Annotated in this window: 52 protein-coding genes (1 of these 52 cut by a window edge); 14 read left to right on the plus strand and 38 right to left on the minus strand. The window is 45.9% G+C overall.

Annotated features, from left to right (window positions below):
• The 3 genes from trpS to mutY all read right to left on the minus strand — a co-directional run.
• On the minus strand, positions 1-26 hold the beginning of the coding sequence (gene trpS / locus F461_RS0102650; RefSeq protein WP_019999607.1) for a tryptophan--tRNA ligase. Its footprint begins 967 nt before the window's first position; the window shows 26 of its 993 coding nt (coding positions 1-26); it begins with the start codon at positions 24-26; its stop codon lies off the left edge, out of view.
• Positions 27-54: 28 nt separating this feature from the next.
• On the minus strand, positions 55-729 hold the full coding sequence (locus F461_RS0102655; RefSeq protein ID WP_026364580.1) for a site-2 protease family protein: 675 nt from the start codon (positions 727-729) through the stop codon (positions 55-57).
• 73 nt (positions 730-802) lie between these two features.
• Positions 803-1,915: an A/G-specific adenine glycosylase gene (gene mutY / locus F461_RS0102660; RefSeq protein WP_026364581.1), complete on the minus strand. Its 1,113-nt coding sequence runs from the start codon at positions 1,913-1,915 to the stop codon at positions 803-805.
• Positions 1,916-2,113: 198 nt separating this feature from the next.
• On the opposite strand from mutY, the gene F461_RS0102665 reads away from it, so the two are divergent.
• On the plus strand, positions 2,114-2,737 hold the full coding sequence (locus tag F461_RS0102665; protein ID WP_019999610.1) for a Lar family restriction alleviation protein: 624 nt from the start codon (positions 2,114-2,116) through the stop codon (positions 2,735-2,737).
• A gap of 151 nt (positions 2,738-2,888) precedes the next feature.
• Here F461_RS0102665 and F461_RS0102670 read toward each other — a convergent pair whose 3' ends face one another.
• Positions 2,889-4,589 carry an FAD-dependent oxidoreductase gene (locus F461_RS0102670; protein WP_019999611.1) on the minus strand — a complete coding sequence of 567 codons (1,701 nt, stop codon included), beginning with the start codon at positions 4,587-4,589 and terminating at the stop codon, positions 2,889-2,891.
• 171 nt (positions 4,590-4,760) lie between these two features.
• Between F461_RS0102670 and F461_RS0102680 the strand changes: the two genes are divergently transcribed.
• Both F461_RS0102680 and F461_RS0102685 read left to right on the plus strand, forming a co-directional pair.
• Complete coding sequence (locus tag F461_RS0102680) at positions 4,761-6,356, plus strand: SDR family oxidoreductase (protein WP_019999613.1); 1,596 nt, start codon at positions 4,761-4,763, stop codon at positions 6,354-6,356.
• Between the two features lie 74 nt (positions 6,357-6,430).
• Positions 6,431-6,619, plus strand: coding sequence for a hypothetical protein (locus tag F461_RS0102685; protein ID WP_019999614.1), 189 nt, complete (start codon positions 6,431-6,433; stop codon positions 6,617-6,619).
• 110 nt (positions 6,620-6,729) lie between these two features.
• Here the strand turns inward: F461_RS0102685 and F461_RS0102690 are convergent, their stop codons facing one another.
• The 8 genes from F461_RS0102690 to F461_RS0102725 all read right to left on the minus strand — a co-directional run bounded on the left by F461_RS0102690 (position 6,730) and on the right by F461_RS0102725 (position 16,657).
• Positions 6,730-8,766: a methyl-accepting chemotaxis protein gene (locus tag F461_RS0102690; RefSeq protein WP_019999615.1), complete on the minus strand. Its 2,037-nt coding sequence runs from the start codon at positions 8,764-8,766 to the stop codon at positions 6,730-6,732.
• Between the two features lie 224 nt (positions 8,767-8,990).
• On the minus strand, positions 8,991-10,424 hold the full coding sequence (gene gltA / locus F461_RS0102695) for an NADPH-dependent glutamate synthase (protein WP_019999616.1): 1,434 nt from the start codon (positions 10,422-10,424) through the stop codon (positions 8,991-8,993).
• Positions 10,411-11,259, minus strand: coding sequence for a sulfide/dihydroorotate dehydrogenase-like FAD/NAD-binding protein (locus F461_RS0102700; protein WP_026364582.1), 849 nt, complete (start codon positions 11,257-11,259; stop codon positions 10,411-10,413). Before F461_RS0102700 ends, gltA begins: the two co-directional genes overlap by 14 nt.
• A 656-nt stretch (positions 11,260-11,915) precedes the next feature.
• A complete protein-coding gene (locus F461_RS0102705; protein ID WP_019999618.1) occupies positions 11,916-12,461 on the minus strand; it encodes a Fe-S-containing hydro-lyase in 546 nt (181 codons plus the stop codon).
• Complete coding sequence (locus F461_RS0102710; RefSeq protein ID WP_019999619.1) at positions 12,461-13,297, minus strand: fumarate hydratase; 837 nt, start codon at positions 13,295-13,297, stop codon at positions 12,461-12,463. The genes F461_RS0102705 and F461_RS0102710 overlap by 1 nt, the downstream gene beginning before the upstream one ends.
• Entirely contained in the window at positions 13,284-14,072 is a 789-nt protein-coding gene (locus F461_RS0102715; protein WP_019999620.1) for a fumarate reductase iron-sulfur subunit, read from the minus strand. Before F461_RS0102715 ends, F461_RS0102710 begins: the two co-directional genes overlap by 14 nt.
• Before the next feature lie 11 nt (positions 14,073-14,083).
• Complete coding sequence (locus F461_RS0102720; protein ID WP_019999621.1) at positions 14,084-15,973, minus strand: fumarate reductase flavoprotein subunit; 1,890 nt, start codon at positions 15,971-15,973, stop codon at positions 14,084-14,086.
• 18 nt (positions 15,974-15,991) lie between these two features.
• The gene (locus F461_RS0102725) at positions 15,992-16,657 is read right to left on the minus strand and encodes a succinate dehydrogenase/fumarate reductase transmembrane subunit (protein ID WP_019999622.1); all 666 of its coding nucleotides are present in this window, start codon (positions 16,655-16,657) and stop codon (positions 15,992-15,994) included.
• A gap of 1,103 nt (positions 16,658-17,760) precedes the next feature.
• On the opposite strand from F461_RS0102725, the gene F461_RS16900 reads away from it, so the two are divergent.
• Together F461_RS16900 and F461_RS0102740 are read left to right on the plus strand one after the other, a co-directional pair.
• Entirely contained in the window at positions 17,761-18,672 is a 912-nt protein-coding gene (locus tag F461_RS16900) for a LysR family transcriptional regulator (RefSeq protein WP_019999623.1), read from the plus strand.
• 237 nt (positions 18,673-18,909) lie between these two features.
• The gene (locus F461_RS0102740; protein ID WP_019999624.1) at positions 18,910-20,370 is read left to right on the plus strand and encodes a carbon starvation CstA family protein; all 1,461 of its coding nucleotides are present in this window, start codon (positions 18,910-18,912) and stop codon (positions 20,368-20,370) included.
• A 363-nt stretch (positions 20,371-20,733) separates the two neighbouring features.
• Here F461_RS0102740 and F461_RS0102745 read toward each other — a convergent pair whose 3' ends face one another.
• From F461_RS0102745 to F461_RS0102755, 3 genes are read right to left on the minus strand one after another with little or no spacing between them, the layout of a single operon-like run.
• Positions 20,734-21,297 (minus strand): epoxyqueuosine reductase QueH, encoded by a 564-nt coding sequence (locus F461_RS0102745; RefSeq protein WP_019999625.1) that lies wholly within the window; start codon positions 21,295-21,297, stop codon positions 20,734-20,736.
• Between the two features lie 2 nt (positions 21,298-21,299).
• On the minus strand, positions 21,300-22,769 hold the full coding sequence (locus F461_RS0102750) for an Rne/Rng family ribonuclease (protein ID WP_019999626.1): 1,470 nt from the start codon (positions 22,767-22,769) through the stop codon (positions 21,300-21,302).
• Positions 22,770-22,817: 48 nt separating this feature from the next.
• Positions 22,818-23,849, minus strand: a complete 1,032-nt coding sequence (locus F461_RS0102755) for a radical SAM protein (protein ID WP_019999627.1) — start codon at positions 23,847-23,849, stop codon at positions 22,818-22,820.
• A 201-nt stretch (positions 23,850-24,050) separates the two neighbouring features.
• On the opposite strand from F461_RS0102755, the gene F461_RS0102760 reads away from it, so the two are divergent.
• From F461_RS0102760 to mutM, 4 genes are all read left to right on the plus strand, one after another.
• Positions 24,051-24,917, plus strand: coding sequence for a tRNA (adenine-N1)-methyltransferase (locus F461_RS0102760; protein ID WP_019999628.1), 867 nt, complete (start codon positions 24,051-24,053; stop codon positions 24,915-24,917).
• 228 nt (positions 24,918-25,145) lie between these two features.
• Complete coding sequence (locus tag F461_RS0102765; protein ID WP_019999629.1) at positions 25,146-26,411, plus strand: phenylacetate--CoA ligase family protein; 1,266 nt, start codon at positions 25,146-25,148, stop codon at positions 26,409-26,411.
• The gene (locus tag F461_RS0102770) at positions 26,402-27,655 is read left to right on the plus strand and encodes a ChaN family lipoprotein (RefSeq protein WP_019999630.1); all 1,254 of its coding nucleotides are present in this window, start codon (positions 26,402-26,404) and stop codon (positions 27,653-27,655) included. The genes F461_RS0102765 and F461_RS0102770 overlap by 10 nt, the downstream gene beginning before the upstream one ends.
• Positions 27,655-28,515, plus strand: coding sequence for a bifunctional DNA-formamidopyrimidine glycosylase/DNA-(apurinic or apyrimidinic site) lyase (gene mutM, locus F461_RS0102775; RefSeq protein WP_019999631.1), 861 nt, complete (start codon positions 27,655-27,657; stop codon positions 28,513-28,515). Before F461_RS0102770 ends, mutM begins: the two co-directional genes overlap by 1 nt.
• 179 nt (positions 28,516-28,694) lie before the next feature.
• Here the strand turns inward: mutM and F461_RS0102780 are convergent, their stop codons facing one another.
• From F461_RS0102780 to F461_RS0102800, 5 genes are all read right to left on the minus strand, one after another.
• Complete coding sequence (locus tag F461_RS0102780; protein WP_019999632.1) at positions 28,695-29,165, minus strand: HAD family hydrolase; 471 nt, start codon at positions 29,163-29,165, stop codon at positions 28,695-28,697.
• Between the two features lie 95 nt (positions 29,166-29,260).
• Positions 29,261-30,640, minus strand: a complete 1,380-nt coding sequence (locus F461_RS0102785; protein WP_019999633.1) for a sigma-54-dependent transcriptional regulator — start codon at positions 30,638-30,640, stop codon at positions 29,261-29,263.
• 6 nt (positions 30,641-30,646) lie between these two features.
• Positions 30,647-32,077, minus strand: coding sequence for a sensor histidine kinase (locus F461_RS0102790; protein WP_019999634.1), 1,431 nt, complete (start codon positions 32,075-32,077; stop codon positions 30,647-30,649).
• Positions 32,078-32,081: 4 nt separating this feature from the next.
• On the minus strand, positions 32,082-33,434 hold the full coding sequence (locus tag F461_RS0102795; RefSeq protein ID WP_019999635.1) for a hypothetical protein: 1,353 nt from the start codon (positions 33,432-33,434) through the stop codon (positions 32,082-32,084).
• Positions 33,435-33,548: 114 nt separating this feature from the next.
• Positions 33,549-34,721 (minus strand): pyridoxal phosphate-dependent aminotransferase, encoded by a 1,173-nt coding sequence (locus F461_RS0102800; RefSeq protein WP_019999636.1) that lies wholly within the window; start codon positions 34,719-34,721, stop codon positions 33,549-33,551.
• Positions 34,722-35,009: 288 nt separating this feature from the next.
• On the opposite strand from F461_RS0102800, the gene sfsA reads away from it, so the two are divergent.
• On the plus strand, positions 35,010-35,750 hold the full coding sequence (gene sfsA, locus F461_RS0102805) for a DNA/RNA nuclease SfsA (protein ID WP_019999637.1): 741 nt from the start codon (positions 35,010-35,012) through the stop codon (positions 35,748-35,750).
• A gap of 63 nt (positions 35,751-35,813) precedes the next feature.
• Here the strand turns inward: sfsA and F461_RS0102810 are convergent, their stop codons facing one another.
• Both F461_RS0102810 and F461_RS0102815 read right to left on the minus strand, forming a co-directional pair.
• The gene (locus F461_RS0102810; protein WP_019999638.1) at positions 35,814-36,764 is read right to left on the minus strand and encodes an ABC transporter ATP-binding protein; all 951 of its coding nucleotides are present in this window, start codon (positions 36,762-36,764) and stop codon (positions 35,814-35,816) included.
• Positions 36,749-37,765: an aminoglycoside phosphotransferase family protein gene (locus F461_RS0102815; RefSeq protein ID WP_019999639.1), complete on the minus strand. Its 1,017-nt coding sequence runs from the start codon at positions 37,763-37,765 to the stop codon at positions 36,749-36,751. The genes F461_RS0102810 and F461_RS0102815 overlap by 16 nt, the downstream gene beginning before the upstream one ends.
• Positions 37,766-37,957: 192 nt before the next feature.
• On the opposite strand from F461_RS0102815, the gene F461_RS0102820 reads away from it, so the two are divergent.
• Positions 37,958-38,290: a TraR/DksA family transcriptional regulator gene (locus tag F461_RS0102820; protein ID WP_026364583.1), complete on the plus strand. Its 333-nt coding sequence runs from the start codon at positions 37,958-37,960 to the stop codon at positions 38,288-38,290.
• A gap of 433 nt (positions 38,291-38,723) precedes the next feature.
• Positions 38,724-39,161, plus strand: a complete 438-nt coding sequence (locus F461_RS0102825) for a GNAT family N-acetyltransferase (protein WP_019999640.1) — start codon at positions 38,724-38,726, stop codon at positions 39,159-39,161.
• A gap of 408 nt (positions 39,162-39,569) precedes the next feature.
• On the opposite strand, the gene F461_RS0102830 is transcribed toward F461_RS0102825, so the two are convergent.
• The 16 genes from F461_RS0102830 to fliR all read right to left on the minus strand — a co-directional run bounded on the left by F461_RS0102830 (position 39,570) and on the right by fliR (position 53,787).
• Positions 39,570-39,992 (minus strand): response regulator, encoded by a 423-nt coding sequence (locus F461_RS0102830; protein WP_019999641.1) that lies wholly within the window; start codon positions 39,990-39,992, stop codon positions 39,570-39,572.
• Positions 39,993-40,261: 269 nt separating this feature from the next.
• Entirely contained in the window at positions 40,262-41,086 is an 825-nt protein-coding gene (locus tag F461_RS0102835; protein WP_019999642.1) for a TatD family hydrolase, read from the minus strand.
• A gap of 147 nt (positions 41,087-41,233) precedes the next feature.
• On the minus strand, positions 41,234-42,187 hold the full coding sequence (locus tag F461_RS0102840; RefSeq protein ID WP_019999643.1) for a chemotaxis protein: 954 nt from the start codon (positions 42,185-42,187) through the stop codon (positions 41,234-41,236).
• 54 nt (positions 42,188-42,241) lie between these two features.
• Positions 42,242-43,087, minus strand: coding sequence for a 4-hydroxy-3-methylbut-2-enyl diphosphate reductase (gene ispH, locus F461_RS0102845; RefSeq protein WP_019999644.1), 846 nt, complete (start codon positions 43,085-43,087; stop codon positions 42,242-42,244).
• Between the two features lie 2 nt (positions 43,088-43,089).
• On the minus strand, positions 43,090-44,121 hold the full coding sequence (locus tag F461_RS0102850) for a tRNA dihydrouridine synthase (RefSeq protein WP_019999645.1): 1,032 nt from the start codon (positions 44,119-44,121) through the stop codon (positions 43,090-43,092).
• Positions 44,122-44,196: 75 nt separating this feature from the next.
• A complete protein-coding gene (locus F461_RS0102855; protein ID WP_019999646.1) occupies positions 44,197-45,063 on the minus strand; it encodes a hypothetical protein in 867 nt (288 codons plus the stop codon).
• A gap of 62 nt (positions 45,064-45,125) precedes the next feature.
• Entirely contained in the window at positions 45,126-45,542 is a 417-nt protein-coding gene (locus F461_RS0102860) for a hypothetical protein (RefSeq protein WP_019999647.1), read from the minus strand.
• 2 nt (positions 45,543-45,544) lie between these two features.
• The gene (locus tag F461_RS0102865) at positions 45,545-45,874 is read right to left on the minus strand and encodes a hypothetical protein (RefSeq protein ID WP_019999648.1); all 330 of its coding nucleotides are present in this window, start codon (positions 45,872-45,874) and stop codon (positions 45,545-45,547) included.
• 2 nt (positions 45,875-45,876) lie between these two features.
• Entirely contained in the window at positions 45,877-46,557 is a 681-nt protein-coding gene (locus tag F461_RS16905; protein ID WP_019999649.1) for a flagellar basal body-associated FliL family protein, read from the minus strand.
• Positions 46,558-46,693: 136 nt separating this feature from the next.
• A complete protein-coding gene (locus tag F461_RS0102875; protein ID WP_019999650.1) occupies positions 46,694-47,074 on the minus strand; it encodes a chemotaxis response regulator CheY in 381 nt (126 codons plus the stop codon).
• Between the two features lie 18 nt (positions 47,075-47,092).
• Entirely contained in the window at positions 47,093-47,890 is a 798-nt protein-coding gene (locus F461_RS0102880) for a FliA/WhiG family RNA polymerase sigma factor (RefSeq protein WP_026364585.1), read from the minus strand.
• On the minus strand, positions 47,844-48,659 hold the full coding sequence (locus F461_RS0102885; protein ID WP_019999652.1) for a MinD/ParA family protein: 816 nt from the start codon (positions 48,657-48,659) through the stop codon (positions 47,844-47,846). Before F461_RS0102885 ends, F461_RS0102880 begins: the two co-directional genes overlap by 47 nt.
• Before the next feature lie 24 nt (positions 48,660-48,683).
• Positions 48,684-49,757, minus strand: coding sequence for a flagellar biosynthesis protein FlhF (locus F461_RS0102890; RefSeq protein WP_019999653.1), 1,074 nt, complete (start codon positions 49,755-49,757; stop codon positions 48,684-48,686).
• Between the two features lies 1 nt (position 49,758).
• Entirely contained in the window at positions 49,759-51,870 is a 2,112-nt protein-coding gene (flhA, locus tag F461_RS0102895) for a flagellar biosynthesis protein FlhA (protein ID WP_019999654.1), read from the minus strand.
• Between the two features lie 63 nt (positions 51,871-51,933).
• Positions 51,934-52,998: a flagellar biosynthesis protein FlhB gene (gene flhB, locus F461_RS0102900; RefSeq protein ID WP_019999655.1), complete on the minus strand. Its 1,065-nt coding sequence runs from the start codon at positions 52,996-52,998 to the stop codon at positions 51,934-51,936.
• An 18-nt stretch (positions 52,999-53,016) separates the two neighbouring features.
• Positions 53,017-53,787 carry a flagellar biosynthetic protein FliR gene (fliR, locus tag F461_RS0102905; protein WP_234702111.1) on the minus strand — a complete coding sequence of 257 codons (771 nt, stop codon included), beginning with the start codon at positions 53,785-53,787 and terminating at the stop codon, positions 53,017-53,019.
• 254 nt (positions 53,788-54,041) lie between these two features.
• Here fliR and F461_RS0102910 point away from each other — a divergent pair, with 254 nt between their 5' ends.
• A complete protein-coding gene (locus F461_RS0102910; RefSeq protein ID WP_019999657.1) occupies positions 54,042-54,641 on the plus strand; it encodes an IMP cyclohydrolase in 600 nt (199 codons plus the stop codon).
• Positions 54,642-54,765: 124 nt separating this feature from the next.
• A complete protein-coding gene (gene hflX / locus F461_RS0102915; protein WP_019999658.1) occupies positions 54,766-56,544 on the plus strand; it encodes a GTPase HflX in 1,779 nt (592 codons plus the stop codon).
• Positions 56,545-57,671 lie beyond the last annotated feature (1,127 nt).

Below are 57,671 nucleotides of genomic sequence, written 5' to 3' on the forward strand. Positions count from 1 at the left end.
CCGGAAACGGTACGTTTACGAGTCATTTCTTTCCTCCGGATATATTGTCAGGCTTTAAATAAGAGAAATCAACTGTTGAATCAGTTCTGCAGACCCAGTGATAAGCGGACTGATGATTGTTCCTAGAAAGCCTGTTGCCAACAATAAAATTATAAGAATAAATCCATAACGGGAAAATCCCTGGAATTTATATGCAAGATGGGGCGGGAGTAACCCTGCCACAATATTACTACCGTCCAGTGGCGGGAACGGCATAAGGTTAAACCAGCCAAGCGTCAGGTTAATCCAGACACCGGCGATGCACATTTTGTATAAAAAAGTATACACAGAAGCGTAAAGGGAACCCGGTACCGGCGTACTCTGTGCCACAAAGGCAAAGAGTATCCCAAAAATGATGGCGAGAAAGAAGTTTGTTATGGGCCCCGCAGCTGACACGAGGATCATACCCTTTCTCGGGTTGGTGAACCAGCGGGAATCAACTGGTACTGGTCTGGCCCAGCCAATAACAAACGGACTGGTAAGTGCCGTAAGTACAAACATGGCTGTGCCCATGGGATCAATATGTGGAATAGGGTTTAACGTAAGGCGTCCCCGTGCTTTCGCAGTAGGGTCACCAAGCTTGTACGCAACCCAACCGTGCGCAACCTCATGGCATACCATGCCAAGGAGCATAGGAATCAACGCGACGGCGATCTTGGTCACACTTGCTGCAATATCGGTAGTGAACATAACTTTTGCGGCTACCACGAACCCCCCTGTGAAGCAAGTAAATTCGCGGTCTTTAAGGTCTTGGGCTAGTGAACTAGCTGTTTTGTAAAAGCGGTTTTAACCGCATGTCATTTTGGAGATGATCAAGAAGCTTGCGGTGTCCCGCCGGCAAGGTGACATCGTTTAACTCGTCCATGCTCACCCATTGATAGGTTGTGGCTGCATGGAGCACTGGTTCCGCAGAGTGCTTTTGGGCAAAGGTCAGGAAGTAGCAGTGCATGGTCACACGGTAGGTTGTATAGCCATGTTTGACTACGAGAATTTTATCCTCAATTTGCACAGGGAATTCTGTTTCTTCCATGAATTCTCGGACGACGGCTTGTTCAGGAGCTTCACCTTCTTCAACAGCACCACCGGGCAGTTCCCAGAATCCGGCCCAGACACCGAAGTCCGGTCGTTTCTGAATATAAATTTTTCCTTTGTGCATTAGGAAACCCGTCGCAACATCAATATGCTGAATGCCTTTTTTGGGTGTAGGTACAGGACGTTCGTGCGGAATACCAAGGTGGTATGCTTCGCAGTGTTGTTGAAGCGGGCAACGGCTGCAATGAGGCTTTTTGCTGCATACTAAGGCACCCAGTTCCATAAGGGCTTGATTAAATTCTCTTGCATGGCCTTGAGGAAGCATTGCCGCAACAGTTTTGCGAATGAACTCCATGTTATGCTTTTGTTTGACCGGCGTATCAATGTCAAAAATTCTTGAGAACACACGCTCAACATTGGCATCGATGCAGATAACATCCTGATTGAATGCGATGGAGGCAATGGCTCCGGCTGTGTAGTCGCCAATTCCGGGGAGTGCCCGAATAGCCGAATATTTTTCGGGAAAAATACCACCATGCTCTGCTACGATAATTTTAGCCGCTTTATGCAGATTGCGGACACGGGAATAATATCCCAGACCTTCCCATAGCTTCAGCAAGGTGTCTTCATGTGCCTGTGCTACGGACATGATGTCAGGCAGCGCCTCCATCCAGCGCTGAAAATAGGCAACGCCTCGTTCCATCTGCGTTTGCTGTAACATAATTTCGGACACCCATACACGGTACGGTGCGTAGTCTTCGCGCCACGGCAGAGCCCGCTTGTTGGTGGCAAACCAGGAAAGAAGTTCGTTAGCCAAAGTGGAGTACTGGTCTGGTGAAATCATTTTTTGCTCATTGTCTGCTTGCATGGTGTTAGATGTGTATTTGTGGTAGCGTTTGCTCAACATAGAGTAAAGGTCGAACTGAGCAAAAGAAGGTTTGTGAAGGTGTAACTTCTTTTAGATATTAGATATCGCACCTTATTATAAATAGTTAGCAGAATAACGCCGTACTGTACGGAAACTATGTTGGGAGAGTAGAGGATGTTGATCCCTAAAATTTGTCCTAACTGTAATGGGAGCAGGACGCTTCTTTATTTTGACGCCATCTACTATTATGTAGTTTGTGATCAGTGCGGTATGACCGGGGCTCGTGCTTTAAATGAAGAGGAAGCGTTGGTCTTATGGAATGAACGCAGTAGCACGAGTTTTACTTACGAGGTGGTTCAGGATAGCAATAAACTTGTTCGTGTTATGTCGTGTGATACGCAGCGCGAGTGTAAGCGTTATCCCATTAACTTACCTGTAGTACTTACCCTTTTTCAACCTAACGGAAAAAAGATTACGGGCGTCATGCATAATGTTTCCTATTACGGTGCTTTTTTGCAGCTTAGAGGTGGACATGTGAGTGCAATTCCAAGTTCTACTGAAGAATTGTCCAGACTGCGGATGTTTTTGTATTACAAAAACCCTATTGTGAAGCAAACTGATGAGAACGGCAGTGTTGTTGCTTCCCCTGAATCTAATCCCATCCAACAAATTGAATTTATTCCTAAGCACATGATGCAGTCGAGTCAGGTTGTTGGCGTTGGTGGTTGTTTTAAGAGCCCTAATGGTGAGCAACTTCAGTCAGTCCAGCATCTGGTTGAGTTTGCTCGAGGTCGATAGCAGCGTTGCAGCTTATTTGTTTTATTTTTGACGGCATAAACGAAGTCGATACATCTTAGCATGTGTCGGCTTTTTTTGTGTTTCAAAAACTATGGCTGGTGTCAGACACCTTTCTGCTCTGTTGGCAACTTTATAGCAAGACTTCGCTCTGTTATTCATATTTTTCGGAAGTCCAGTACGGATGCTGCAAGTCTTCAAAGGCAGACATGGCGGCCACAGCACCGTCGCTTACGGCTGTTACTATTTGCCTAATACCGCCGTTTACATCTCCAGCGGCATATACTCGTGGGATATTTGTACGCATGGCGGTATCTACATGTATGGTTTTGTCGGGATTTAATTCAGCGCCTATTTTTTCTGCCAGTTGAGAGTTAGGGTCCATGCCTATGGCAATGAACACTCCGTCGCAGGCATGGTCTGTGATTTCTCCAGAATTGACGTCTTTGAGCGTTACTCCTTCAACGTTTGTTTCGTTTCCGTAGATCTTTTCGATAACTGTATTGAATATGACAGGGATCTGTTCGCGATTCAGGGCATCCTGTAGCGCTTTTTCCGCGCGCAGTGTGTCACGGCGGTGGACTATGCTGACATCTATATCGAGTTTTTTGAGGTGGAGTGCATCTGTAAGTGCACTGTTACCGCCGCCGACCATGATAACGTGCTTGCCACGGAACATATACCCGTCGCAGGAAGCACAATGGGTAACCCCGGTGCCGAAGTATTTTTGTTCTCCTTCCACATTCAATGACCGCCATTTTGTGCCGGTGGCAAAAATGAGAGACTTTGCGGCGTACTTTCTTTCCGGAGTGTGCACTTCGATAAGATCCCCAATGGTGACATCATCAATAAGCTGGTTTTCACGAATATTTGAATATTCGCGAGTGTGTGCAGTAAGTATTTCTACAAGTGCAACACCACCTACACTTTTGAATCCCGGATAATTTTCTACGACAGGTGTTGCTATAACCTGCCCACCTATGACTGAATTCTCGAGTACAATAGCATCAAGTCCGGAACGTTTGGCATAAATTGCCGCGGTGAGTCCTGCAGGGCCTGCGCCAAGAATAATCAGGTCATAGACCTTGCCTTCTTCTTCCGGTTCCGCTGATTGCGTTTGTTCGCGCAGCACTTCTTCTGCGTCGCGCAGCATGAGTAGTTCAAGACAAAAACGTTCTTGCGGCAGTAGGCCGACTCGGGAGTACTCTTTACTGAATACGGTATGCGGTACAGACCCCACGCCGTATTGTCTGGAAAGGTCGGGGAATTCATCAGAATTAATGCATTCTGCACGGATGAGCTTGGGGCTTTCTATGGCTGCTTTTACTGCATTCATAAATTGTCCCGGACAATATGGACAGCCGGGAGAAGTGAATACGCGTATATGACGTGGTTCTGTGAGTTCCCCGAGAATGGTTTTTGATGTTGCAGAAAGTGAACTTACGCCTAGGGATATAAGCAGAACAGTTTCGACAAAGGCCTTCCCTTCTTCTCCTAACGGGGCACCCGTAAAACGGATGTTGTATTTTTCAGGGGTAAAAAGAATAGAAGGTGAGTGGTGTACTTCGTATTTTTGTGAGAATTCGTCACCTAATATGTGTTGAGTCAGCGTGATGTGTTCCGAAAGCCTTGATATATCCTGAGCAAACTGGAGTGTGACGTCGTTGAACATTTTCTGTGGATCAGAATCAGTTACAACATGTAGCTCCACAGTATTTTTAAGCTGTTTAAATAGTTCAGAGAGGGATGAGCGTGCTTCTTCCGGAAGCAACCAGCCTTCATTGTCGTGTTTGGATGGCGCACGTGATCCTTTCTGAGTCGTTGAAGAATTTGCGGAACTGGCCGGTGATACCATAACTCTCCTCCACAAACAGCCGTTTCAAAATAACAGGATTAGGGGATGGTTCAGAATACCATGCCTGCGAACTTCTGCAATACGGGGATAGGTAAAAAAATAGCCGCGGATGCAAGCAAAGTACGGTATGTTTTTTGTGGAGAAAAAGGGCGTACTGCATCGGAGAAATAAATGCATGATAAACCTATCTTAGTTACCGGAGCGACAGGTTATATAGGCGGAAGACTTGTTCCTTTACTGTTATCACAAGGGAAAAAAGTTCGAGTGCTCGTGCGTTCCAGACGCAAGCTGGACAGTAGACCGTGGGCTTTGCATGAACATTTGGAAGTAGTTGAAGGGGATATGGTTTCCGGAAAAGGAACTATGGATGCAGCCCGCGGCTGCGGAGTTGCCTATTATCTTATTCATTCCATGAACTCTTCTCAGAAAGACTTTCAGGACGCTGATCGTAGAGCCGCATATAATATGGTACAAGCCTGTCGTATAAACAAGGTCGGGCGAATTATATACCTCTCCGGAGTTGTTCCGGATGACCCGAACCTCAGCAAACATCTTGCATCTCGTGCAGAGGTGGCGCAAATTTTGTCTCTTTCAGAAGTGCCTGTTACCGTGTTACGCGCGGCACAGATTATAGGTTCAGGCAGTGCCTCCTTTGAACTTCTTCGGTATCTGGTAGACCGGTTGCCAGTAATGGTTACGCCGCGCTGGGTAAAGAGTAAGTGTCAGCCGATCGCTGTTTCTAATGTACTTACGTATTTGGTTGGCGTTTTGGATGTACCGGAGACAGCGAATAAAACATATGACATTGGCGGTCCTGACATAGTTTCCTATCGTGAGCTGTTTGAAATTTATCGAAAAGAAGCAGGGCTACGGAAGCGACTCATTTTTTCCGTACCAGTGCTTACGCCGAGGTTGAGTTCCTTATGGATTAATATTGTCACACCGGTGCCTACAAGACTTGCCCGTCCATTGATTGAAGGGTTGCGTAATAACGTCGTGTGTTCAGAGAATTCTATACGCGAGATAATTCCCCAAGAGTTACTGTCAGTAAGAGAGTCTATAAAACGCGCTTTGGCGCGGGTGCGCCAGCATACCGTAGATACAAGTTGGACAGACGCAGGAGAGCCTGAAATACCAGAATGGGTGACTTGCGGGGACAGTGCATATGCAGGCGGTACAACATTATATTCTGCCCATGCAGTGCATATTAGGGCAACAATGGAGCAGGTGTGGGGAGTGGTTAAGCGTATTGGCGGAACAAATGGGTGGTACGGGGGTGACTATCTATGGCGGATCCGTGGATTTATCGACAAGCTTATCGGAGGGCCGGGGCTACGGCGTGGCCGGCGAGATCCGGAAAACCTGTTTATCGGTGATGCGTTGGATTTTTGGCGCGTATTAGACATTCAAAAAAATAGACGGCTGTTGCTGTTGGCAGAAATGAAATTGCCTGGTGAAGCGTTGTTGGAATTTACTCTTCTGCCTGTAACCTCCGGCACAGAGCATGTGACAGAACTGCGGATGGTAGCTTATTTCCATCCTAAGGGATTGTGGGGCATGGTGTATTGGTATTCATTGGTTCCAATGCATCTGTTTATTTTTAGCGGGATCCTGAAGGCAATTGCAAAAGAGACAGAAGGTGACATAGTGAAAGGTCCGTGGCGGATTAAACATCTTACTCTTCAGCGATGTTCATTGGAGACTGTTCAAAAAATAACGATGACAGAAGCCGTAACGCGTAACGAGCATAAGTCTGGACAGCCTTAGTTAGCTGTTGAGAATGTCAATTGACACTCGCGTATGGCACACCGTACCATGCGGCGCTAATGTAAGGAGTAAGCATGTCTAAAGAACCACCTAACTTTGTTGTCCGCGGTATTTTTATCGGGGCGTCCATTGGTGTCCTTGGGTACCTTGTCGGCTTTTTGCCCAATCTTCCCCGTGCTATCGCGCTAGGCATGGTTCCCGGTTTTGTTGCCGGAATAACCCTTGCCAGAGCTCATAAAGCAAAAAACAATGATGATGAGTAATATCTTTGAATAAAAAAGGCTGCCCAGTGTGGATATGGGCAGCCTTTTTTTATGTTTAATAAGGGGAAGGGTCAGTCAGGGACTCTTCGGTGACTTGCTTCGGAAGCTGTTTAGGACTTCAATTCGATAACAATGTGCTGAAGTTTCTGAGACAGTTCTGCCAGTTCGTTTACGGCAACGGCGGACTCGCGCATTGCTGAAGCCGTTTCCATTGCAATACGGTTGATTTCATCTGAACTGCGCCCAATCTGTTCCGAGGTTGCAGATTGTTCTTCACTGGCAGAGGCAATGGAGCGAACCTGATCGGCGTTTGCAATTGCAACGTCAACAATTGATTTGAGAGAGTCTCCAGCTTCGTTTGCAAGTCCTGTAGAGCGAGCAACAACTTCTGAAGCTGTCTGCATTCCCTGAATATTATCTTTTGATGCAACTTGAATAGCCTGAATGGCTTCTTCAACTTCGCGTGTAGCCTGCATAGTTTTTTCAGCAAGTTTGCGTACTTCGTCCGCAACTACTGCAAATCCGCGCCCTGCTTCGCCTGCTCGTGCTGCTTCAATTGCGGCGTTTAGTGCCAGCAGGTTTGTTTGATCGGCGATGTCGGTAATCACTGTCATAACACTGCCGATATCTTCAGCACGTTTTCCAAGGGAGCCGAGGCTTTCAGTAAGACTAACGGAGCGCTTATTTACTTCGTCGATTGATTGAACGACGGAGGAAACAACATTCTGCCCTTCTTCAGCTTTGAGTTTTGTGTCGTCTGCATGTGATGCCGCAGTGGTTGCATTGCGAGCAACTTCAAGCACTGTTGCATTCATTTCTTCAATGGCTGTTGCTGTTTCGCTGGTGCGTTCGAGCTGTAATTCGGCTCCGCGACTGGATTCATCTATCTGAGCAGCAAGTTCAGTGGCAGTGGTAGTGACATGCTCCACAATGGTTTCCAACTGAGCTGCCGCCTGGAACATGCCTTCACGTTTTGCTTTTTCCGCTTGGAGGCGTGCTTCGTCTGCTTCCTGCATCGCAACATGCGCGCGTTGTGATTCTTGTTCTGCTTCTGCTGTTTTTTGCTCAGCAGTTGCAATCATCTGGCGCAGATTTGTTGCCATTTTGGTGAGAGCGCCTGCAAGAGTTCCAATTTCATCACTTCGATCAATATCAAGAACCTGATCTAACGAACCTTGCGCAATACCTTCTGCAAATCGAACGCTTTTAGTAATAGCTGCGATAATTTTATGAACGATTAAAAAGACAACAATACCGGTAACTAAAACTACAAGCGCTGCTGTGATCAGGCTAGTATGACGGATGGATGCAATTGATGAAAAAATGTCATCAACATTGGTGGAGACGCCAATGCTCCAGCCTGTGATAGGTTCTTTACGGAAGGTAACAATCTTTTTTATACCTTTCCATTCATAGTTTATCATGCCGGCTTCTTGAGACACCATTGCCTTGCCCCAGTCGAAATCTGTAGGTTTCATTTTTAAGAGTAAGGTGTTGTCGGGATGTGCGCATGCGTATCCTGCTTTTGAAACAAGGAAGGCGTAGCCTGATTCACCTATTTTAATATGGTTGATATATTGTTCAGAGAAAGTACTTAGTTTTATAATACCGAAAACTGCTCCAACAGTTACATCTCTATCCTTGATTGGAATTGCTACTACAAATACTGGTTTGCCAGTACTTTTGCTTTCTATTGCATCAGAAACTACAGGAGTACCTTGCATAACTTTTTTAAAGTAATCACGGTTGCTGTAATCTATTTTCCCGACCATGCTAGTATCGGAATACGCAGTGGTGAAGCCTTCTTTGTTTAGTATCCCTACAGCTTGATAATATGAGTATTCTTTAACTAAATTTTGAAAATAGGCTGTGGCGCGTATATATGCAGATTTATTTAATCCGTCGCTAAGTAACGCATTTCTAACCGAATTGTTTTTTGCAGTAATCGTAAGATCTTGTCTAATGTCTTTAACCCATGCTGTTATCTGGGTTTGAAGACTCTTTACGATTTGTTCAGATTGCTGCAGCATTGTGTTCTTTAAAGTAGATTCTGCTTGTCTGAATGATAAAAAGGAAGCAGTACCCATTCCGACAATAATTATAAGCAGTGTTGGAACAAGTATTTTTGCCTTTAGATTAAACTTCATTGCATCCCTCCCGTGTGGTCGTGTAGTTGTGTGTACGTATGTTTTGGTTTGAATTGGGATTACTATGTCCTCATTCTGATCATATCGGTTAACAGTAGAAAAAAATTATACTTATATTATTGTGGTGGGTAATTTTGTGCATTGGTGACGTTCAGTTGATACTTTGCCAATAAAAAAAGGCAGCCTTGGAGGCTGCCTTTTTTTATTGGTATAGATACGTGTCGTTAGTCTTCGATGCCGAACCGACGAGCAATTTCACGTGCAGCCTTTCGGCCTGCACCCATTGCAAGAATAACGGTTGCTGCACCGGTAACGATGTCACCGCCTGCATATACATCAGGAATGGAGGTTTCGTTTGTTTCTTCGTCTGTTTCGATGTAGCCCCATTTGTTTAACTTTAGATCCGGCTCGTTTTCGAGAAGGATTGGGTTAGGACGGGTGCCAACAGCAATAACAGCGAGGTCTGTTTCCAGTTCGTATGTTTCGCCTTCAATAGGGAGAGGGCGACAACGGCCTGATTCATCAGGCTCACCCATTTTCATTTTCTGTAATGTTACAGAAGTAAGGTTGCCTTTTTCGTCACCCTTGAATTCGATAGGATTCGCAAGCACTTCAAGGATAATGCCTTCTTCTACAGCATGTTCAATTTCTTCATGCCTTGCAGGCATTGCGTCTGCGGTACGTCGGTACACAATATGTACTGTTTCAGCACCAAGACGCTGCGCTGTACGGGCAGCATCCATTGCTACGTTTCCACCACCATAAACAGTAACCTTGCGGCCCTTGATGATAGGGGTGTCATAGTCAGGGAATTGGTACGCACGGCCTAAGTTAACACGGGTGAGGTATTCGTTTGCGGAGAAAACGCCGCAAAAGTTTTCACCTGGAATATTCAAGAAGCGTGGAAGGCCTGCGCCAACACCGACGAAGATAGCTTTGTAGCCCTGTTCTTTTAAGTCTTCGATAGAGAATGTTTTGCCACCGACGTAGTTGGTAACAAAATCAACCTGAAGATCTTTGAGAGCACCAACCTCTTTGGCAACAATGTCTTTTTTCGGCAGACGGAATTCTGGAATGCCGTAAACGAGTACGCCGCCTACTTCGTGAAGAGCTTCGAATACAGTTACTTTGCAGCCTCGGCTGGCAAGGTAACCGGCAACAGTGAGACTGGAGGGGCCGGAGCCGATACAGGCAACTTTTTTCTCTTCATCAATATACGGACATTCAGGCTTAGCACTGATGAGGTCACACGCATCCATGTACATGTACTCATCTGCTACAAAGCGTTCCAGGCGGCCGATAGCAATTGGCTGCCCTTTAGCATTGAGGATACACGCGCCTTCACACTGAATCTCCTGTGGGCAAACGCGCCCACAGACAGCCGGGAGGCTGTTGGTGCTTTTGATAACGGCGTAGGCTTTTTCAACATCGCCTTTAACAAGTTCTGCAATAAAGTCTGCAATTGGAACCTGTACAGGGCAGCCTTGAACGCATTTAGGTTTTTTACAATGCAGACAGCGTGAAGCTTCCTGCATTGCCATTTCTTTGGTGTAACCAAGGGCTACTTCTTTAAAATTGCGGGCGCGTTCACCTGCCGGCTGGTTAGGCATTGGTACGCGAGGGGCGATTGTCTTTTTAGTTTTGCTACTTGTTGTCATTACACTTGCACCTGCAGTGATGTTCGAAAGATTCTTTTTCCAGGCTGGAGAATGCAGCCAATCTCTGTCGTAATTCACCAAAATCTACCTTGTGACCGTCAAATTCAGGACCGTCTACACAAGCAAATTTGGTTTCTCCGCCAACAGTAACCCGGCAGGCACCACACATGCCAACGCCGTCCACCATAATGGAGTTGAGGCTTACAGTGGTAGGAGTACCAAATGGTTCGGTAGTTTTAGATACAGCAGCCATCATCGGCACAGGGCCAACAGCTACCACTTCGATAACAGAGTCATCTTTTTCAAGACGTTCTTTCAACAGGTCAGTAACAAGGCCGTGATGGCCATAGGAACCGTCATCAGTAGAGATGAGAACTTCCGGACAGAACTCTTTAAGTTCTTTTTCAAACAACAAGAGGTCTTTAGTACGGGCACCAATGATAGCAACGACATGGTTGCCGGCTTGGTGGTGACCCTTAGCAATATGATGCATAGCAGCAATTCCGGTACCGCCACCAACACAGATAACTGTGCCGCCAGTGTGCAGTTGGGTTGCTTTTCCGAGTGGGCCACAAAGGTCGAGAATTTCATCACCTTCGTTCAACTCTTCGAGTAACGCTGTGGATTTGCCGAGTACGAGATATACAATAGTGATGGTACCGTTTTCAGTGTCAGTGTCAGCAATTGTAAGTGGAATACGTTCGCCATGCTCCGTAACACGTAAGATAACAAAGTTGCCGGGCTTGGCTTTTGCCGCAATATGCGGTGCATCAATAACCAGCTTGCTGGTTTGTCCTGGGATTAACTGTTCTTTTTTGAGAATTTTATTAGCCATAATCATACCTGTTCCGCTGGTGAGAATATACAGCGACAGCGGAAATGTTAGTGCGTTGAAGCGCATGTCAGCCTTGGGAAAAGACCGAGCAGATTGCAGCCGATTACAGTACGTATCGGGGACCTAGAACAATGGTCGTTTAGTGTCATCTGGTAGATAGCTGTGAACAAAGACGTAATAAACCCCTGACAAGTATCATTATGCCATGATGTTACAGCTCGGTGCGGTTTGAAATGTGAGGGGGAGTCCCCAAAAGCACCGGACTAACTATACGACGTGCAGCAAGATAAATATTCTCCTAACACGGCATTCCCAAACTAGTGAAGTACTAAGATGCACCTCAAAAAAATGAACAGCATTAACAGTGTAAGTTGCCGTGGATATAGAATAACGCCTTCTCTGTAAAAAATGCACAGTATGGCTGTATTGTTTTTTTACGACAGCATACGCTATTCTCGGATATGGTTTGTAAATGTGCTGCTCAGGATTACTCCAGAGCAGCACTGTTGTGGTTTACATAGTCGACCAACGAATGATGTTGTTATCCGGTCTTATGTATACTTTATGGCACAACACATATTGATTTTGTTCTCAAACGGGATAGTCTTGTGCGCGTTTCAGCACAAGCAAGGCTCTTTTTTGCTGAAAATTACCAACTATAAATCATAGTTCGGTTTAGCGTACTGCTCATTGCCGTATGAATCGTTTACTACAAGCAGCGGAAACTTGGTCACTTTCAGTTTGCGGATTGCTTCAGGACCCAAGTCTTCAAAAGCGATTACTTCGGCCTCATCAATACATTGTGACAGAAGTGCTCCTGCTCCGCCTGTTGCACCAAAATATACACCTGTATGTTCTTCCAGTGTCTTACGCACCTCTGCGTTACGTTTGCCTTTTCCGATAGTGGCTTTTACACCGAGGCGATACAGGCGCGGAGCATAGGCATCCATACGATAACTTGTGGTTGGACCAGCCGAACCGATAGGGCGTCCTTCCGGTGCAGGGCTTGGCCCGACATAATAAATAACTGCACCTTGCAGGTCGAATGGTAAATTTTCACCTTTGTCGAGCATGTCGCACAAACGCTTATGTGCTGCGTCACGGGCTGTGTAGATAGTGCCTGTAAGCTTTACTACATCACCTGCTTTGAGCTTTTTTATATCTTCATCACATAACGGGGCTGTCAGTTCGTAGGTAGCCATTAGATTTCGACCTCCTTGATGCGTGAGGAATGACACTGAACGTTTACAGCAAGCGGCAGACTTGCAATATGGCACGGGCGCATTTCAATTTTTACACCGAGGCTTGTTGTTTTACCGCCAAGTCCCATAGGGCCGATGCCGAGCTTGTTTATTTCAGCAAGCAGTTCTTCTTCCATTGCCGCCAACTCCGGATCGGGGTTTGGCTCGCTCAGCGGGCGGAATAGTGCTTTTTTCGCTAAGGTCGGGGCAAGATCGAAAGTTCCGCCGATACCGACACCGACAATAGTAGGTGGGCATGGGTTCGGGCCTGCTTCTGCCATACGTCGTACGACAAATTCCTTAATGCCTTCCCATCCCTGTGCAGGGGTGAGCATCGTGCAACGGGACATGTTTTCAGAGCCACCGCCCTTTGCCATATGTTTGATGTTGATTTTGTCACCCGGAACAATGTCTACATGGACAACTGCCGGCGAATTATCCCCAGTGTTGGCTCGGGTAAGTGGATGACATAAGGATTTGCGGAGCAGGCCTTTGTCATACCCTTCGGTCATTGCGTTGTTGATAATTTCAATAAGGTTTCCTTCAACATGAACCTGATCACCAAGTTCTACAAAGAAAACGCCTACTCCAGTATCCTGACACAATGGAAGTCCGGAACTTGCAGCAAGCTCTGCGTTTTCCAGTAATTGCCCAAGGATTTCACGTGCCGATGCGGAGTCTTCATTTTCTCTCGCGTCTGCAATTGCCTGCTTTACGTCTTCCGGCAGGTAACGCGCAGCGGTTAAAACAAGGTTTACCACTGCGTCATGAATAATTTCAGCTTTAATGGTTCTCATGACAACATCCCTTATGAGAGAGTTTATTAATCAGCGTCTTTGGCAGAATACCTTTTACGGAGTGCAGAGCCAGCATGCGGCGCATAATGCCGAGCTGATCCTGCAAAGGAATATGTTTAGGGCAGACATCTTCACAGGCTAGCAGCCCCATACAGCCGAACACGCCTTGATCGTTGCCGATTACTTCGTAGTAGTTTTCCGCGTTTCTTTCATCTCTAGGATCTAAATAGAAGCGGGCAACACGGACGATGGCGGCTGCGCCAAGGAAGTCCGGACGCATACGTGCTGTACCGCATGCAGAGATGCAGCAGCCGCATTCTACACATCGATCAAGCTCGAAGATTTCATTCGCAAGGGAGTTTTCCATGCGTGCTTCTTCCTGCGTTGGATCAAAATGTTCATGGTCGTTATGTACCCATGCTTCAATGCGTGTTCCTGCGTCACGGAACCATACTCCTGTATCAACAGAAAGGTCACCGATGAGTTTAAATATCGGCAACGGATGCAGTACAATATGTTCCGGCAGATCTTTTGTCTGCGTATGACAAGCAAGACCGGGCCGCCCGTTTATAACCATGCCGCAGGAGCCGCAGATACCAGCGCGGCAGCAGAAATCAAACTGCAATGTCGCGTCGCGAGTATCACGGATGATATTCAGCGCGATAAACAGGGTCATGGAATCATATTCATCAATGTAGAACGATTCCATGTGCGGTTCGGAACTTGGATCAAGCGGGTTGTAACGGAATATTTCGATATGGAGACGTCGGCTCATAAGTCACTCCCTTACTTTTTTTCTTCCGCAGGTGCGGCATTGTCGGATGCTTTTTTCTCAGGGACACGAAGCTTTTCAGCTGGAATATCGGCCTGAATGATCTTTCCGCCGCCGTATCCGCGTTCTCCTGGAGGGATTTCAAAGTAAGGTGAGGCATCTTCGTACTTGAGAGTCGGCAGGGAATCGCCTTTTTCCCAGTATGCCAGCGTGCGGTTGAGCCAATCTTTATCGTTACGTTCGGGATAATCATCACGCGTGTGTGCGCCGCGGGACTCAGTGCGCTTAAGTGCGCCCAATGCGGTACATTGTGCAAGTTTGATCATGCCGGGGATACGCAAGGCTAACGAAATTTCCGGATTAAACCCGATGGTGCTGCCTTGCAGACCTATGTTCTTAGAACGCGCGTAGAGTTCCTCCAGTTTGTCCACTGCGGTCTGCAGGTCCTTACCATTACGGAAGATTCCTACGTAGTCCATCATTATGTGTTGCATTTCATCACGCAAGGTGATGGCGCTTTCTTTTCCAGAATTACCGGCAAGGTTTTTAATGCGTTCTTCAGTTTTTATGTAGGCATCTCGCACAGCACTTTGTTTGAAATCAACAGCGTGTCCTTGAAGGAATTCCACTATTTTTTTACCAACGTAGCGGCCAGCCACAACAGTTTCTGCAAGAGAGTTTCCGCCAAGCCTGTTGAACCCATGCATGTCCCAGCATGCTGCTTCACCTGCTGCGAATAGCCCTGTAAGACCGTAAGCTGCACCATCTTTGTTGGTGCGTACGCCCCCCATGGAATAATGCTGAGTCGGGCGAACCGGAATGAGATCGGTGATTGGATTCACACCAAGGAAGCTGGTGCAGATATCGTATACTTCGCGGAGCTTTGTTGTGATGTGCTTTTCGCCAAGGTGGCGGATGTCGAGCCATAGATGGTCGCCATATGGAGATTTAACACCAAAGCCTTTTGCCATGTGTTCCTGCATACGGCGGGAAACGACATCACGGGAGGCCAGTTCTGCTTTTTCCGGTTCATAATCAGGCATAAAACGGTATTCGTTTATGTCGAGAAGCGTGCCGCCGTCACCTCGGCAGCCTTCTGTTACAAGGATATCTGTAGGTACGGTTCCTGTAGGGTGAAACTGGATGGCTTCCATGTTACCCAGAGGAACCAGCCCTGTGTCCAGTGCTGTAATCTGGCCGCCGCCGTCACAGATAACTGCGTTGGTTGTTGCCTTGTAGATACGTCCGTATCCGCCTGTAGCTATGAGAGTGGCTGTTGCGAAATACGCCATAAGCTCTCCGGTGCGCAGGCAACGGACAATGGCACCTATGCAGTTTTCGCCGTCGTGGATAAGAGCTTCTGCCTGTGCCCGGTCATGAATATTGACATTGTATCGTAGACACATGGAGTCGAGCGTATTGAGAACAGAGCGGCCTGTACCGTCTGCTGTGTAACAGGTTCGCCATTTAGCAGTGCCGCCGAAGGCTCTGGCGTGGATGAGGCCGTGCTTTTCTTTGCTTTCTACTGCCTCAAACGGTTTGCCGCCTTTGTAATATGTTGCAGGGCCTTGTTCAACACGGTTCCAAGGTACTCCCCAGTGGGCAACTTCGCGCATCACAATCGGGGCTGTATCCGCAAAAATTCTGGCAACTTCCTGATCACATCCCCAGTCTGAACCTTTAACGGTATCTGCAAAGTGGATATCCGGAGAATCTCCTTCACCCATAACGCAGTTGCCGAGAGCCGCCTGCATTCCGCCCTGAGCGGCAGAGGAGTGGGAACGGCGCGGCGGAACAATAGAAAGACAGGTTGTATTAAATCCGGCTTTGGCAGCTTCAACAGCTACACGTTCTCCGGCAAGTCCTGCGCCAATGCATAATAAGTCGGTGTAGAAAATCTGCATAAGAATGTTCCTTCTAGCTTATATGCCACTGTGCAGAGGCAGATACATAAATCGAATAAGCGTGATGAGACCTATAAAGATGAAGCCGCCCATAAGTGCGTTTTCTCTTTTTTTATACCATGTACGGTTGTCCTTTGTGATGACGCCGTATTTTACCCCGATGCGGTAAAAACCGATGCCTACGTGGATTTCTGCAACTGGGAGAAGGATAAGATAGAACGGCAGCCAGCCTCCGTGCTGGATACGTGCCGCACTCTTAACTGCTGTAATAGGCAGATCCGTTAATACAACCCACATGTGTATACCGGCCATAATGAGGATGATAAGAGCAGTGGCAACCTGTGCCAGCCACATCCAGGTGTCACGGTGCTTCATCATAACGCTATGTTTGATGAAGGCGTCTGATTCTGAAACCTTCCACGGCATTTTTCGTGCCGCAAGGAGGAAATGTATAAAGATAAGGATGCCAATCAACGGACCACCTACTTGTGCCATGTAGGTAACTTCAAAGAACCACGCAATGGCGTTCATAAGGCCGGGACCTATAATTACACTGGAAACAAGCAGCATGTGCGCCCATAGGAATAAAATAAGCAGGACGCCGGAGATCATTTGGAGAAGATCCAGACGCCCCTGTGTCTTAGTTTTTGAAGGGGCATGTAGAGTGATGGTACTAACGTTCATTATTCATCCTCCATACAAGTTGCATAAAAAAAGTTATTAGTTGTGCATGATAGGTAAAAAAAAGGAACAAATCCACATGATATATCAATTATATTAGTATATTATGTGGATTAATAAAATGTATATGGTTGAGCGCACATGTGGTGTGAAAAAAGTTCTCTTAAAATCAGCCAATCATGATGTTGAAGAGCTGGTTGTGTAAGGAAACAAAGTGGGTATCTTAAGGTGTATTGTGAGAAGTGAGGTGGTGTGAGTGCTACAATAACGTTTGAAGAAGCGTTATTATTCAGTCCGGGCTAGTTCGGACTCATTCGGGAAAAGGAGTTTCTGATGGTGTTGGGCGGGCTGTTGGATTCCCGGATCTTTTGATGTGAAAAGCAAACCTTACTAGAGATAACAAATAGGCCCTCTGCGTGGAACAAACGTTCCTATGCAGGCGTTATCAAGGCGATAGTTATCAATGAGCGATGTATGGAAAACTTGCTCTGTGTATTTAAAACATCTTCTTGCTTATAAGTCCGGACATGTTTGGGTGCATTGTCACGGACTGTAAAGCTGTTGCGCATAGGGTAAAAAGAAGTTGTTTCATAAAAAGTCAAAAGATCCGGAAAAATCCAACAAATCCTATGAAGGGCAATTCATAGGGAAAACGACTGATTATGCGTGTGGTATATCCGAGCGCATAACTTACAGAATGGTATACGGATCGTATAGTTGTCATCGAGTTATGTGTATCGGGCATTGTACCGGCTAATCTCAGTCAGCAAAGCCAAACTTCAAAGAGTAACGTTCTTTTAGTGTGTGCACTAAAAAAGCGTACTCCTTTGAATATCTTTTGCTTTTTTCTTCTTAAAATATGCTAGTAATTTTAAGATGTTGTATTGCAAAAGATTTGCCTGCAACAATAAAAAATCTCCTGCTCGTGGTACAGGAGATTTTTTATAAAAAAGGAGGAAGAGGTCATATGTATCCAAATATCTTATTAAATATGGCAGTACTCACAAGACAAATGAATTAGCGCATGTGGACACAATAACCGGAGTAGATTTAATTTCAAGTTTATAATATTGAAAGATACATTCATTTTTTTTGAAAGAGGATCTATGAATATTACCATCAGGCAAATCGAACTATTCCTTTCGCTAATGCGTAACCCACACATTGGAGCAGTCGCGCAGGAGCATTTTTTGACGCACTCTGCCGTTTCAATGGCGATTAAAGCATTAGAGCAAACTGTGGGTGAACGATTGTTCGACCGGATCAGCAACAGGCTTGTACCTAACGAGAATGGTAAAATTCTTATGGAATGTCTTGAGCCTGCCTTTGAGCAGATTCGTGACGTTGAAACGCTGTTTAAGCGTGACAGAATGGCCGGTGTTCTCCGTGTCGGTGCAAGTTCTACTTTTGCGGATTACATCCTGCCGCAAGTTCTCTATGCATTTAAAAATAAATATCCCCAGAGTCAGATTGAAGTTATTAACTTCAATTCTGAGAACGTTGTTGAGCATGTCGAAAGTGGAGAGATTAATCTGGGCTTTATTGAAGGTGATTATGAATCACGTTCCGCAGAGTTTGAAGAAATTTATAAAGAAGAGCTTGTTGTTGTAACTTCCGATAAATATATGGCCGGGTTGCAAGAATACAGATTGTCTGAGCTGTTGGATTTAGATTGGATATTACGTGAGCAGGGTTCTGGTACACGCCAGACCATGTGGAATTCTTTGGGGCAGGCCAAAAAAAATCTTAATATTTTTATGGAACTTGAGCATATAGAAGCGATTAAGTCGGTGCTGAAAAATCCGGGAACACTTAGTTGCATGTCTCCGTTCTGTTTTCAGCGTGAGCTTGCAAAAGGAGAATTATTTCCTGTGCAGCTCGAAGGAATACGTTTTAAACGCAGTCTTTATGCCGTGATGAACCGACAGAAATATCGTTCCAACCTGTTGAACCAGTTTGTATTTGACGTAAGGGAGCACCTTATGAAAATGCTGCCGCAGGTTTCAGCAGAAGACTAGTCTGGAAAGATAATCTGTGCTCACATCGGGCGCATGGGAATGAACACGCATTGTTATTGTTGGGGAAAAGCTGAAATCTCAGTTTTTCCCCATTTTTTATGCGCAATCTCAATGAGCCATTGTAAAAGCACTTTATTTCAGAGAGATAGTGATATTATACTAGCTATAACTTCTGTTATTATTCACCGTACACAGAATCTGAAATTTTAGGGAGAAAAGCAACTTAAGGAGAAGGGTATGGCATATTTCTTTTTAGCAGTAGCTGCGCTGGTTGTTGGGTACCTTGTCTATAGTAAGGTGGTAGAGGCAAACTTCGGTGCGGATACGTGTAGGGCAACTCCGGCGTGCAGGCTAGAGGACGGAGTGGATTTTGTTAAGATGAATAAGAAGCAGGCATACCTTATCCAGCTTCTGAATATTGCAGGCCTTGGTCCGATTTTCGGCCCTATTCTTGGAGCGCTGTACGGCCCGACTGCTCTTGTATGGATAGTTATAGGCAGTATCTTTGCCGGTGGGGTGCATGATTACTTTTCGGGCATGATGTCCGTTCGATATGACGGTAAATCTATTCCGGATGCTGTGGGGTACAACCTTGGCTCATTCGCCAAGCAGTTCATGAATGTTTTTTCCATCGTTCTCCTGCTTCTTGTAGGTGTTGTCTTTGTACTTGGGCCAGCAGAGCTTTTGGCCAAAAAAATTAGCTTCGGATTTGATGACATAACCTATGCAAAGTACGCATGGACAGCGGCTATTTTTGGGTATTACTTCATTGCAACCATTCTTCCTGTGGATAAAATTATTGGTCGCCTCTATCCACTCTTTGCCGTGACCCTGATTATTATGGCCGTAGGTTTAACCACCATGCTCATCTGGGACGGCTATGACTTCTATCCAAACGGTCTTTCTCTTGCCAATACCAACCCGCAAGGCTTACCGATCTGGCCGCTCATTTTTATTACCATTGCTTGTGGCGCTATCTCCGGTTTCCATGCGACACAGTCTCCGCTCATGTCCCGCTGTATTCCGGATGAAAAATGCGGACGTCCCGTATTTTACGGAGCTATGATTGGTGAAGGTCTGATCGCACTCGTATGGGCAACTTTGGGTATGACTTTCTACAAAACACCGGAAGCACTTCAGGCCGTAATCTCAAACGGTGGCCCTGCAGCCGTTGTTGACCAGATTTCTGTTACTCTCATGGGGCCGATAGGCGGCTTTCTCGCTATCATAGGTGTAATCGCATTGCCGATTACCTCTGGTGATACGGCTTTCCGTTCTGCACGTCTCATTATCGCAGATTTCTTTAAGATGCCGCAGAAGGAAGGCTATAAACGTCTTATCATCGCAGTACCGCTGTTTGCGATTGGTTTTCTTATCACAAGAACTGAATTTTCTGTTATCTGGCGTTACTTCGGTTTTGCAAACTCAACACTCGCAACAATTGTACTTTGGACAGCCGGTGTATACCTTGTCCGGCATGCAAAAAACTACTGGATCGCAGTTGTTCCAGCTGTATTTATGACTGGCGTGGTCAGCACCTATCTTGCAAACGCTAAAATTGGCTTTAACCTGCCGTATGATATTTCCTGCTGGTTCGGCATAATCGCCAGTATTGGTTGTTTTGTTTGGTTTATGATGAAAAAAGGTTCTATCAAAATCAATATTGATGCTGAGGATGGTCCCGGGTTCATTGGCTAGGATCATGTTATCCGCTACCTTTAACGACCAAAGAGAGAACTCACGTTATTTCAATGTCTTTGTCCGTAGTCTCTCATTCTTTGAGAGCTGCTAAGACTTTTTTATAAAAGAGTTTCCCTTTGAGGTCTCCCCTCTTTAAAAAGATAAGGGCTGTCCTACATAGTATAGGACTGCCCTTTTATATTTAAACGAAAGATAGCGGAGCATAAGCCGCAAAGTTGCGCATAAAACGTGCGGATCTCGCAGTAGAAAGTCTTTGGAGAGTCCAGAGAAGCCTTTCTACAGAAAGGTTCTTTGGCCGCCGGAGGCTCGTCGAAGACAACAGGTGTCGCAGACTCGCCGAAGGCAGCAGACAAACCGTAATTATTTCTTCAGCCCACAGGTTTCTTTAAACTCTTTTGCGTAGCGGTCACCTTCTGAGTAGAGGCAGCCGCAGTACTGCTGGCGATAGACGCCCCAGTCTTTGGAGGTTTCGATACCTTCCTTCCAACCGGTACGAAAATCGCGGTAGAGAAACTTGGCACTTCCACCTTGTGCCATATCTTCCCCAAGCTTTTTAATATCCTCATGCTTTTGCATTTTGGAATAGAGCAGGGTTGTTGTCACATAGTCGAAGTTGCCTTTGCGTCCTATAGAGAACGCGCGCTCCATGCGCATGGCGTAGCAGTGAAAACAGCGGTTTTCTTCTCTGTAGCATATGGTGCGAAACCATTTTTGCGGATCGTATTCCTGATCACGCATAATGATTTTAATGTCGAACCGGTTGGCTACTTCAATCGCCCCTTCCCGTCGCCGAAGATATTCTTTGGTCGGGTGGATATTGGGGTTGTAAAAGAAGCCGGTTACTTCCAGTCCTTCGTTTTGCAGTTCCTTGATCGTTGTAATTGAGCAAGGGCCGCAGCACATGTGCAGAAGTACGCGAGCCATTGTTACGCCTTGGCGATTTTGATCTCGATGGACACCTTGTAGGTGCTTTCCAGCTCGAGAAGACGTTCGCGCTTTTGGTTAAGCAGATACATTGCAAGTTCACGCTCTGCTTCGAGTTCAAACTTAGCGGAGATATCTTTGTTGTGACGCAGACGGCGCAGCAGGTCTTTAAGAGACTGCAAGGACTGCCATTCCATGTTCCGGCGTGAACCGGAGCCGTTACAGCATGGGCAGACTTCTGTACTGATGGACAGTGCGGAAGAACCGAGACGCTGACGGACAATCTGGAGCAGACCGAACCGGCTCATTTTACCTACATCGTGCCGTGCACGGTCAATCTTCATGGCGTTGCGGAGTGTTTTTTCCACTTCGCGCCAGTGGTTGCGGTCACGCATTTCAATAAAATCGATAACAATCTGACCGCCGATATCCCGCAGTTTTAGCTGCTGAGCAATGGTCTGGGCTGCTTCCATGTTGGTTTTAAGCGCCATGGATTCAAAATTTGTTTTTCCTGCGATTTTGCCGGAGTTGATGTCGATAGCCATGAGTGCTTCTGTCTGGTCGAAAACAAGACGGCCGCCTGATGGCAGAACAACTTCACGGGAGTAAATTTGTTCAAGCTGCTTTTGCAGGTTGAAGCGTTCCCACATGGAGAGTTCCGGTTGGTTATGAATTCGAACCTGAAGTCCGCGACGAGGGAATACGAGTCCTGCAAACTCTTCAACAGCCTCTGCTGTGCCTTCGTCATCAATCCATACTTCACCTACTTCATCTGTGAGATAGTCGCGTACTGCGCGGGTTGCGAGGTCGCGTTCACGGTAGAGAAGGGAAGGAGCTTCTTCCGTAGTGGCTTTTTTACGTACTTCTTTCCACATTCTTTTGAGGAACCGTAAGTCACGCAGCAGAGATGTTTTGGGCTGAGCCATGCTGACGGTACGAACAATTACGCCGAGATCATCACCCGGTTTCTGTTCATCAAAGATTGCTTTTAAGCGTGACCGTTCTTTTTCGTCGTCCACTTTACGGGAAACGCCAATTTGTTCGCGTCCAGGTGTAAGAACGAGAAAGCGGCCGGGAAGGGATAGATATGAAGTAAGAAACGCACCTTTAGTTCCGGTAGGTTCTTTAACAACCTGCACCAGAATTTCTTGTCCAGCTTTCAGAACTTTCTGAATTGGAGGGTACTTCTTACCCCGGTTAGGGTCATGCGGCGCGAGAAAATATTCCGGATGTACTTCATCAATCTGAAGGAATCCGTTTTTTTCTGCACCATACGAGATAAATGCTGCTTGAAGGTTTGTATCTATGTTGTTGATGACACCTTTGTAGATGTTACCTTTGGTTTTCTGTTGATGAACCATTTCAACATAGTATTCTTGTACTAGGCCCTCTTCGGCTAGTAATACTTCAACCTGTTCGCCTGGCAAGGTGCTGATAAACATCTTACGCTTGCCTTTGCGTGGTCTGACCATTGTGAGTCCTTTAAAAAATCCTTTCCGAATGTTGTCGGGACATTCGGACTACTGGCAGGAGTAGAAAGGCTCATCTGTGTTGAGTGCTGCAGTGCGGTCTGGCTCTGACTTGTAAATATCACCTTCATGCTCCAGTGTGTCCAGTGCTCTTTGGACGTTGGATAGAGGAAGGGTGAGAGCAACCGCAAGCTGCGAAGGTGTCTGTGGTCTGCGTTTAAGCGACTCTAGAACACATTGTTTTACAGCTGACCAGTTTTGTTCCGGCAAGTCTGCAAATTCTCCAGTGGCTGACTGCAAGACAGTCGCTGGGGGTGCGTTTTTTTGTGAAGCATGTTGTGGGCTAGCTGAGCCATTGGCGTCAAATCTAGTAATGCATTCTGAGAGTGCGTTCTGCCATACTTTACGTACGTCAGGGTCAACAGCTTTTGCCAAAGAAAAGGCACCGGGTCTGGATAATGTTGTTACATCAACACGATGAGGCTGTAACTTAGTTACATACTCCTTGAGCAGGGTAAGATTCTCTTGTGAATCATTTATGCCCTGCGACAGTAATATTTCTAGAAAAATTTTGCCGCTGTATTTTTTGCTGAATTGAACAAGGCATTCAGCAAGCTGTGCGACGATAACCCCCCCGCAGGGGCGATTCAATTTTGTAAATTCTTTATCTACTAGTGAATCCAGAGAAGGAAGCACGGCATCTGCTTCCATAAGTGCTTCTTGCACTTCTGAATCACATAAGAGTGTACTATTAGTGAGAACAGCTACAGGGACAGATGGAAGAATCTGTTTGCAGCCCTTGATTATGATGTCTAATTCACTATTTAGACACGGCTCTCCTGAGCCTCCCAGAGTTACGTAATCGGGTAAATTATCGCAATGTTCATCGCGCCATTGGCGCAATTCGTCCAGCAGATCTTTCGCTGGAACATATGGTTTCCGGGTCAGGGTCAGTTCTTCTGTCTTGCCGACTTCGCAGTAAAGGCAGTCCATAGAACAGATTCTCTTCCCGAGAAGATCAAGGCCAAGAGAATGACCGAGTCTTCCTGAATAAACCGGACCAAAAATATATGTAAACTTCATGGCAATTACGTTCCGCACTCTGGTATGATTAGTTACTATACTTACAGGCAGCACAAAAGGACAGCTATTATTTCAATCAAAAAAGTGCCGTAAGTTGGCATGACTGGTATAAAAAACTTGAATTATCAAGATGAGACAGTCTCTTGACAGGTGTCCTATATATAAGTAGGGCGTTGCTCCAACCACGGAGGAAAAAAAAATATGATTAAGCAAGGCGAATTGGTTCTGCTTGTCGGCCCGCGCGGAAAACGCGTTATGCGCCGTGCAGAATCAGGTAACGATATACATGGTAATGATGGCATTCTAAAAATGGAAGACATCATGGCAGCCGGTTACGGCAGCATTGTTTTTACTCATAAAGAGAAGCCATACCGCGTGCAACGCCCTTCGTTGCACGATCTTGTGAAAGGCGTCAAGCGTCAGACACAGGTTATCTATCCAAAGGATATTGGCTACATCTGCATGAAGCTGGGTGTTGGTAATGGTTCTAAAGTTATTGAAGCCGGTTCCGGCTCCGGTAGTCTTACTCTTGCTATGAGCTGGTTTGCAGGGGAAAAGGGCGAAATCCATACCCACGAAGCCCGTGAAGAATTTATGAAGCTTGCTCGTCGCAATCTCGATTGGGCAGGTGTTGGCAAAAACGTAACCTTGTACCACCACAACATCGAAAACGGTTTCCTCGTTGATGATGCTGATGCACTTTTCCTCGATGTGCGTGATCCTTGGGATTACGTAAAATTTATTCCGGATGCGATTAAACCAGGTGCAATGATCGGCTTTCTCGTTCCTACCGTAGATCAGGTTTCCAGCCTCCTTACCGAACTGGAAAAAGGTCCATTTGACGAAGTTGAAGTTTCCGAACTTCTCGTTCGTAATTGGAAACCAGTACCGGATCGCTTGCGTCCAAATGATCGCATGGTAGCACATACAGGCTTCCTTATTTTTGCCCGTCATCAGGAAGGTCTTGAAGCTCTTGAAGGTCACAAATATGTTGGCACTCGAGAGCGCAAGCAGGAAGCGGCGCGTAAAGAGCGTCTTGCTGCTGCTAAAGAAGAATCTGCAGAATAGAAGTTACTTGCGCTAACGCAGCAAGCGTAAAATAAACATAAAATCCCGACTTATTACGAGTCGGGATTTTTTTGTACCTGCAAAAAAATAAAAAAACTTGCACTGAAGACTTGATGTGATATATATCTGAAATATCAGTAAAAAATAGAAAAAACTTGATTTTCTATTCATTCTTCTGTAATGTCAGGGTTTAGTTCCGCATTAAAATTTCTTGTATGGAGAATCCACATGACCCGTAAAGACCGTACAGAAGGCATATATAGCCGACGTGAAGTGCTTGACGAAAGCGAACGTCGTCAGTTTTACCTCATCCAGCTTAAAGACCTTCTTACCTATGCTTATCGCTATTCAGAAGATGTTAAGAAGCGTTTTGACCGTGCTCAGTTTCAGGTAGAGAAATTTAAGTCTCTCTCCGATCTTAAGCATATCCCTATTCTCAAGAAGAAAGAACTTATCTTCCTGCAGTCCATGGGACCGCGTCTTGGTGGGCTTCTCACCAAAGACCTTGGCGAACTGAAGCGCGTGTTCCTTTCTCCTGGACCGATTTTTGATCCTGAAGATCGCACTGATGATTACTGGGGCTACACCGAAGGTTTTTATTCCGCTGGTTTCCGTCCGGGTGACGTAGCGCAGATTACTTTCAACTACCACCTTGCTCCTGCAGGTCTCATGTTTGAAGAGCCTTTGCGTAATCTTGGTTGTGCAACTGTTCCTGCTGGACCGGGTAATGCAGCTACTCAGCTGGAAATCATGCAAAAATTGCGTGTAAGCGGGTATGTTGGAACTCCAAGCTACCTGATGCACCTTGCTCAAAAAGCAGAAGAAAAAGGTTTGAACCTGCGTAAAGATCTCTACCTCGAAGTTGCATTTGTGACTGGAGAGCGTATTTCTGAGAAAATGCGTTCTTCTCTCGAGAAGAAGTTCGACCTTATTATGCGTCAGGGCTATGGCACCGCAGACGTTGGTTGTATCGGTTACGAATGTTACCACAAAACCGGCCTGCACATTGCCAACAGAACGTATGTTGAAATCTGTCACCCTGATACTGGTATTCCTCTTAAAGATGGTGAAGTTGGTGAAATTGTTGTTACTGCATTCAACAAAACTTATCCGCTTATCCGTCTTGCAACAGGTGACCTCGGTTACATCGACAGATCTCCTTGCCCATGCGGTCGAACCTCTCCGCGTCTTGGTTCCATTGTTGGACGCGTAGATACTACCGCTCGTATTAAAGGCATGTTCGTTTACCCGCATCAGGTTGAACAGGTCATGGCACGCTTTGAAGAAATCAAGCGTTGGCAGATCGAAGTTACCAATCCGGGTGGCATTGACGAAATGACCTTGTACGTTGAAGCAAGTAACTTCAAACGTGGGGACGAACTGCTGCACCAGTTCCGTGAAAAAATTAAACTTCGTCCGGAGCTCAAGGTGCTTACTCCTGGCTCACTGCCACCGCAGATTCGTCCTATTGAGGACAAAAGGATATGGGATTAGCCCTAAGAATTCTTTTTTCTGTCGTGATTATAATGGGTGGTTGCGCTTTGGCGCAACCGCCTCTTTCCCTTGCCTCCTCTGTGTCAGCCGTATCTAAAACGGCTAACATTCAACCGGACAAACCTTCTTCAACCACACATCTGCCAATTGAAGGCGAGTTCTTTAACGCCAACGGTTCAAAAGCTTCTCTTACAGACGTTATCGCCATCGCAAAATCATGCGACTACATTCTTATAGGTGAAACTCATAACGTCACTTGCGACCACATTGTTCAAGCAAAAATTATTGCTGCGTTAGCTGAATCCGGTTTGCGTATTACCGTGGGCATGGAAATGTTTGCTCAGGATAAGCAACCGCAACTCGATGCTGTAAACAATGGTGATGTCTCTCTTACCGAGTTCCCGAAAAAAGTAGATTGGAAGGAAGCGTGGGGGTTCCCATACCCGCTTTATGAGCCTATTATTGATGTAATATATAAGCATAAGATCAAGCTTTATGCGCTTAACTTCCCCTTTGAGATAGCCCGAAAAATCGGTGATGATGGAATGGAGAGCCTTACCTCGGAAGAACGTCAATTTCTTCCGGAGAAGACAATTCCTTCGTTGAAAGCGCAAGAGGAAGAGTTAGCACGGATACATGATAAGCATGTTGAGCTGATGACAAAGGATAAGGATGATCCCAAAGCAGCAGAAGTCGCTAAAAAATCATTAGCTCATTATCGTAAGCGCTTTTTTCTTATCCAGTCCATGTGGGATACCTGTATGGCTGAGCAGGCTGTGAAGATACGTAAAAAGACAAAGCTACCGATGGTGATTCTTTCCGGTACAGGACACGTAGAACATGGTTGGGGAATTTCATATCGGCTTTCCAAGCTTGATCCGGATGCCAAGGTGCTTTTAGTTGTTCCGTGGCGGGACACGAGGCCGCTTGTTGCAGATGAAGGGCATATACAGTTTTATTGTCCACTCACAAAGCAAAGCAGACTGGGGTTCACCTTGCGTATGGAAAGTGACGGTGCCACAATTATAGATGTTGCAGATAAATCTGCTGCGTACACAGCCGGGTTCCTTGTGGGCGATAAAATTGTCAAAGTAAGCGGAATGGACGTTACATCCATGATGACCCTTCACAGAGCCGGAGTAAAAGCCGCCAAGGAGGGGAAAGACATGGTCTTTACAGTAATCAGGGGCGACAAGGAGACATCCATCTCTATGCCGGTACCGGAACACTCTCATTCATCATAATGCCAGAATTACCAGAAGTTGAAACCATTGCTTCAGGCCTGTGGCCAATGCTAGCCGGGCAGACAATAGAAGACGTTACCATTCTTAACGACAGCAGCGTTGAAGGGCGGCGCTATGCGTTGGAAAACCTCATAACAGGACGAGAAATTACGCACGTACATAGAAGAGGAAAATTACTGCTTATGGATCTTTCGATTCCGGAAGTTTATGAGCACGAACTCCCCGTGCCTCGTTCTGAGTATCCATTGCAACTTGCGTTTCATCTAAAAATGTCCGGCAGATTGTTTGTTCATCCTGTAGGTACTCCACCTGCACGGCATACCCGCATAATCTTTGATCTGAGCAACGGCAATCGTTTGTTCTTTGATGATGTGCGTAAGTTCGGTTTTTGTCGTGCGTTAGCCCCTTGTGACTATTTAAACTGGCAGTTCTGGCAACAGTTGGGGCCCGAACCTCTTGTTATTAATACAGATCGATTTGTATCTTTATTTCAATCACGTAGAACCCGCATCAAAGCCGCATTGCTAGATCAAAAAGTAATTGCCGGAATAGGTAATATCTACGCGGATGAATCACTTTTTAGAGCTGGAATTCGCCCTGACAAGCCTTCAAATGAGATTTCTCAGAAGAGTCTCAGGCTGCTGCATGTAAAGTTGAAAGAGGTTCTGAAACAAGCCATTCGTGAGTGTGGTTCGTCTATTCGTGATTACCGTGATGCCCATGGTGATGCTGGGGCGTTCCAGAATAACTTCCTAGTCTATGGACGCACAGGGCAGAATTGCCGCGTATGCGGTAATCCGCTTAAAACTGAAAAAGTGGCAGGACGCACCACTGTTTTTTGCGGAACGTGCCAGAAGTAGACGATCTCTTCGAGACTGGCGATATGAACTTATCGACAACGTAGAATCTTTTTCAATATATGAGAATCATAGTATTGGATGCTGAACTGACAAGTTTTTTGTATTTATTATGATACGTAAAAAAATCCCGTGTGTTTTGAGAACACACGGGATTTTTCTATTAATTGATTGCGTGCGTGTTACGTACGCAGTGTCGCTTTGAGTCTTGAAGAGTTTACCAGAGACTCAAGGGCGTAAACTATATTAGGCATAAGTACATCTGCTGCAGCTAATGCTTTAGGTGTAAGTCCTTCCGGCCCAAGAATAGCTATTCCAAGTTCTGCTCTTTGCAGCATGTCAATATCTACATTGCCGTTGCCAATAGCGCATACATTTTCAGAACCCAGGGCTTCTACATATTCTAACTTTTCCTGCTGTTGGTAGGCACTGTTTACAACACGTGTTGTTACTGGAAGGTGTGCTACTTCTTGTGTGACATTCTGGTTAGTGTCAGCGGACAGAATATGTATAGTAAGGAGTTGAGAAAGCATTGAGAGTGCTGGTTCAACGCCATCAATAATACTGCCGTCAAAGGCTATGGTGCCATTAAAATCTAAGACAAGGTGCTCAAATTGCATTGGCTCAAAACCGGGGATCGCAACCTTCAGCATAGGAACTCCAAGTGTTTCAAGGTATAAGGATTAGTTTGAAAATGTGGTGAGAAAACCATCCTTAACATGCTCAGTATAGTGTAGGCGACAGTCTGCTAGTGTCCTGTAATATTGTATTTTTTGAGCTTGTATTGCAGCAGGCTCTTGGAAATCCCAAGTGACTCAGCAGCTTTTACCTGTACGAAGTTGGCTCGAACTAATGCTCTGCGGATGAGGGCAGCTTCGATTTTTTCCAATGTGTCGCTGAGGTCGAGCTGAACGGGAAGTAGGTCAACCGCACTTTTTAACTGACTTTCCTCATCGCGAACTTCCGGTGGCAGGTCGTCAACCGTGATGTCAGAGCCGGTTCCGAGTACGAGGCAGCGTTCGATAACGTTTTCTAACTGCCTAATGTTTCCAGGCCATTCGTAACCGGAAAGGTAATCGAGTGCTTCTACCGAAAATGCGCGTTCTGCAACACCCTGTTGTTCTGAAATCTTTTCAATAAAATGTGCCACAAGCAGTGGAATATCTTCGCGGCGCTCGCGAAGTGGTGGAATCTGCATGTGCACAACGTTGAGGCGATAGTAAAGATCTTCACGGAAGTTGCCCTTTTTAACTTCTTCCAGAAGGTCTTTGTTTGTAGCCGCAACAATGCGGATATCCACTTCAATTTCTTCTGTCCCCCCAACTCGCTCGATGCGTCGTTCTTGAAGGACTCGTAGCAGCTTAACCTGCATATCGTGGGAGAGTTCGCCTATTTCATCGAGGAACAGTGTTCCTGAGTCCGCAAGTTCAAAGCGGCCTCGCTTCATGGCGATTGCACCGGTAAAGGAACCTTTTTCGTGCCCGAAGAGTTCACTTTCCAATAAGCTCGGGTTTAGAGCCATACAGTTTACACTGACAAATGGTGCTCCCTTACGCGGAGAAGAAAAGTGAATAGCGCGGGCGACAAGTTCCTTACCTGTACCGGACTCACCAGTGATGAGTACTGTAGATTTGCTTGGCGCTGCACGGTCAATAAGGGAAAGCACAGATCGAATTGCGCCGCTCTTACCGATAATGTTATTACGGCCGTAACGGGTCTGAAAATTTTCTGTGAGTAACTGGTAATTCTGACGCGCCTGCGAAAGTTCAGCGGCGTTTTGTACAGAAAGCAGAAGCTCGTCATTTGAAAACGGCTTGGCAATGTAGTCGAACGCACCTGTTCGCATAACCTCAACAGCGCTTTGGATAGTACCGAAGGCTGTCATAATAAGAACCGGCAGTCCGGGGTAGTTTTTGCGGACGTGATCAAGAACCTCCGCTCCGGTTATTTTCGGCATTTTCATGTCGGTTATAACAACATCAACGTCAGACTCTTCTAAAAAAGTTAGTGCTGTTTCCGGATCATTCAGCGCTGTAACTTTGTATCCTGCATCTGTGAGAAGCGCTTCGAGAACAAGCAGATAGTTTTTTTCGTCATCCAGAACGAGTAAGTGTTTTTTCTTTTTCATATCTGATTACCTGCCCGGTGTTTTCAGTGGAAATTCCATAGTAACGAGTGCTCCGCCAAGGGTGGATTTGCCTAATGTCAAAGTGCCGTGGTGGCTTTTGACAATGCTGTTTACAATAGGCAGCCCTAGGCCGGTTCCGTTGTCGCGTGTGGTGAAGAACGGGTCGAGCATCTGGTTTAAATGCGCCTGATCGAATCCGCTGCCTGAGTCATGGAATTGCAGCACAGCTGTTTTTCCGCGTGCGGCGCAGATTCGAATTTCTCCTTCGCCGTCCATTGCTTGAATGCTGTTGGAAAGAACATTGTATACAGCACGATAGAGCAAGTCACTATCGCCCTCTATAAAGAATTTTAAATTATAATCCCGTGCAACGGTGATGCCTTTAGATTCAAGCTCATTTTCCAGAAAACCGAGTGCCTGATTGATAATAAGGGCAAGGTCTACCTTGTCATGGCGTGTCGGCTTAGGTTTTGCGTAGTCAAGAAAGTCTGTCACTGTCTGGGCAAGGCGTTTGGATTCATCAAAAATAACAGTCAGCATTTTTTTTGTGAAATCGTCTGTGCTGTCCCGTTTAATCATCATTTCCGCACTGGAAGAGATAATACCAAGAGGATTGCGGATTTCATGTGCAATAGACGAAACCATTCGTCCCATGCCTGCCAGCTTTTCATTTTGATGCAGTTCATGTTCAAGTTTTTCTTTTTCATTAAGTCGCTTAGTGAGCACGCGTTCTGCACGCTTTATGATGGTTACAAGGATCATAAACATCAGTATGGATGAGAAAAAGCTTGAGACAAAAATAAGGCGCTGGAAGCGGATTACACTCATGTAGTCTTTGGTTATATCCTGCGTAATCTCTAGAACACCCATGATAGGAAGCTCTTTTGGCTCTTCGCCTAGTTTTCCTTCGAGACGAAGCGGATAGGTTGTACGCAACGTAAAGGAATTATCCGGAATTTTGAGCATAAAGAGTGCTGTTATCGGGGATATCTTTGATTCGATCTCAAAACTGTAGGTGTTTTGCTTCACAGCTTTTTGTGCAGCAATACCGGCAATACCCGTTTTTCCAAGATCGTCTTTGTTGGTGGAATACGACGTAATTTGTTTGTTGTCGTAAATACGCAGCCCTTTTACATGCAGGCCGTGGATGGTATTTTGAACGACTTGTTCGAGGCGTTCGTATTGGGTCGGGTTGCGAAGCGCAATGCGCCCGTATCCGATAATGGTGGGGAGGGTAAAGCGGCGGAAAATCTGGTGGTTCAGATTTTCCGCCAGCAGTAGTGCAAAGTTTTTTTGTTTTTCAATTAAGGTCTTCCGGGCTTGATCCGCAATGAATGTGGACATGAGCAGACTTGAAATAATGATGACTATGAGCATTGCCCATGAGAGGACTCGAACAAAACCAAACGGCTTCTCGTCCTTGAAGAACCTTAACATTAAACTAGAACTCCTGAATATCGGGCTCCCTGCCTAAGAAGTGTTCAAGCTGCTTGCTTTCTTCATCATAGCCGGTGGCACCGAGCCGTGCATTAGCCAATCGCTTGCCTAGTTCAACATGCGGCTGGTTAAGCGGATTTATTTCGAGCAGCCAGCCTGTAAGCACTGTTGCGATTTCTAACAATGCAATAAGGCGTCCGGCTTCAGTTTCTGTTGTTTCACCCACTCTTATTTCTACAAGCGGGGTCTCTGTTTGGCCAAGAGCCATGCGGGAACCAAGAGTTTCTGCCTGCAGGAGGGTTCCAAATTTTTCACCGCGCAGGTAACTCCATTTTTCCGGCAGATCATCGGCAAACGTTATGCCTTCAGGTTGGTTAGGGCAGGTAAGGTACAGACAACCTTTGTCTCTGGGCCCTCCAAGGTAAAGCTGCTGGGTCGAGTGCTGATCTGTTACTCCCTTAGCTGGAAGGGGGGTAGAACCCTTACCCTCTTTGCCAAGGCTTTCAGCCCATAGCTGTGCGAACCAGTCTCCAAAAGAAGCCCATGCTGGAATATAGGTGAAGAATAATAAAATATTATAGTCTTCTTCCATAAGGGTTTTTGCCCAGGATGCAATTTTCCACGCAGGGTGATCTTGCATAGTGCGTTCACCGCATTCGCGTTCGCAAAGGCAGTTGCCAACTGACATAGCACCATCAAGCAGAGCTTTCCAGTTAATACCGAGAAAGGCTGCCGGAACCAGTCCCACTGCGCTGAGCACGGAGTAGCGACCGCCGAGATTGTCAGGTACAGGCATAGAACGTGCGCCAAGCCTGTTCACTTCCTCACGCAAGTAGCCATTCTGCGCATCCGTAATGAGCATGATGTGGTCTGCCCATGTGTCGCCAAGGTGCTGTTTGAGCCATTCGCGTGCAATAAAGTATTGCGCAATTGTTTCAATAGTACCACCGGATTTAGAGATGACGACAACGACAGTTTTTTCTGCTGGCAAACGTGTCAGCCATTCTTCTATTGTTCCGGCATCGACATTGTCAGAGATCCACAGATGTTTTCCAGTGTGGTTCGGCATATCCTGTTCAGGATAAAAAGCACGTTGCAGGGCTCTTGTTCCCAACGCGCTGCCGCCAATGCCTAAGAGCAGCATGTGTTCAAAAGACTGTAGCCACGGAGAGTGTTTTAAAAGTTCTTTTTCCAGTTCCTCTCGATAGGGCAAGTTGATAAACGGAAGTTTATTGCTGTCAATTTCTTTATAAAGGTGCGTAGCAAGCTGGCCGCAGCGGGAATCATGACGTCGCTCATCTTTTTTAGAAAGACGTCCGTTCCAGGCACCTGTCCAATCGATTGTGTTTGTGGTCATAAATAATACCCCGCTTCATTTGCATGACGATAGAGCTGCCCGCATACCAAAAAGGGCAGGAGATTGTATGATGAAGCGTAGGGAAAAAGTGTAAAGCTCAATATTATATTTATCTTAGCCAAAAAGGATACGCGCAATTTTGCTTAGAGATTCTTCAAGAGTTTTTTCATCTACTGCGTAGGAAATGCGGATACAGTTATCATCACCGAAAGCAGCGCCCGGCACTAATGCAACACCGGCTTCTTCGAGCAGATACGTGCACAGAGCAGCAGAGTCCGGGTAGGTCTCATTGTACAGACGATGAACATCCGGGAACAGATAGAACGCGCCTTGTGGTACAGGACAAACAACATTAGGCCATTTACCAATGATGCTCATGGCAAGGTCACGGCGTTTGCGGAAGGAAGCTCGCATGGAATCAACTACTTCAAAGCCGCCTGTAAGTGCTGCAACAGCACCTTTTTGTGCAAATGAGCAGACGTTGGATGTGGATTGTCCCTGAATTTTGCTCATTGCCTTGATAAGGTCAACATGAGCCAAAACGTAACCAATACGCCAGCCTGTCATTGCGAAACTTTTGGCAAGACCGTTTACTATGCATACCTGTTCCGGGTATTTTTCCCACCATGTGGCAAGAGATGCGTGTTCTGCAGGTGCATATACAAGTTGGTCGTAAATTTCGTCGGAGATAATAAAGATGTTGTGGCTGATAGCCCATTCAGCAATTGCGTCAATTTCTTTGCGGGAGTAAGCCGCTCCAGTTGGGTTGGACGGAGAGTTTAGCAGAAGTACAGCAGTTTTTTCCGTACGCGCAGCTTCAAGCTGTTCTACGGTAATTTTAAATCCTGCTTCAGCGGAGGCTGCGACAGCCACAGGCTTGCCCTCTGCAAGCTGAACCATTGGCGGATAGCTTACCCAGTATGGGGCAGGAATGATAACTTCGTCCCCCGGATTAATAAGGCTTTGCAGCAGGTTAAAGAGAGCCTGTTTGCCGCCGTTTGTAATCATGGTGTGTTCTGCACGGGCTGAAGTGCCATACATGATATTGAAGTAATTGGCTACGGCAGTGCGAAGTTCAGGAAGACCCGGTACTGCACCATATCTGGTAAAACCGTCGTCCAGTGCGCGCTTGCACGCGTCACGTACATAGTCTGGCGTTGGGAAATCAGGTTCGCCAACAGCAAGGCTGATAATTTCTTTTCCCTGTGCTTTCAGCTCAAGAGCTTTAGCGTTAACAGCCAAGGTAGCAGACGGTTTAAGTTGTGCGATACGGCTTGAAGTCTTCATGCGTTGCCTCTCTCTAAAATAAAATTTATGCATATATGGTCGACGTATCAATAAGCCTGAAAGTACACCGGAAGTAGCTGTTGGCAACAGTCAGAAAAGAACTGTTGTGTAGTTCTTCCATAACAATTGTTGATAACTGAATGCATTACCATGCAGTGTGGTTAAACAAAAATTATGATGTGTTCTAGCTTTCTGCGGAGTACCAGTTAACAACACACATGTAAACTTTTAGAACCGGTTTCTTTACCCAATTTTTTGGTAATCAAATAAAAAAGATATAGGAAGCTCATGTCTGTAGAAGAACCACTTATTTTATATCCAGAAGGGTGCATTGTTGGTTCCTTTGTCCGCCGCGTTAAAAGATTCAGTGTTGAAATTCTTGTGGATGGAGAATCTGTCTGGATACATTCTAATAATACCGGCTCAATGATGGGACTGTTGCGGCAGGGCTCACCCATTTTAGCTTCCCCCGCTGCGAATCCCGATAGAAAACTTAAGTGGACGCAGGAAGCGGTCGGGTTGAACATGGCAACTGGAATAAATTGGGTAGGGGTAAACACCCAGACACCGAATAAAATGCTTAAAGCTGCTTTTGAAGCGGGCAGACTGCATTGGGGGGAAGGCTATACTGTCTTTAAAAGCGAGGCGAAAATCGGTGACAGTCGTGCAGATGGCGTGTTGCGGACAGAAGATGATTCTTTGCCCCCGCTTTGGATAGAATGTAAAAACGTGACCATGGTAGAAGATGAAGTTGCTTGTTTTCCTGACGCAGTAACCGAACGCGGGCGAAAGCATCTTAACAATATGATTAATGTGGTGAAGCAGGGACATCGCGCAGCGTTTTTTTATCTTATTCAGCGTCCGGACGGGCATTGCTTTGCGCCGGCAGATATTATTGATCCGGCATATGCAGAGCTTTTTTATGAGGCTATTGAACTAGGTGTTGAGGTCTATCCGTATAGAGCAACTGTCACAGAAGCAGGCATTGTACTTGGAGAGCTACTTCCTGTTAACCCCAAAGCTTTTTAGCAGCGTCTAGTGTGTTAACTACAGAGCATTTCAGAGTTAGATAGTATTTTTACTCAGTAATTATTAATTTAGAATAAGCTGAACGCCGACAGCGTCGCCTTCTGCAAACTGGGCAGTGAAACCGTACACTGTGAGTTCGGAATTCTGTATTTGCAGGGTATATTTTACGTAGTGTCCACCAAATTGCACACGGGTGATGCGAGCTTCTGTTCCTTGTTTCAAGGTAAGTTGTTCTGGTCTGATGATGGCGTATTCTCGTCCATTTGGGATTATGGATGCGGGAATATTAAGGCGGGCGCATAGTTCTGGTGTCAAAATGTTTACAGGACCTAGGAACCGCGCCACTTCAATGGAGTCTGGAGAATTGTATAGTGCGGATGGCGTGTCGAACTGCTCCAGTTTTCCATTGAGCATGATGCCGATTTTATCGGACATTGCGAAGGCTTCTTCAAGGTCGTGGGTGACACTGATAGTCGTAATTCCAAACTCTTTCTGCGTATTTCGGATAAACTCTGCAGTTTCCATTTTGAGGTTGCGGTCAAGATTCGCAAATGGTTCATCAAGCAGTAATACAGCAGGGTTAACCACCATAGCTCGAGCTATGGCGACACGTTGTTTTTGTCCTGCGGAAAGCTGTATGGGGTACTGGTTTTGTTTGTTAGAAAGATGGAAAAAATCAAGAATGGTGCTTACCCGCGCTGTAATCTGGTGTGCTGGTACTTTTCGCGCTTTTAAGGCGAACGCTGTATTTTCGAAGACTGTAAGGCTCGGGAAAAGCAAGTAATCTTGAAACACCATAATAATGGGATTGTCTTTAGATGGCGGTGTTTGAAATGTAATTGATCCGCTGTCCTGTTCCTCTAGTCCGGCAAGAATTCGTAATAGGGTGGTTTTTCCCACACCGGATGGGCCGATCAGGGAAACGATGTCTCCTTTATCCACAGAAAAAGAGACATTGGAGAGCACAGGCTTTTCGTTATATTTTTTACAAAGGGAATCTATTGTAAAAACCATTCAAGATTGTCCAGATAGCGTTCAATTGTTGCAAATGTGTCGTTGTTTTTCAGAGCACGATCTTTTTTGGTGTATTCGTACCATGCCATGTAACACCACGATAATCCCCTAAGGATGATTGTCTTTTCTAGTATTCCTGTAAGAATGGCAAGCTCTTCTACTGAGTGATCTAATTTTGCGTACTCTTTGTAACGCGATAGAAAGTGATGGCGGTGTTCAGGTGTGGCGATAAAGTCTGTTTTCCACAACGTGGTTGTTGGAACAATAAAATGGCCAAGATCTTGATAGCGGCTTGAAACCACCGCTTTTTCCCAGTCCACGAGATGTGCTGTATTGCGTTCTCGGTTAATGATAAAGTTACCGGAATTAACCTCGGTATTTACTATAACCTGCTTTTCTGCCGCAAAGGCTGGAGCATATTGTTCACCGAGTTTGGCGATTCTTTTACTGTACTTTTCAAGGCTGCGACGGACTGCTGTTTTGGGGTGATCGTTGAAACGCGCAAGCAGGCCCAGAGATTCTGTCACAATATCTGCTACAGGATTTAGTTGATGCACAAAGCAATCTTGTTCGGGGACAGGCTGGGTGTGGACAGCTGCAAAAATTTTTGCGGCACGATCTAAATCTTGCGTGTAATCAAGAGGCGTTCCCGGAAGGTATTCCATGAGCAACACACCACGATCAAAGACTGAATTAAAATTTCCAGCGTTTGTATCTTCAAAATATGGAATTGGGGTCACTGTTGAGTTTTCGAGCGCGGAAAGTATATTAAATTCATATCGGATCTGCTCTGAATTTAACCCCAGCTGGCTTCCGTGATTAATGCGGAAGACAAAATGATTTTTGGGGGCGAGATTTTTTTGCGTTGTGCCGGTGATTATCCAGTTTTCATTATATTCACCTGCTGCAAGGAATGAGACGTCGGAAAGACTGTGACACTGGAGTTTTTCAAGCCAGCCTGAAGAGTGTAGGTAGCTGGCGATAATATTTTTTTTATCCATATATGTTGTTTCTTCTTAAGCTGATTATTGATGCGCGAAAGTATAGCAGAAAAAGTGTCTAGATGTGGAAAATACATTTATCATGGAAAAGTAGTTGGTTAGATTGTGTACTTGGGTGGGAGGATCCTCCCACGGATTTTTGTTATTCATTCCATCCTTTCTGCAATTTATTTCCAATAGTAGAGCAATGATATGCAAGAAATTCAAAAAGAAGCACTCGTGCAGAAAATGCACGCGGAAGTTGGTCGTTTGAAAATGGAAGTTGACAGGCTGAAGGAAATTACAGGGCCTGTTGCACCTGACGACGCTATCGGTAGGCTTTCACGCATGGACAATATAGTGAATAATAGCGTCAATAAAGCTGCTTTGTCCAAAGCGCAATCACGTCTTGCCGGGTTGGAATATGTTTTGCGAAAGGTTGATGACCCGGAATTCGGGTACTGTATGGAGTGTGGAGCACCTATTCCGCATGCCCGTCTGATGGCAATACCGGGGGCGACTTTGTGCGTTAACTGCGCAGAATAGAAAAGATACAAAAAGACTATAGCCGCGCACCAGAGACCCCTCTGATGCGCGGCTATTTATCTGCTGCGGGGACAACAGATACCGTAGCCAGTGGCATACACCAAAAGCACGTTGAATTGTGTACGTCGTTACTACATCTTTTCATGAAGTTTGTACTCTTTTTCCGTGAATGGAATAGAAAGCATCGCAAACGGTCTATAACCATCTAAGGTTATAGTGTAATCTTTTTTTATGTTTAATTTCCTGAACTATTATTCGGGCCTACTGTTCATCTTCTTTATGATGCTTTTGAGTGAGTAATCTTTTTGTTGTAATATGACATAGTAGCCCACTTAGATGATAAGTTCTAGATTTCGATGTTCCCCGTATGATAGTTTATGGTAATTTCGTGCTTAAATTAAAACATACAAAGCACTTCGGGGGAAAAGTCGCTATGCTTTATTCTGTTGAAGAAATTGACAAAGAGCATGAACTGTATGAGCCGACTGTGGCAATGCGACGGGTGGATTTATATCCGGTGGGACGGGTAACCCGTTCTTACATTCAGGATGAGTTGGAAGATGAAAGCACACTGCTGGTTGCCGTGAAAAATAGAAAACTTTTAGGTTGCAGTAGGCTTACATTATTGGGTGAAACAATGAAGCTTTCACACATGGTCGTAGGCGAAGGGTATAGGTTAACAGGTGTCGGCTCCTCGCTTATGCGAAAAATTTTCAAACTATCAAAACAGATGGGTGCTAAAAAAATCCAACTAGAATCTATTCCGGAAGCAGTGCCTTTTTTTGAACGTTTTGGTTTTGTTGTGGTTGGAGAACAAAAGATTCTTGACCTGCTTGATTTGCCTGCTCTGGATATGGAGCGGGAGTTGTAACCGGTAGCTAGTAGCTTTTGGGTTTAGGCAAAAGTAGCGTTGGGCATTTTGTAAAGGGTAATTTCCTTTGGGGGGTACCCTTTACAATCTTTTAAGATCTCCTTTCATGTGCCGAAAGGGGGTCTTTATTTATTGAAATTGATTTTACGGTGCTCTGAAAAGGAACAAGCATGGATAGCTGTATTGCAGCGTATCCATGCTTGTGTTGTCCCCTCAAAGATCCAAGTTGTGGAAAGGATCAATGAAGTTCCGTTAGGCGATTTAGTTGTGTGTTGGTTTGTGAGACCGCGTTCTTCATACCATGTTCACATACTTCACCCAAGCACTATCGGCCAATTTAGGTAGCTCTGGTGAAAGTTATAATGAAAATAACAAGCTCTAACGAGTTTCCGGTCTTTTTTGGCATGCCTACCTATTTGAAATGATAGTTTTTTGGGGGTGCTGATGCTTGGCAACACAAAGTTCCGCAGAAACAGTTTCAATAAATTCTGTAGGAGTGAACGGCTTGGGGATGAAACGGGCAATTCCACTGCGAAGTGTATTCATAATATACTGGAGAGAAATGACATCTCCCATGACCAAAATTGGTGTTGTTGGATTGGGCGTTTTTTGTACCAATGACACAAACTCCACAGCCGTCATTTTCTGTGGTGGAGTATCTATGATTATGGGGTCAGTTATTATGGCGTCGAAGGTAGAGGATTCAAGCGCAGTAAGTGCAGAAGGCAGACTTTCACAGCAGGTGGGGGTATAACCCGCGGCAGTGAGGAGCAGTAACAGTTGCACCTGTTCCGCAAGAGAGCTTGTGATAACTAATATTTTTTTTTCCATATGCCTTTCCTTCAAAAAGAGTGAGGATAAGTATATGGCGTTTTAAGTAATATGTAGAACTGTATAGTGTAGATAATAAGCCCCCTTTGCCGAGCTCAGGGGGCTATTCACTTGAAACCGTAAAAGTCATCTGGGGACAGTACTTTTCGTGTAATCGAAATCAAGAAAGGGGACAGAGCTTGCGGGGATGCAAAGGACTGCCAACTTGCCCGTCGAAGATAAAGAAAATTTGTTCGAAGAGCCGCAGAATCGCCAGCGGCTGACCCGTTCTATAACCCAAAAAAGCGGATTGCGTTGTTGCCGCAGGTTGTCCAGAGCTCTTCGGTATCAATACCGAGTTCTTTGGCAACACATTCTGCTGTAAATACTGTGTAGGCTGGCTCGTTACGCTTTCCGCGGTAAGGAACAGGCGTAAGATACGGGCAGTCTGTTTCTATAAGCATGCGATCCAGAGGGATAACTTTGAGTGCTTCGCGTGCTTCTTCATTTTTTGGATATGTCACCGTACCCGGAATAGAGAGATACCATCCGTTCTTAATAATGCGTTCAGCAAGCTCTGCGTCACCGCCAAAGCAATGCCAGAGCACGGGATAGTCTACAAAACCTTCTGCTTCCAACACGTCGATAGTATCTTCTGCTGCATCTCTTGAATGAATGATGACACGGGTATTAAGCTCTTTTGCTAAATGAAGTTGCTTAATAAAAATGTCTTTTTGATTTTCACGTGGGAAATGATCCCAGTAATAATCCAGCCCAATTTCACCGATACCACGAAGCCTGCTGTCTTCAGCGAAGGCTGCACGCATAGCATTTAGCTCTGCATCAGTGCATTGATCCACGTGGCTTGGGTGTGTGCCGAGAATGAAGAAGACTTCGTCATGCTGTTCAAAAAGGTGACGGTTGTTCTTCCATGCTTCATGCCCAAGGAATACGTTGCAGATATAGCGCACTCCGGATTCTTTTGCGCGTTTCAGCACCTCTTCAATGTCGGAAGAGAACGGCGGTAGGTCGAGATGTGCGTGAGACTCGACACCGGTATACGGCAGCGCAAGGCTTTGCGGTAATGGCGCCGGTTTAGATTTTTTTTTACCCATTGAATATATCCTGCTGCAAACTGGCTATTGCCAGCCTTAATGTTCTTCGAGCCGCTGATTATGATAATGTTGAAGCGGTCTGTCCATAGAAATAAAAAAGGGTGGAGCAATTGCTCCACCCTTTTGTTTTCGTATTAGAGTCAGAAATTATGCAGACTGTTGACGGCGCTCTTCGATTAGCTCGATGGCGCGCTGTGCAAGCAGAGTTACTTCCGGCTTTGATACCTGCATATCTGCACCAACGGATTCGCCTTTGTGGCGCAGTTTATCCGTAATGAGTGAGGAGAACAGGATAACCGGCAGTTTTCCGAGAACGGAGTCTTCCTTGATTGCCTTGCAAAGGGAGTGACCATCCATTGCAGGCATTTCAATATCGGAGACTACTACCTGAACGTAGTCAGTGAGCGGCCTGTTATTCTCTTCGGCGATAGATTTGAGCTGACGCAGCCTGTCCCATGCCTCTTTACCGTTGTTGTGTGCTTCAACCTGAAAATTAGCTTTTTCCAAAAGGTCGGTAAGCATTTCACGAATAAGACCGGAGTCATCGGTGATCAATGCACGGCGGCTTTCGCCGTCTTCCCAGTCGATTGCGTCATCAAGTTTGAGTGCAAGTTCCGGATTCAAGTTAGCAACAATTCTTTCGAGGTCGAGCAGGAAAATGATACGGTCATTAATTTTAACGACACCGGTAATGGACTGTCCGCTTAAATTAGAAACGTAGCTGCTTGGCGGTTCAACCTCTTCCCAGCTGATGCGATGAATACGGTTGACACCGGATACCTGGAACGCGGTACATACGTTGTTGAATTCTGTTACAATAACTTTTGGTGGTTCTGTTTCTTCACGGTGTTTTCCAAGCCACATAGACAGGTCAACAAGCGGGATAACCTGTGAACGGAGGTTAAAAGCACCTAAAATACAGGAATGACCGCTTTCAGGTAGTTCTGTTACGGTAGGCATTCTGATAATTTCGAGCACCTTCGCTACGTTTACTCCGTAGTAACCGCGATAGTTGGTGCCGTCTATCTCAAGTTCATCCAAGAAAAATTCAACAATTTCCAGCTCGTTGGTGCCGGACTCTAAAAGTATGTTTGTCTGCATGGCGTTCTCCGGTGCGTGGTTCTAGTTCGCGCAGACTTATAAAAAAGTGTACTTCTACAAATTCATAAGGAATTCTTCCGTAGCATCAATAATAGAACGCGGGGTTGAAGCACCGGCGGTGAGTCCTACTACTTTCATGCCTTTAAAATCCGAGGCAGAAAGTTCTTCCGGTCGTTCAACATGGAAGGTAAGGCACCCTTGTGCACGGGAAACATCCGCTAGCCTGCGGGTATTTCCGCTGCTGTAGCCTCCCACAACAACCATTGCATCCACTTTTTTTGCAAGTGCAATGGCTTCTTGTTGTCGTTCTCTTGTCGCATTGCAAATAGTATTAAGTACTTGAAGTCGCTCTGCCAGCTTTTCTTGAAGGTACTCATCTATTCGGGAAAATTCCTCTCTGTCCTGTGTAGTCTGCGCAGCGAGGCAATAGTCTATATCGGCAGAAAGTGGAAATTTCTTGAGCTCCTCAAGTGAATTAAACAAAAAGGCTCTGTCATCGGCATAACTCATCAGTCCACGCACTTCCGGATGGTCTTTTTCGCCGTATAAAAGAAGAAAGCACCCTTTGCCTATTATGTTGTAGATACCAAGCTGAGCGCGTTTAACCTTTGGACATGTTGCATCAACAACTTCTTTGCATGAGTCTGTTAATGTTGTTTCGGTTTCTCTGGGAATACCATGCGCACGGATAATAACACGTTCATCTTTATTTGCGTCATCTGCGTGTTCAAGGCAGCGTACATTCATATTTTTATATTGTTCAAGAACCTGAGGGTTATGAATGATTGGCCCCAGAGTCGCAATTTTTGCATCATTTTTTTCTACTTCTGCATCCAGTTTTTCCAACGCCAGTGAAACCCCGAAACAAAAGCCGGATGTTTTAGCCCTACGTACTTCCATACTTACTCCGATGTATTCTGCATGCTGATGGTTTCTGAGATGTTGTCCAGATCAACCGCTTCGCAGCGGGCAAAAAAATCTTCTATGACCGCATCAATCTGTTTCCAGCCTGCACATGTGGCGAGCTGCTGACGTAGGGCCTTTGCCCCTTTGAACAAGCGTACATAGCGTGGAACAAATGTCCGCATTTTAAAGAGGGCCGTACGTTCATTCGTGTATTCAAGGGCAAGCTCCTTGTGGCGTTGAATGAGATGCATGGTCTTGAGCGGATCAGGACGTTTGAGTGTTTCACCTTTGTAGAGCGTTGTGTACTCGTCAAAAATAGCAGGGTTGCCGATGGCACCGCGTGCGAACATAACAGATGCTGCACCGGTTTCTTTGACGCACCTCACACCGTCTTCAGGTTCCAGTAAGTCACCGCTGGCAATAACCGGAATAGAGACGGCCTCAACGACTTCTTTGATGGCAGACCAGCGCGCGTTTCCGGAAAATCCCTGTGCTGCAGTACGCGGATGCAGAGTAAGCCAGCCCGCACCAGCATCTTCAAGCCTGAGTGCAAGCTCTTTGTACACTTCCTGCTCGGAATCAACGCCGAGGCGGAACTTGAATCCTACTTTGCCCTTGCCGCCAATGCTGATCATTGCTTTGGCAACTTTGAGCGAGTTATCGAGGTCGCGCATCATGGAAGATCCACAGCCTTGTTTGAATACTTTGCGTACAGAGCAGCCCATATTCAAATCAAACCATGTATAGCCGCCTTTTACCAGATACTCCATAGCATGCGACATGATGTCTGCATCATTCCCAAAGAGTTGGAAAATTGCAGGAGATTCTTTCTCTGTGGTTTCAAGCAGCTTACGGGTGCTATTGCCGTTGTAGTAAAGTCCTTTAGCGCTGACCATTTCCGAGCAGACAACAGACGCACCGAACTCCTTGCATAAGAGTCTGAAGCAAAGGTCTGAGTATCCGGCAAGGGGCGCAAGCCATGGACGGGCAGGGGTGATGTGTAACCCAGTATTATCAGTATACTGCATAGATGTAGTACCGTTTTGAAATTTTTATATTGCGAGCATTATACAGCCGTATCGCAAGGTGCTTTGTCATTCTGATTAGGCGCGCAGATCCAGTCCCCTACGCTGTGTAGGTATTTCCTTGAAGATCAAAGAGAGGATGTCATGCGCTCCTGATGGTAAATCTGCGGTGCCAAGGCATTTGCAGGATGCGGAGTTAGCTCGAGAGGTGTTGTTACCTGCTTTACAATTTTTATCAAGCAGGAGGCGATAGGCGAATGAGATGGGATCGGCAGACAGGTTTACTTGACCCGCTGCAAGTACATGCTGTGCCCCTTGTAGTATTACACCTGCTGTGACGGTGCAAATACTGTTTTCCGGCTTGGAAATGAGCAGTTCTACGCCTTTTGCGGAGGGCATGAGCCAGGGCATGTAGTGAAACGTTCCGTGCCCTGAAGTCGAAACCATTTGCTGTACGCTGGAATGTAGTCGCATGACTCGGGTGAACTGGTCAAGGGCCATGGGAGTGTGTGTCAAAAAGGTAATGAGTGCTGTATGAGCTGCAGTGAAAGACGTATCGTCAGCAAGGTTGACTGAGCTCCACAGAGAATGGGACAGCAGAGTGTCAAGTTTATCCCTCTCCGTTAGATATGAGCGGATATAGTCCCGAAGAAATACAGTCCCTCGTGGATCAGTACCGTGCTGAAGCTGGCGCAGCAGAATAGATGGTTCAAGGGAGAGCACAAGAAACTCGAGCCATTGTCCGGGGGCCGGCATGTTTTCCACTTGTGCGAGTAGTTCCATATCCCCAATGAGCACCCACGCAAAGCCTTCCTGCTCAATACGGAGCATTCTGCCTTTGAGAAGCTGTCCAACCTTCACCTTGCGCTTAAAGATAGCGCCTCGGCTGGTTGTAGTGGAGGACTGGCTGCCTCCATATGGATTGCTGTTGCGGGAAATGCGCATGGAACACCTGTGTCAGGTACAGTATGTACTGCGACTGGCAATGAACTGGGTTGCTTTGTCGCTTATTCAGCTTTCATAAGAATGAGTTCAACTTCATCAATGGAAAGGTTGGTTGCCTTGGCGAGCTGAGGAATTGTCTGCCCTTTCTTGCGGCCGGTTAAAATCAGTTCCCGTAAGAACTGGGGAGAGCGGCTGATAGCTTCTGCCTGCTCAAGGAGTGTGCGTAATTCCTGCGCACGTGATTCTAATTGCATTTCAAGTGCCTGAAGCTCTTGCTGGCGTCTTGCAAAGGAATCTACAATTTCCTGTTCAAGTTCAGCATTGAAATGCATTTTGGCAACTAATGATTCCTGCCCTGCCTGCATGGATGTAAGAAGCACTTCGCTTTTGCGTAAACGCATATAAAATACGATAAGGAGAGCCAGTAACAGCAGCTCTGAGCCGCTGATAAAAAGCAAAATAAGCTGGGAGAATGTCATTGTTATACTTTGGTATCTATAATTTTGCCTTGCCAGGCGCTTTCAGACGTAGGTTTGGTCTCAACGTCTTGTTCAGGCGCTGTTGTGTGTCTGGAATCGGAGGAAAGGTGTTGGTTTTGTTGTTGTCCGTGGCCGTCTTCATCAACATCAAGATGAGTCTGTTCAGCGGATTGTGTCTCAGTCACATGCTCTCGGGCGAGTTCGCCCCCCCTGCGTGCTGCATCGCGCGCAGTAGCCTGCTGTCGTTCAGGGCGTGACTTTTCCTGCTCTGCAATTTTTTGAACACGCCCCATCTGCTGGAGTATTAAAGGGATTTCAGTTTCAATGGACATAACTATTTTACCAAATAGTTTTCAATAAAGACGTCCTTGAACTGACCATTCCCCATATACTGGTTAACAACTGTCAACAAGTCAGATTTGAGCAGCTGCACATTTTCTTTATCAGAAAGAAACTTAAGGTCTTTGTTTCGCAGGTAATAGAAAATTGCATCACGAAGTGTCACTTTTTTGTTCTTAGCTTCCCACGCGAGTTTTTCATTATCTGTGAACACGGCAAACTTGCAGACAAGGAAACGAATATCCTTTTTTGAGTCGCGCTGTTCAACCCAGAAAGGCTCCCAAGTGACGTCGAACTTATCCTTCTGGACAATAGGTGGTGTGTCGTATTTGCCTTTTTCTTTCTTAACAATACGCTTAACAGGTCTCGGGGTATCTTTAGGTTGAAGCATGTTCCAGCCTAACGCAATAAGAGCGATGACAAGCAGACCGATGCCGCCGAACATGAGCTTGCGCTTACGTTTACGCACCGCTTCAGGGTCTGTTTCTACCTCAGAGGAAGAGAAAGAATCGGCATTAGTGGACGTGGAGTTGTCAAGGGGCTGTTCTTCGTCCTCGTCTTCGTCTTCCATCAAAAACGGCGCATCATCAAGATCAAGTTCAACCTTGTCATCTTTTGTAGGCGTCATGGTGTCTGGTGTAGCAAGAGTATCCACGTCTAATTGAGCCTTTGTCATATATTACCTGTCCTGCGTTTGGTGGGGCATACCACTAAAACAAGGCAATCCGGCAGAGGAAGACGACAAGCGCTTTATACGGCATGTTGTGGTTTTCCTAAACCGGATGCATTATTTTTATGAGCAGTAAGAACAGTTACGGGAAAATCTTGTCGATTTTCTGCTTCATAATTTCTGCTGTGAACGGCTTTACCACATAGTTGGATACTTTGGCCTGAACAGCTTCAATAATGTTTTCCTGCTGTGCTTCTGCCGTAACCATCAAAAAAGGCAGGTCTGCAAATTCTTCACTGCTGCGAACTTTTCTAAGCAGTTCAATACCTGTCATTTGCGGCATGTTCCAGTCAGAAATAACAAATTCGATACGGTCTTTGTTAAGAACTTCCCATGCCGTCGTTCCATCATCTGCTTCAACAATGTTAGTGAAGCCAAGTTGACGAAGAATGTTTTTAACAATTCGTCTCATAGTAGAAAAATCGTCTACAACAAGAACACGCATATTAGGATCAAAGCCCATAATAGACTCCTTAAGTCTTTATAATCCGCTGTCTTTTCCATGCATTGCATAAAAATTATTACGCAATTTAAGTAGTGCCTGAGAATGCAATTGCGAAATGCGACCCTCAGTTACACCCATAACCTCTGCTGCTTCACGCATATTTAGATCATCGCTATAGTAGAGGGACAATACCAATTTCTCTCTAGGAGTCAATTGCTCAACCAGCTGTGAAATCTGGTGTAATGTTTCTTTAGAAGCAGTCTTTTTGAAAGGCTGACTGTCTGCATCACTCATCTCATCGGCAGAAATGCTGTCTTGTATTAGATCTAAATTGAGACAAAGTTGACTTTGCAGTGCAACAAGTCCTTCACGGACTCCGGCTTTATCAAGGCCTGTTGCTTGTTGCAGTTCATCTTCGGTGGCAGCACGTCCCTTGTCGTTCTCCACCTGTTGCATGGCTTCTTCAATTTGTCTTACGCGTTGGCGTAAGCTTCTAGGGAACCAGTCAAGGCGTCGTAATTCGTCAAGCATTGCGCCGCGAATGCGGTTTTCTGCGTAGGTATCGAATTTGATGCCCATTTCCGGCTTAAACTTGCCCAGCGATTCCATAAGCCCAAGCGTACCCGCGCTGATAAGTTCTCCAAGCTCCACATTTTTAGGGAGCTTTACTTTCAGACGGGATGCAAGATACCGAACCTTAGGCGCATAGTGACGGACCACGTTTTCTTGTTCGCGGTCGGTCATGACGCCCCAGGCCTTCTCGCCGGACTCCAATAGCTTCCAGGCGTTAGTGCTGGAAGAGGAGTTTTTTCCAGAAAAACTTGATATTTCCATCAAGGTTCGCAGATATTTCCCAAGTTTGAATCTTATCTGCAAGTTTGCCGATAGCTTCGCAAACAGGAGCAGTGGGATTCTGTTGACAAACAGGACGTTGAGCCACAATAGCTTTACGTACGGCAGGATCTTGCGGCAGGTAGCCGGCATAATCCAAAGAAACTCCAGACAGGAAGTGGTCACAGGCTGAGTACAGACGGACGAACATTTCTCTTGCTGCTTTTTCAGAAGCAGCCATGTTCACAACAACTTTAAAGTGCTCAACTCCGTGGTTCAGCTTCATGACTTTAATGAGGGAGTATGCATCGGTCAATGATGTAGGTTCTGCTGTAAGCACTACAATGCGTTCCTGTACTGCAAGATTGAAGTACAAGACGTTGTCATTAATGCCTGCACCGGTATCCACAATAAGAAAATCTACCTTATCTTCAAGGCTGTCCATTGACTCGAGCAGGTCAAGTTTTTGGCCGGTGGAAAGCGTGAGCATTTCACCAATGCCGGAAGATGCAGGAAGAATATCAAACCCGTACGGGGTCGAATACAGAATGTCGGAAAGGGCAACCCCTTCGCTGAATAGGTGAAAGAGATTCTGCTCAGGTGTAAGTCCAAGCAAAACGTCTACGTTTGCGAGTCCTAAGTCTGCATCCAACAAAACAACACGCTTACCCTTTTGCGCTAATGTGTACGCAAGGTTAACGGATAGGTTTGTTTTGCCTACTCCTCCTTTACCGGAGGTTACAGACAGGACAAGAGGAAGGTTGCCACTCATGGTTCTATTATCTCCAATATGCCCTTAGGCATTCTGGTGAATTGTATATTCGCCGGGAAGCTGGTTTTTAAAAATAAGTCTCCAAAGCATTACATCTTTAGCCGGAACAAGTGTGCCCTTAAGTCCGGCGCCGTAAGAGAATGCTGAAATTGGAAGTCCCGTGGAGACAGCTGTGTTGATTATCGTTCCGAATGTACAAGCTTCATCGATCTTAGTCCAGACAATGCTGCCACCCTTTACTGCGCGGTATTTTTCCAGTGTTGCGGTAAGTTGTTTACTACTTGCCGTTGGTGAAAGCACTCTATGGAAAGAATTTTCACGGATAGCTTGCAATCCGAAGTGTTCAACTTGCTCTTTAAATGAATCACGTAACCCTAATCCCGGCATGTCGATAATGATTCGGTCATAACTTTTTGCAGCATCGCGTATGGTATTTGCGAATGTTATGCTGTCACGAATTTCGTAATAACCCATGTCGCAAAGCTGTGCGTAGTGCCGTAACAATAATCTGCCGTTACCCCGAGCGCAATCTGCATTGATAAAACAGATACGCATCGATTGATTTTGTTTACGCAATTCCAGTGCCATACGAACTGCAGCACTGGTTTTACCTGCACCGAAAGGGCCGACAAAAGTGTGAACACGACCTTTCCACTCATTTCCCCAAGGCTTGAACGTGATCAGGTCACCAAGCGGGCCAAGAATAGACATGCCGGCATCACTTTTAAGCGGGCGTACAAGGCGAAGAATTACGGTATCGTCAATATCATGGCGCTGGAGGTGTTCCAGTGCAAGACGCTGGCGCGGAGAAAGCTTGTGCAGTTGGAGGCGAGGTTTAACGAGTTCCGCAATGTACTCTTTAATTTCTGACCACTCTTCATGCCAGCGGCTCCAGCCGGAAGGCGCTGCATATTCCTGAGTTTCAGCTTCCTGAATTTCATCCACCGCATGTTCTACGCCGGCAGTAATCTGGCACCAGCGGCTGTCCGCATCTCTGCCTTCCTGTTTAGAAAGAATTACTGCTTCTTCACCCATTTCCTGTTTGATCTGAGCGAGTACGGACCGTGTTGTCTGTCCTGAGAATGTTTTTACCTGCATATTAGATTCCTACATTACCAACAGTGTTCAAACGAATGTCTGCAGGTATTTCTGCTTGAGATATTACCGGAATGTTCGGGATAAATCTCATAATAAGTTGAGAAAGATGCGGACGTACCATCGGGGATGTCAGAATAACCGGCTGACCATCCGCAACGACAGCGTTTTCTACAGCTGAGTTTACGGCCTGAATAACCTGCTGGGCTGTGGCAGGGTCAAGAGCAAGGTATGCACCGCCCTCTGTCTGTCGGATAGATTCCTGAACAGTTTTTTCCACATTCGGGTCCAGCATAATAATCGGGAGCGTATTTTCCTGATCCATATACGGTCTAACAATTGTACGTGCTAAGCGTTCGCGGACATACTCTGTGAGTACATCTGGATTTTTAACGCTTGTTCCGTAGTCCGCGAGAGTTTCAACAATAGTGAGCAGATCGCGGATCGAAATATTTTCTCGTACGAGATTTTGCAGAACTTTTTGCACTGCGCCCAAAGTGAGCACGTTTGGTACAAGTTCTTCCACAGCTTTTGGTGCGTGCTTGGCAAGGTTATCAAGCAGAGACTGAACTTCCTGACGACCAAGGAAATCAGCAAGGCTGCGTTTGAATACCTCGGTAAGGTGCGTTGCAATAACCGTAGATGGGTCAACAACAGTGTACCCTGCAAGTACTGCTTCTTCTTTTTGAACTTCCGGTACCCACAGCGCTGGCAGGTTAAATGCCGGTTCACGGGTTTCGATGCCTTTAATGGAGTGACGGGCATCGCCCGGATCCATCGCGAGGAAATGGTCGATGAGAATTTCTGCTCCTGCCATTTCATTGCCTTTGATAAGGACTGTGTACTGTCCGGGTTTAAGCTGCAGGTTGTCACGAAGATGCAGGGACGGAATAATGACACCCATATCCAGTGCAAACTGTCTGCGGATTGTTCTGATACGGGAGAGCAGGTTGCCGTCCTGTGCTTCATCAACAAGCGGAATAAGACCGTAACCAACTTCCAGTTCCAGAGCATCCAGAGGAAGAAGAGACTGTACTGCTTCCGGAGTATCCAATGCTTCTTGAGCTTTTTCACCGTCTTTCTGTTCACCCCCCGCGCCTGCACCGGTACGCTGGGCAACATCTGCACTTGCGTTGGATGTAAGTTTTGCAATGACAAACATGCAGATTGCGAAGAATGAAAATGCAAGGAACGGCATACCCGGAACCAGAGCAAATACGAGAAGTACGCAGCCGACCAGATTAAGTGCTTTAGAATTAGATGTAAGCTGACCGATGAACTCTTCACCCATTTTCGCTTCAGCCGCGGCACGGGATACGATGATGCCGGCAGCGGTGGAGATAATGAGAGACGGAATTGTGGATACGAGACCATCACCAACGGTGAGAAGAGTGTATGTGGAAAGAGCGTCATTCCATGACATGCCGTTTTGGAAAACAGCAATCAGGATGCCTGCAGTAATGTTGACTATAGTAATAAGCAGACCCGCCATTACGTCACCCTGAACGAACTTACCGGCACCGTCCATTGCACCGTAGAAGTCAGCTTCCCGGCGAATAGTTTCGCGGCGCATGGTGGCAGTTTTTTCATCAAGGAGACCTGCGTTCAAGTCTGCCTCAATTGCCATCTGCTTACCCGGCATAGCATCAAGAGTGAATCGGGCTGCTACTTCTGCGATACGTGTTGTACCGGAGGTAATAACCATTTTATTCAGGATAAAAAGAATCGCGAAGATTACGATACCGATAACATAATTACCGCCGACAACGAATTGGCCGAAGGATTGAATTACATCACCGGCAGCGTCCGGCCCTTCACTGCCGTGCAGCAGGATAAGACGGGTTGTTGCCACGTTAAGGGCAAGGCGGAATAGTGTTGTTACAAGCAGCAAGGTCGGGAAAATTGAAAATTCCAGCGGTGACTTGATGAACATAGATGTTACGAGCACCAGTAACGACAGAGAGATGGACATGCTGAGCATGACGTCCATAAGCAGGGTCGGGATAGGGATGAGCATTACAAAAAGAATGAGCACCACACCGCCTGCAAGGAGTAAATCACCGTGCTGAGAGAAACGTTCGTAATTGATTGTAGAAGCATTTGCGCTGGCAGCCATATTTCCGACACCTTTTTCGAAGAGTTGTATAACGCCTGAGTAAAACCAGTTCTGTTTGTTAACCTACTGTTTTTGCTTAAACTTATTGAGTGATGCGAGGATGGAAGCTACTGCTTTGTAGAGATCTTCCGGAATTTGATCACCCACCTTCACTGACTTATACAAAGCTCGTGCCAGAGGCACGTTTTCTCGCAGAGGAATGTTATTTTCTTTTGCAATTTCTCTAATTTTTTTAGCAATGTTGTCTGCCCCCATAGCTACAACGATAGGCGCCGGAGCTTCCATAGCGTTGTAACGCAGAGCTACAGAGATATGCGTCGGGTTTGTGACAATCACGTCCGCTTTCGGAACATCTTGCATCATGCGTTTCTGGGACATCTCAGCCATTTTTTGGCGTTGCTGAGACCGCACTTTCGGGTCACCTTCTGCTTGTTTGTGTTCGTCTTTAACTTCGTCTTTGGACATCTTGATGTTCTCTTCGTAGTCCCAGCGGGAGTAGAAGTAGTCCGCAAGAGCAATGGCGAGCATGGCAAGCATAGCGTACAGAGACACCTTAAATATGAGGCGAAGCATATATTCTGCTATGCCTTCCGGTGTTGAGTTGTAGAGAAGGATAAAGTTGTCCATTTCATCCGTAATGACGAGGTACGGGGCAATACCGATAACGGCTGCAAACGCGATGCTTTTAATAAGTCGGACAAGCGTCTGCATGGACAAGAACATGTTTTTCATCCCTTTTATCGGGTTGAATTTGTTCCATTTCGGTTTGAATACCTTCACTGTCCACAGATGCCCAACCTGAACACGCATGGATAGTCCGGCAAAGAGAAACAGAAAGAAAAAAACAGGGATGAGCATGACTGCAAGGTCGTAAGCCACATCATTAATAAAGTTGATGGCAGACTTGGTTGTCATGTCGAGCGTGGCGTCAAATGTATAGCATGAGCGCATAATGCTTTGAATACGTTCGTTAATGACGCCAATCCACGCATAGACAATAATAATCCCCGCAAGGGTGGTTGCGGCTTTAGGAACTTCTTGCGATTTGGCGACGTCACCGTCTTCGCGGGTCTTGTCCCGCTTCTTGGGCGTCGCCTTTTCAGTCTTACTCGGATCGCTTTGTGGCATGTCTGTGTGTCCTGTTTATTATTGCAACAGCGGAGAGCCGGCTTTCATCAGGTTGGAGAACATCGGGGCGAGGCTCATGATAAGTTGTTCCATACGTTGTCCCATCAGTGTGAAGAGCATTCCGATGAAAACAAGACCCACGGCGATTTTGACTGGAAAACCGAGCATGAGAAGGTTCATTTGCGGTGCTGCACGCCCCATAAGGCCGAGAGTTAATTCTACAAGCATAAGAGAAATCATAACCGGAGCAGCAACTTTAATTGCTAAAACAAACATTGTAAGGGATAAACTGAGGATCTCCTGACCTACTGTGGCAGAGAGGACAAGTCCTCCCGGCGGAATAAGATCGAATGAATCCGTAAGTGCTTTAATGAGATATAGGTGACCGTTTGCAACAATGAAAACGGTAAAACTCAATTGATACAGAAGGATAGATGTGATTCCTTCCTGTTCGCCTGAGGATGGGTTAGCAAGGGTAAGCATAGAGAAACCCATCTGGAAACCGATAACCTGACCACCTGTTCTGATGCCTGCAAAGATAAATCTGACCGCAAGCCCCAGTAGAATGCCGAGCAGAATTTCACTGACCATTATCATCGCAATTTCAAAAGGATGAGCAGGAAATGATGATGCTTTGAGAGATAATGACGGGAATATGGCGAGGGTAAGCATGAGGCATACAGAAGCCTTTACCAGACGGGGGATGGTTTTCCCTTCAAAGAATGGCAGCAGAAAAACTACAAGGCTGAGTCGCATGAGTGTGAGCAGAAAACTTAGAAATTCTGCCATATCAAAATTAAAGATGTCCATATATAAAGAATAGCAAGAGTTGCGCCAGTCTTTGAATAATCAGGGTTTTCACGTGATGGGACATCTCAACTTGTCTCAACCTGTCAGACAGATGACGCCCTTGCAAAGTGGAAATGATTCTGGCAATCCACGCAGATTGAGACAAAAAGTGCATTTTTAATTGCAACAAATTGTCTTAATGTACGAAAAGGATTTTTGTTAACAAACTGGAATTCACAAACTTTGGAGAAGTAATGGACCTTTTGCCTATTAAGCGAGCACTGTTGAGTGCTACTGATAAGACTGGGTTGGTCGAATTTGCGACGTTCTTAAGCGAAAATGGTGTGGAGTTGGTTTCTACCGGCGGTACAGCACGTATGCTTAAAGAAGCCGGGCTGAAGGTTACACCTGTAAGTGAGGTTACCGGATTCCCTGAAATCCTTGGCGGCAGGGTAAAAACCCTTAACCCGTTTATTCATGGTGGTATCCTTGCAGACAAGGATAACCCGGAGCATCTTGCTACCCTTAAAGAGCATGAAATTGCAGCGTTCGATTTGATCGTAGTAAACCTCTACAACTTTGAGAACGCAGCAGCACGCGGTCTTGATTTACGCGGCGCAGTGGAAGAAATTGACATCGGCGGCCCTTGTATGCTTCGTGCCGCAGCGAAAAATTTTCATTCTATTCTCGTTCTTCCGGATCCTTCCGAGTATAAAGCTGTACAGAAGGAACTGCTCGAAAATGATATGCGCGTAGGGCTTGCACTTCGTCGTGATATGGCGGTAAAAACATTTGCGCGTACTTCTCAGTACGATGGAATGATTACGGAGTATCTTGCTAGCAAAGATATTTAAATAACATATATTCAAATGCCTCCGGCGGCTGAGGGGAATTCCCCCTCCTGAAAAACCGACAAGGTTTGGATGAAGTACGGTGAGTTACGGAACGTAAGTGTAGGTTGACCAGCTTCATAATGAATTGGCTGACTTCGCTGATGAAACACTTTGGATAGTCAAGAAAAGCCTTTTTCCAGAAAGCTTTTTTGGCCGCCAGAGCCGTCCCGCTGACAAGCGCTGCCGGAGGCAACAGAAAAAACAGGAGTTCATCATAGCCTCTAAGGTTCTCGGCAACACACAAGGACTCAAACCGAGTCAGTTAAAATCTCTCCAGCGGCTTTTTGCCCGCCGTTATCCAGTGAAAGAGGGATATACTTCCGATCAGGCGCACGAACTTGCGGCTATTTCCCGCAGCGTTGGCAGACAGATAGCATTGCTTATTGACCGCCAAGGCAAGCCACAGATGGTTCTGGTGGGTGACACCGGCGCCATTTATATTCCGGAACTTCCTCGCGCTCGATCCAGTAGCGATCGTTTACGTGGTCTGCGTCTTGTTCATACTCATTTGAACGATGCACTTCTTTCGCAGGAAGACCTGATGGATATGCTCTTCTTACGTCTGGATTCTGTTTCAGTGCTTACTGTCGATGGCATGGGCGCTCCTGTTTCCTTTCAGTCTGCTCATATTCTCCCTGTACCTTCCGAAGACGGCGCGTCGTACAATGTGCACGAAGCTACCTCGTGGGAAAAAGTAGATATTGATTTTGAAGCGCAGACCGAGGCTCTTGAAGAAGAGCTTGCACGAACAGCAGATAGTGCCCGCAAACAAAGCGGCTCAGAACATGCGGTTCTGGTAAGTGTCAGCACACAGCCAAAGGATGTTCAAGAGTCACACCTGAATGAACTGGCAGAGCTTGCTGACACCGCAGGTGTTTCTGTTGCAGGTAAACTTGTGCAGCGGGTGCATCAGGTAAATCATAAATTTATTATGGGTAGAGGTAAGCTTGCAGAGCTGGAAATCCTTTGCCTTCAGGGTAATGCTTCCATGATCATTTTTGATGGTGAGCTTTCCCCTGCGCAGTTGCGTAACCTTACGGAAGTAACTGAACGAAAGGTTATTGATAGGACGCAGCTGATTCTCGATATTTTTGCACAGCACGCTACAACGCGTGCAGGCAAATTACAGGTTGAGATGGCACAACTGCAGTACGCACTGCCGCGTCTGGTTGGTAAAAACCGTGCAATGGACAGATTGATGGGTGGTATCGGTGGCCGTGGGCCGGGTGAAACCAAGCTTGAAACTGACCGACGAAAAGTGCGTGATCGCATTGCCCGTTTTAAAAAAGAGCTTGCTGCATTACGTAAGCAGCGTGCGTATGCGCGTGATCGCCGTAACAAGGCTCGCGTACCAGTCGCTGCGCTTGTGGGCTACACAAACGCGGGCAAGTCGACCACACTTAATGCTTTGACCAACTCAACGGTGCTTGCGGAGAATAAACTGTTTGCAACGCTTGATCCCACAACCCGCAGACTGCGTTTTCCAGAAGAACGTGAGCTTATTCTGACAGATACCGTAGGATTTATCCGAAATTTACCGAAAGAGTTGCGCGAAGCGTTCCGTGCAACGCTTGAAGAGCTTGAGGCCGCAGACCTGTTGCTGCATGTAGCAGATGCCGGACATCCGGAATTGGAAAAGCAGATTGCAGCTGTTGAACGTATTCTTGAGGACATGGAACTGCACGAAATTCCGACAACGCTGATCCTGAATAAGTGGGATACGCTTGATGAGGAACAGCAGGAGGCATTGACCCATTTATACCCCAATGCAATCCATATCGCTGCCAAAAGCAGGCTGGGACTTGATGAACTTTCTCAGGTGATTATTGATCGCATTGATTGGGAACGCGGATTAGTGATCTAATCAACGATAAATACAAAGAAAAAGCGTCCTTGTGGAGTACTTCCGCAAGGACGCTTTTTTATTTTTCGAAAAGAAAGTCAAAGAGGGGATGCCAGATTGTGTGGCTTGAACTATACCCTCTAAAAAGACAAAGGCTTGAGGAGCCACCTCAAGCCGTAAATATGTCTTTAGTGAATTTAAGAAGTACTTTTTATATAGCAGGATGTGTGCCAAGTTTTTGATATCTTCAGCATTATTAATAAGTCCTTTAAAGTCAATAGTTTGTGTTTTTTGGGTTAGTTGCTTGTGAAATCTAACCGTAGAAAAAATTGTACTCAAAGGGGGTAAGCCTAGAAAAGACAGTATAAAATTTTGCACAATGCGAAAGCTCTTAGATATGAGACTCTCAAAAAAATGGCGCTAATTCTCAGACAACTATAGAAAAAATGATGCATGGGAGGTTTGGAAAGAAAAAACTTCAGAGTAAAACAAAGATCGTACGAAACTTGTTCTGGCTAATACGCTGATTGCAGTTCCAACATGTGACTTGATAGTTGTGGGAGGGCGGATGCGTGAAAGGAAGGTTCATTAAAAATGATGAGAAGAGAAAAATATTTCATTTATTATAGATTGTTATGTTTGAAGCGCGCCTGTAGCTCTCATGACAATACGTAAGTCAAAAATATTTTACTTTTCTGTTATGCTACGTTTGAGCATGTATATTTTATAGGTTTTTTTTGTAAAATGCTTATAAATACAATGCCTTACTTGTGCTGATGCGTTATTCTGAGTAGCTGAATGCGATAGCTGTATCGCATGGAAATGATACGATGAATGGGCTTATTGTTATAGATGCAACGTGTGATTCTACAACTTCTGGACAGTTTTCAGTCCTGTGTTACTTTATTAGTAGGTAAAGAGAGCTGTGAGTCGTCCTTAGGTGAGTTTAGATAAGGGCTATCCAGAAGTCTCAGAAGTGTAGATCGATGCCGCGCATCGTATCCCGCCAAACGCGCTAGCCCTGTGGCACGTCATTGCACAGGGTATAAAGACTGATCATCAGTCTGCGCAGAAACGTGGTTGAGGATTTGAGTTGGATAACCTCGACAGGAGGGTATAAGTCACGGAAAATCGGTATCCTCATAATG

The organism is Halodesulfovibrio aestuarii DSM 17919 = ATCC 29578 (genome assembly GCF_000384815.1).
GTDB classification, from domain to species: Bacteria; Desulfobacterota; Desulfovibrionia; order Desulfovibrionales; family Desulfovibrionaceae; genus Halodesulfovibrio; species Halodesulfovibrio aestuarii.

What these genes read in the sequence shown, in the direction of transcription:
- F461_RS0102655 (WP_026364580.1), bottom strand. Translation starts at nt 729, where the DNA reads ATGTTCACTACCGATATTGCAGCAAGTGTGACCAAGATCGCCGTCGCG.
- mutY (WP_026364581.1), bottom strand. Translation starts at nt 1,915, where the DNA reads ATGATTTCACCAGACCAGTACTCCACTTTGGCTAACGAACTTCTTTCC.
- F461_RS0102665 (WP_019999610.1), top strand. Translation starts at nt 2,114, where the DNA reads ATGTTGATCCCTAAAATTTGTCCTAACTGTAATGGGAGCAGGACGCTT.
- F461_RS0102670 (WP_019999611.1), bottom strand. Translation starts at nt 4,589, where the DNA reads ATGGTATCACCGGCCAGTTCCGCAAATTCTTCAACGACTCAGAAAGGA.
- F461_RS0102680 (WP_019999613.1), top strand. Translation starts at nt 4,761, where the DNA reads ATGCATGATAAACCTATCTTAGTTACCGGAGCGACAGGTTATATAGGC.
- F461_RS0102685 (WP_019999614.1), top strand. Translation starts at nt 6,431, where the DNA reads ATGTCTAAAGAACCACCTAACTTTGTTGTCCGCGGTATTTTTATCGGG.
- F461_RS0102690 (WP_019999615.1), bottom strand. Translation starts at nt 8,766, where the DNA reads ATGAAGTTTAATCTAAAGGCAAAAATACTTGTTCCAACACTGCTTATA.
- gltA (WP_019999616.1), bottom strand. Translation starts at nt 10,424, where the DNA reads ATGACAACAAGTAGCAAAACTAAAAAGACAATCGCCCCTCGCGTACCA.
- F461_RS0102700 (WP_026364582.1), bottom strand. Translation starts at nt 11,259, where the DNA reads ATGGCTAATAAAATTCTCAAAAAAGAACAGTTAATCCCAGGACAAACC.
- F461_RS0102705 (WP_019999618.1), bottom strand. Translation starts at nt 12,461, where the DNA reads ATGGCTACCTACGAACTGACAGCCCCGTTATGTGATGAAGATATAAAA.
- F461_RS0102710 (WP_019999619.1), bottom strand. Translation starts at nt 13,297, where the DNA reads ATGAGAACCATTAAAGCTGAAATTATTCATGACGCAGTGGTAAACCTT.
- F461_RS0102715 (WP_019999620.1), bottom strand. Translation starts at nt 14,072, where the DNA reads ATGAGCCGACGTCTCCATATCGAAATATTCCGTTACAACCCGCTTGAT.
- F461_RS0102720 (WP_019999621.1), bottom strand. Translation starts at nt 15,973, where the DNA reads ATGCAGATTTTCTACACCGACTTATTATGCATTGGCGCAGGACTTGCC.
- F461_RS0102725 (WP_019999622.1), bottom strand. Translation starts at nt 16,657, where the DNA reads ATGAACGTTAGTACCATCACTCTACATGCCCCTTCAAAAACTAAGACA.
- F461_RS16900 (WP_019999623.1), top strand. Translation starts at nt 17,761, where the DNA reads ATGAATATTACCATCAGGCAAATCGAACTATTCCTTTCGCTAATGCGT.
- F461_RS0102740 (WP_019999624.1), top strand. Translation starts at nt 18,910, where the DNA reads ATGGCATATTTCTTTTTAGCAGTAGCTGCGCTGGTTGTTGGGTACCTT.
- F461_RS0102745 (WP_019999625.1), bottom strand. Translation starts at nt 21,297, where the DNA reads ATGGCTCGCGTACTTCTGCACATGTGCTGCGGCCCTTGCTCAATTACA.
- F461_RS0102750 (WP_019999626.1), bottom strand. Translation starts at nt 22,769, where the DNA reads ATGGTCAGACCACGCAAAGGCAAGCGTAAGATGTTTATCAGCACCTTG.
- F461_RS0102755 (WP_019999627.1), bottom strand. Translation starts at nt 23,849, where the DNA reads ATGAAGTTTACATATATTTTTGGTCCGGTTTATTCAGGAAGACTCGGT.
- F461_RS0102760 (WP_019999628.1), top strand. Translation starts at nt 24,051, where the DNA reads ATGATTAAGCAAGGCGAATTGGTTCTGCTTGTCGGCCCGCGCGGAAAA.
- F461_RS0102765 (WP_019999629.1), top strand. Translation starts at nt 25,146, where the DNA reads ATGACCCGTAAAGACCGTACAGAAGGCATATATAGCCGACGTGAAGTG.
- F461_RS0102770 (WP_019999630.1), top strand. Translation starts at nt 26,402, where the DNA reads ATGGGATTAGCCCTAAGAATTCTTTTTTCTGTCGTGATTATAATGGGT.
- mutM (WP_019999631.1), top strand. Translation starts at nt 27,655, where the DNA reads ATGCCAGAATTACCAGAAGTTGAAACCATTGCTTCAGGCCTGTGGCCA.
- F461_RS0102780 (WP_019999632.1), bottom strand. Translation starts at nt 29,165, where the DNA reads ATGCTGAAGGTTGCGATCCCCGGTTTTGAGCCAATGCAATTTGAGCAC.
- F461_RS0102785 (WP_019999633.1), bottom strand. Translation starts at nt 30,640, where the DNA reads ATGAAAAAGAAAAAACACTTACTCGTTCTGGATGACGAAAAAAACTAT.
- F461_RS0102790 (WP_019999634.1), bottom strand. Translation starts at nt 32,077, where the DNA reads ATGTTAAGGTTCTTCAAGGACGAGAAGCCGTTTGGTTTTGTTCGAGTC.
- F461_RS0102795 (WP_019999635.1), bottom strand. Translation starts at nt 33,434, where the DNA reads ATGACCACAAACACAATCGATTGGACAGGTGCCTGGAACGGACGTCTT.
- F461_RS0102800 (WP_019999636.1), bottom strand. Translation starts at nt 34,721, where the DNA reads ATGAAGACTTCAAGCCGTATCGCACAACTTAAACCGTCTGCTACCTTG.
- sfsA (WP_019999637.1), top strand. Translation starts at nt 35,010, where the DNA reads ATGTCTGTAGAAGAACCACTTATTTTATATCCAGAAGGGTGCATTGTT.
- F461_RS0102810 (WP_019999638.1), bottom strand. Translation starts at nt 36,764, where the DNA reads ATGGTTTTTACAATAGATTCCCTTTGTAAAAAATATAACGAAAAGCCT.
- F461_RS0102815 (WP_019999639.1), bottom strand. Translation starts at nt 37,765, where the DNA reads ATGGATAAAAAAAATATTATCGCCAGCTACCTACACTCTTCAGGCTGG.
- F461_RS0102820 (WP_026364583.1), top strand. Translation starts at nt 37,958, where the DNA reads ATGCAAGAAATTCAAAAAGAAGCACTCGTGCAGAAAATGCACGCGGAA.
- F461_RS0102825 (WP_019999640.1), top strand. Translation starts at nt 38,724, where the DNA reads ATGCTTTATTCTGTTGAAGAAATTGACAAAGAGCATGAACTGTATGAG.
- F461_RS0102830 (WP_019999641.1), bottom strand. Translation starts at nt 39,992, where the DNA reads ATGGAAAAAAAAATATTAGTTATCACAAGCTCTCTTGCGGAACAGGTG.
- F461_RS0102835 (WP_019999642.1), bottom strand. Translation starts at nt 41,086, where the DNA reads ATGGGTAAAAAAAAATCTAAACCGGCGCCATTACCGCAAAGCCTTGCG.
- F461_RS0102840 (WP_019999643.1), bottom strand. Translation starts at nt 42,187, where the DNA reads ATGCAGACAAACATACTTTTAGAGTCCGGCACCAACGAGCTGGAAATT.
- ispH (WP_019999644.1), bottom strand. Translation starts at nt 43,087, where the DNA reads ATGGAAGTACGTAGGGCTAAAACATCCGGCTTTTGTTTCGGGGTTTCA.
- F461_RS0102850 (WP_019999645.1), bottom strand. Translation starts at nt 44,121, where the DNA reads ATGCAGTATACTGATAATACTGGGTTACACATCACCCCTGCCCGTCCA.
- F461_RS0102855 (WP_019999646.1), bottom strand. Translation starts at nt 45,063, where the DNA reads ATGCGCATTTCCCGCAACAGCAATCCATATGGAGGCAGCCAGTCCTCC.
- F461_RS0102860 (WP_019999647.1), bottom strand. Translation starts at nt 45,542, where the DNA reads ATGACATTCTCCCAGCTTATTTTGCTTTTTATCAGCGGCTCAGAGCTG.
- F461_RS0102865 (WP_019999648.1), bottom strand. Translation starts at nt 45,874, where the DNA reads ATGTCCATTGAAACTGAAATCCCTTTAATACTCCAGCAGATGGGGCGT.
- F461_RS16905 (WP_019999649.1), bottom strand. Translation starts at nt 46,557, where the DNA reads ATGACAAAGGCTCAATTAGACGTGGATACTCTTGCTACACCAGACACC.
- F461_RS0102875 (WP_019999650.1), bottom strand. Translation starts at nt 47,074, where the DNA reads ATGGGCTTTGATCCTAATATGCGTGTTCTTGTTGTAGACGATTTTTCT.
- F461_RS0102880 (WP_026364585.1), bottom strand. Translation starts at nt 47,890, where the DNA reads ATGGAAATATCAAGTTTTTCTGGAAAAAACTCCTCTTCCAGCACTAAC.
- F461_RS0102885 (WP_019999652.1), bottom strand. Translation starts at nt 48,659, where the DNA reads ATGAGTGGCAACCTTCCTCTTGTCCTGTCTGTAACCTCCGGTAAAGGA.
- F461_RS0102890 (WP_019999653.1), bottom strand. Translation starts at nt 49,757, where the DNA reads ATGCAGGTAAAAACATTCTCAGGACAGACAACACGGTCCGTACTCGCT.
- flhA (WP_019999654.1), bottom strand. Translation starts at nt 51,870, where the DNA reads ATGGCTGCCAGCGCAAATGCTTCTACAATCAATTACGAACGTTTCTCT.
- flhB (WP_019999655.1), bottom strand. Translation starts at nt 52,998, where the DNA reads ATGCCACAAAGCGATCCGAGTAAGACTGAAAAGGCGACGCCCAAGAAG.
- fliR (WP_234702111.1), bottom strand. Translation starts at nt 53,787, where the DNA reads ATGGCAGAATTTCTAAGTTTTCTGCTCACACTCATGCGACTCAGCCTT.
- F461_RS0102910 (WP_019999657.1), top strand. Translation starts at nt 54,042, where the DNA reads ATGGACCTTTTGCCTATTAAGCGAGCACTGTTGAGTGCTACTGATAAG.